Annotated in this window: 61 protein-coding genes and 1 tRNA gene (2 of these 62 only partly in view); 20 read left to right on the plus strand and 42 right to left on the minus strand. The window is 65.2% G+C overall.

Going from position 1 to position 54889, the window contains the following annotated elements:
• The 3 genes from AiwAL_RS04865 to AiwAL_RS04875 form a co-directional block, all read left to right on the plus strand.
• Positions 1 to 191 carry the end of a gamma-glutamyltransferase family protein gene (locus AiwAL_RS04865; RefSeq protein WP_262312208.1) on the plus strand. The gene continues 1408 nt to the left of window position 1, outside the view, so 191 of the gene's 1599 nt are visible here — the last part of the coding sequence; its start codon lies beyond the left edge, outside the window; its stop codon occupies positions 189 to 191.
• 217 nt (positions 192 to 408) lie between these two features.
• The gene (locus tag AiwAL_RS04870) at positions 409 to 1875 is read left to right on the plus strand and encodes an amidase (RefSeq protein WP_235702510.1); all 1467 of its coding nucleotides are present in this window, start codon (positions 409 to 411) and stop codon (positions 1873 to 1875) included.
• A 64-nt stretch (positions 1876 to 1939) separates the two neighbouring features.
• Positions 1940 to 3475, plus strand: a complete 1536-nt coding sequence (locus AiwAL_RS04875) for an NAD(P)/FAD-dependent oxidoreductase (protein WP_235702509.1) — start codon at positions 1940 to 1942, stop codon at positions 3473 to 3475.
• Positions 3476 to 3559: 84 nt separating this feature from the next.
• Here AiwAL_RS04875 and phbB read toward each other — a convergent pair whose 3' ends face one another.
• The 11 genes from phbB to ffh all read right to left on the minus strand — a co-directional run bounded on the left by phbB (position 3560) and on the right by ffh (position 12849).
• On the minus strand, positions 3560 to 4282 hold the full coding sequence (gene phbB / locus AiwAL_RS04880; protein ID WP_235702508.1) for an acetoacetyl-CoA reductase: 723 nt from the start codon (positions 4280 to 4282) through the stop codon (positions 3560 to 3562).
• A 68-nt stretch (positions 4283 to 4350) separates the two neighbouring features.
• Complete coding sequence (locus AiwAL_RS04885; protein ID WP_235702507.1) at positions 4351 to 4707, minus strand: hypothetical protein; 357 nt, start codon at positions 4705 to 4707, stop codon at positions 4351 to 4353.
• 79 nt (positions 4708 to 4786) lie between these two features.
• A complete protein-coding gene (locus tag AiwAL_RS04890; protein ID WP_235702506.1) occupies positions 4787 to 5875 on the minus strand; it encodes a glycosyltransferase family 4 protein in 1089 nt (362 codons plus the stop codon).
• 161 nt (positions 5876 to 6036) lie between these two features.
• The gene (gene leuB, locus AiwAL_RS04895) at positions 6037 to 7149 is read right to left on the minus strand and encodes a 3-isopropylmalate dehydrogenase (RefSeq protein ID WP_235702505.1); all 1113 of its coding nucleotides are present in this window, start codon (positions 7147 to 7149) and stop codon (positions 6037 to 6039) included.
• Positions 7150 to 7155: 6 nt separating this feature from the next.
• Positions 7156 to 7776: a 3-isopropylmalate dehydratase small subunit gene (gene leuD / locus AiwAL_RS04900; protein WP_235702504.1), complete on the minus strand. Its 621-nt coding sequence runs from the start codon at positions 7774 to 7776 to the stop codon at positions 7156 to 7158.
• Positions 7776 to 9182 carry a 3-isopropylmalate dehydratase large subunit gene (gene leuC, locus AiwAL_RS04905; protein WP_235702503.1) on the minus strand — a complete coding sequence of 469 codons (1407 nt, stop codon included), beginning with the start codon at positions 9180 to 9182 and terminating at the stop codon, positions 7776 to 7778. The genes leuD and leuC overlap by 1 nt, the downstream gene beginning before the upstream one ends.
• A gap of 231 nt (positions 9183 to 9413) precedes the next feature.
• A complete protein-coding gene (gene rplS / locus AiwAL_RS04910; RefSeq protein ID WP_235702502.1) occupies positions 9414 to 9794 on the minus strand; it encodes a 50S ribosomal protein L19 in 381 nt (126 codons plus the stop codon).
• Between the two features lie 25 nt (positions 9795 to 9819).
• On the minus strand, positions 9820 to 10521 hold the full coding sequence (gene trmD / locus AiwAL_RS04915) for a tRNA (guanosine(37)-N1)-methyltransferase TrmD (protein WP_235702501.1): 702 nt from the start codon (positions 10519 to 10521) through the stop codon (positions 9820 to 9822).
• Entirely contained in the window at positions 10518 to 11042 is a 525-nt protein-coding gene (gene rimM, locus AiwAL_RS04920) for a ribosome maturation factor RimM (RefSeq protein ID WP_235702500.1), read from the minus strand. The genes trmD and rimM overlap by 4 nt, the downstream gene beginning before the upstream one ends.
• A gap of 23 nt (positions 11043 to 11065) precedes the next feature.
• On the minus strand, positions 11066 to 11410 hold the full coding sequence (gene rpsP, locus AiwAL_RS04925) for a 30S ribosomal protein S16 (protein ID WP_235702499.1): 345 nt from the start codon (positions 11408 to 11410) through the stop codon (positions 11066 to 11068).
• 65 nt (positions 11411 to 11475) lie between these two features.
• Positions 11476 to 12849: a signal recognition particle protein gene (ffh, locus tag AiwAL_RS04930; protein WP_235702498.1), complete on the minus strand. Its 1374-nt coding sequence runs from the start codon at positions 12847 to 12849 to the stop codon at positions 11476 to 11478.
• Between the two features lie 218 nt (positions 12850 to 13067).
• Here ffh and AiwAL_RS20310 point away from each other — a divergent pair, with 218 nt between their 5' ends.
• Entirely contained in the window at positions 13068 to 15470 is a 2403-nt protein-coding gene (locus tag AiwAL_RS20310; RefSeq protein WP_316044764.1) for an EAL domain-containing protein, read from the plus strand.
• Here the strand turns inward: AiwAL_RS20310 and AiwAL_RS04950 are convergent.
• Positions 15460 to 15609: a hypothetical protein gene (locus tag AiwAL_RS04950; RefSeq protein WP_235702497.1), complete on the minus strand. Its 150-nt coding sequence runs from the start codon at positions 15607 to 15609 to the stop codon at positions 15460 to 15462. The genes AiwAL_RS20310 and AiwAL_RS04950 overlap by 11 nt on opposite strands.
• A gap of 94 nt (positions 15610 to 15703) precedes the next feature.
• Between AiwAL_RS04950 and AiwAL_RS04955 the strand changes: the two genes are divergently transcribed.
• A complete protein-coding gene (locus AiwAL_RS04955) occupies positions 15704 to 16240 on the plus strand; it encodes a hypothetical protein (protein WP_262312209.1) in 537 nt (178 codons plus the stop codon).
• Between the two features lie 344 nt (positions 16241 to 16584).
• On the opposite strand, the gene AiwAL_RS04960 is transcribed toward AiwAL_RS04955, so the two are convergent.
• Positions 16585 to 16905 carry a hypothetical protein gene (locus tag AiwAL_RS04960; protein WP_235702495.1) on the minus strand — a complete coding sequence of 107 codons (321 nt, stop codon included), beginning with the start codon at positions 16903 to 16905 and terminating at the stop codon, positions 16585 to 16587.
• A 19-nt stretch (positions 16906 to 16924) separates the two neighbouring features.
• Positions 16925 to 18097, minus strand: coding sequence for an NAD(P)/FAD-dependent oxidoreductase (locus AiwAL_RS04965; protein WP_235702494.1), 1173 nt, complete (start codon positions 18095 to 18097; stop codon positions 16925 to 16927).
• Positions 18098 to 18123: 26 nt separating this feature from the next.
• Here AiwAL_RS04965 and AiwAL_RS04970 point away from each other — a divergent pair, with 26 nt between their 5' ends.
• Positions 18124 to 18510 (plus strand): DUF2784 domain-containing protein, encoded by a 387-nt coding sequence (locus tag AiwAL_RS04970; RefSeq protein WP_235702493.1) that lies wholly within the window; start codon positions 18124 to 18126, stop codon positions 18508 to 18510.
• A gap of 188 nt (positions 18511 to 18698) precedes the next feature.
• Here AiwAL_RS04970 and AiwAL_RS04975 read toward each other — a convergent pair whose 3' ends face one another.
• The 6 genes from AiwAL_RS04975 to AiwAL_RS05000 all read right to left on the minus strand — a co-directional run bounded on the left by AiwAL_RS04975 (position 18699) and on the right by AiwAL_RS05000 (position 25375).
• Complete coding sequence (locus tag AiwAL_RS04975) at positions 18699 to 19184, minus strand: hypothetical protein (protein ID WP_262312210.1); 486 nt, start codon at positions 19182 to 19184, stop codon at positions 18699 to 18701.
• A gap of 247 nt (positions 19185 to 19431) precedes the next feature.
• A complete protein-coding gene (locus AiwAL_RS04980) occupies positions 19432 to 20976 on the minus strand; it encodes a protease pro-enzyme activation domain-containing protein (protein WP_262312211.1) in 1545 nt (514 codons plus the stop codon).
• A gap of 90 nt (positions 20977 to 21066) precedes the next feature.
• Entirely contained in the window at positions 21067 to 21549 is a 483-nt protein-coding gene (locus tag AiwAL_RS04985) for an N-acetyltransferase (RefSeq protein WP_262312212.1), read from the minus strand.
• A gap of 264 nt (positions 21550 to 21813) precedes the next feature.
• Positions 21814 to 22644 (minus strand): S49 family peptidase, encoded by an 831-nt coding sequence (locus AiwAL_RS04990; RefSeq protein ID WP_235702489.1) that lies wholly within the window; start codon positions 22642 to 22644, stop codon positions 21814 to 21816.
• Positions 22641 to 23063, minus strand: coding sequence for a DUF1489 family protein (locus tag AiwAL_RS04995; RefSeq protein ID WP_235702488.1), 423 nt, complete (start codon positions 23061 to 23063; stop codon positions 22641 to 22643). The genes AiwAL_RS04990 and AiwAL_RS04995 overlap by 4 nt, the downstream gene beginning before the upstream one ends.
• Positions 23060 to 25375, minus strand: a complete 2316-nt coding sequence (locus AiwAL_RS05000; protein ID WP_262312240.1) for a xanthine dehydrogenase family protein molybdopterin-binding subunit — start codon at positions 25373 to 25375, stop codon at positions 23060 to 23062. Before AiwAL_RS05000 ends, AiwAL_RS04995 begins: the two co-directional genes overlap by 4 nt.
• 163 nt (positions 25376 to 25538) lie before the next feature.
• On the opposite strand from AiwAL_RS05000, the gene AiwAL_RS05005 reads away from it, so the two are divergent.
• The gene (locus AiwAL_RS05005; RefSeq protein ID WP_235702487.1) at positions 25539 to 26150 is read left to right on the plus strand and encodes a metalloregulator ArsR/SmtB family transcription factor; all 612 of its coding nucleotides are present in this window, start codon (positions 25539 to 25541) and stop codon (positions 26148 to 26150) included.
• Between the two features lie 4 nt (positions 26151 to 26154).
• Here the strand turns inward: AiwAL_RS05005 and AiwAL_RS05010 are convergent, their stop codons facing one another.
• From AiwAL_RS05010 to AiwAL_RS05020, 3 genes are read right to left on the minus strand one after another with little or no spacing between them, the layout of a single operon-like run.
• Positions 26155 to 27357: a sugar ABC transporter permease gene (locus AiwAL_RS05010; RefSeq protein ID WP_262312213.1), complete on the minus strand. Its 1203-nt coding sequence runs from the start codon at positions 27355 to 27357 to the stop codon at positions 26155 to 26157.
• Positions 27354 to 28130, minus strand: a complete 777-nt coding sequence (locus AiwAL_RS05015) for an ATP-binding cassette domain-containing protein (protein ID WP_235702485.1) — start codon at positions 28128 to 28130, stop codon at positions 27354 to 27356. The genes AiwAL_RS05010 and AiwAL_RS05015 overlap by 4 nt, the downstream gene beginning before the upstream one ends.
• 59 nt (positions 28131 to 28189) lie before the next feature.
• Positions 28190 to 29299: a sugar ABC transporter substrate-binding protein gene (locus AiwAL_RS05020; protein WP_235702484.1), complete on the minus strand. Its 1110-nt coding sequence runs from the start codon at positions 29297 to 29299 to the stop codon at positions 28190 to 28192.
• A gap of 241 nt (positions 29300 to 29540) precedes the next feature.
• Between AiwAL_RS05020 and AiwAL_RS05025 the strand changes: the two genes are divergently transcribed.
• Positions 29541 to 29804 carry a DksA/TraR family C4-type zinc finger protein gene (locus tag AiwAL_RS05025; RefSeq protein WP_262312214.1) on the plus strand — a complete coding sequence of 88 codons (264 nt, stop codon included), beginning with the start codon at positions 29541 to 29543 and terminating at the stop codon, positions 29802 to 29804.
• A 39-nt stretch (positions 29805 to 29843) separates the two neighbouring features.
• Here AiwAL_RS05025 and AiwAL_RS05030 read toward each other — a convergent pair whose 3' ends face one another.
• Positions 29844 to 30092 (minus strand): hypothetical protein, encoded by a 249-nt coding sequence (locus AiwAL_RS05030; RefSeq protein ID WP_235702482.1) that lies wholly within the window; start codon positions 30090 to 30092, stop codon positions 29844 to 29846.
• A 78-nt stretch (positions 30093 to 30170) separates the two neighbouring features.
• Positions 30171 to 32033 carry an ABC transporter ATP-binding protein/permease gene (locus AiwAL_RS05035; protein ID WP_262312215.1) on the minus strand — a complete coding sequence of 621 codons (1863 nt, stop codon included), beginning with the start codon at positions 32031 to 32033 and terminating at the stop codon, positions 30171 to 30173.
• Positions 32034 to 32067: 34 nt separating this feature from the next.
• Here AiwAL_RS05035 and AiwAL_RS05040 point away from each other — a divergent pair, with 34 nt between their 5' ends.
• The 7 genes from AiwAL_RS05040 to AiwAL_RS05070 all read left to right on the plus strand — a co-directional run bounded on the left by AiwAL_RS05040 (position 32068) and on the right by AiwAL_RS05070 (position 38374).
• Positions 32068 to 32925, plus strand: coding sequence for an NUDIX domain-containing protein (locus tag AiwAL_RS05040; RefSeq protein WP_235702480.1), 858 nt, complete (start codon positions 32068 to 32070; stop codon positions 32923 to 32925).
• Between the two features lie 107 nt (positions 32926 to 33032).
• Complete coding sequence (locus AiwAL_RS05045; RefSeq protein WP_235702479.1) at positions 33033 to 33818, plus strand: ATP-binding cassette domain-containing protein; 786 nt, start codon at positions 33033 to 33035, stop codon at positions 33816 to 33818.
• Positions 33815 to 34840 carry an ABC transporter permease gene (locus tag AiwAL_RS05050; protein ID WP_262312216.1) on the plus strand — a complete coding sequence of 342 codons (1026 nt, stop codon included), beginning with the start codon at positions 33815 to 33817 and terminating at the stop codon, positions 34838 to 34840. The genes AiwAL_RS05045 and AiwAL_RS05050 overlap by 4 nt, the downstream gene beginning before the upstream one ends.
• Positions 34841 to 34868: 28 nt before the next feature.
• Entirely contained in the window at positions 34869 to 35873 is a 1005-nt protein-coding gene (locus tag AiwAL_RS05055) for a substrate-binding domain-containing protein (protein WP_262312217.1), read from the plus strand.
• A 31-nt stretch (positions 35874 to 35904) separates the two neighbouring features.
• Positions 35905 to 37065: an MFS transporter gene (locus AiwAL_RS05060; protein WP_262312218.1), complete on the plus strand. Its 1161-nt coding sequence runs from the start codon at positions 35905 to 35907 to the stop codon at positions 37063 to 37065.
• A 70-nt stretch (positions 37066 to 37135) separates the two neighbouring features.
• The gene (locus AiwAL_RS05065) at positions 37136 to 37633 is read left to right on the plus strand and encodes a DsrE family protein (protein ID WP_262312219.1); all 498 of its coding nucleotides are present in this window, start codon (positions 37136 to 37138) and stop codon (positions 37631 to 37633) included.
• 21 nt (positions 37634 to 37654) lie between these two features.
• The gene (locus tag AiwAL_RS05070) at positions 37655 to 38374 is read left to right on the plus strand and encodes an MBL fold metallo-hydrolase (RefSeq protein WP_262312220.1); all 720 of its coding nucleotides are present in this window, start codon (positions 37655 to 37657) and stop codon (positions 38372 to 38374) included.
• 6 nt (positions 38375 to 38380) lie between these two features.
• Here the strand turns inward: AiwAL_RS05070 and AiwAL_RS05075 are convergent, their stop codons facing one another.
• The 9 genes from AiwAL_RS05075 to soxC form a co-directional block, all read right to left on the minus strand.
• Complete coding sequence (locus tag AiwAL_RS05075) at positions 38381 to 38818, minus strand: hypothetical protein (protein WP_235702473.1); 438 nt, start codon at positions 38816 to 38818, stop codon at positions 38381 to 38383.
• Positions 38818 to 40551, minus strand: coding sequence for a thiosulfohydrolase SoxB (gene soxB, locus AiwAL_RS05080; RefSeq protein ID WP_262312221.1), 1734 nt, complete (start codon positions 40549 to 40551; stop codon positions 38818 to 38820). The genes AiwAL_RS05075 and soxB overlap by 1 nt, the downstream gene beginning before the upstream one ends.
• 100 nt (positions 40552 to 40651) lie before the next feature.
• The gene (locus tag AiwAL_RS05085; RefSeq protein WP_262312222.1) at positions 40652 to 40957 is read right to left on the minus strand and encodes a hypothetical protein; all 306 of its coding nucleotides are present in this window, start codon (positions 40955 to 40957) and stop codon (positions 40652 to 40654) included.
• Positions 40954 to 41790 (minus strand): sulfur oxidation c-type cytochrome SoxA, encoded by an 837-nt coding sequence (soxA, locus tag AiwAL_RS05090; RefSeq protein ID WP_235702470.1) that lies wholly within the window; start codon positions 41788 to 41790, stop codon positions 40954 to 40956. The genes AiwAL_RS05085 and soxA overlap by 4 nt, the downstream gene beginning before the upstream one ends.
• Positions 41791 to 41827: 37 nt before the next feature.
• Complete coding sequence (gene soxZ / locus AiwAL_RS05095) at positions 41828 to 42139, minus strand: thiosulfate oxidation carrier complex protein SoxZ (protein ID WP_235702469.1); 312 nt, start codon at positions 42137 to 42139, stop codon at positions 41828 to 41830.
• Between the two features lie 12 nt (positions 42140 to 42151).
• Positions 42152 to 42652: a thiosulfate oxidation carrier protein SoxY gene (gene soxY / locus AiwAL_RS05100; protein ID WP_262312223.1), complete on the minus strand. Its 501-nt coding sequence runs from the start codon at positions 42650 to 42652 to the stop codon at positions 42152 to 42154.
• A gap of 10 nt (positions 42653 to 42662) precedes the next feature.
• A complete protein-coding gene (soxX, locus tag AiwAL_RS05105) occupies positions 42663 to 43001 on the minus strand; it encodes a sulfur oxidation c-type cytochrome SoxX (RefSeq protein WP_235702467.1) in 339 nt (112 codons plus the stop codon).
• 10 nt (positions 43002 to 43011) lie between these two features.
• Entirely contained in the window at positions 43012 to 43767 is a 756-nt protein-coding gene (locus tag AiwAL_RS05110; protein ID WP_262312224.1) for a c-type cytochrome, read from the minus strand.
• A complete protein-coding gene (gene soxC, locus AiwAL_RS05115) occupies positions 43751 to 45004 on the minus strand; it encodes a sulfite dehydrogenase (protein WP_262312225.1) in 1254 nt (417 codons plus the stop codon). Before soxC ends, AiwAL_RS05110 begins: the two co-directional genes overlap by 17 nt.
• A gap of 220 nt (positions 45005 to 45224) precedes the next feature.
• Here soxC and AiwAL_RS05120 point away from each other — a divergent pair, with 220 nt between their 5' ends.
• Positions 45225 to 46079, plus strand: a complete 855-nt coding sequence (locus AiwAL_RS05120) for a DUF2189 domain-containing protein (protein ID WP_262312226.1) — start codon at positions 45225 to 45227, stop codon at positions 46077 to 46079.
• A gap of 15 nt (positions 46080 to 46094) precedes the next feature.
• Here AiwAL_RS05120 and AiwAL_RS05125 read toward each other — a convergent pair whose 3' ends face one another.
• The 4 genes from AiwAL_RS05125 to AiwAL_RS05140 are packed head-to-tail and all read right to left on the minus strand — an operon-like array spanning position 46095 to position 50839.
• Positions 46095 to 47597: an MFS transporter gene (locus AiwAL_RS05125; RefSeq protein ID WP_262312227.1), complete on the minus strand. Its 1503-nt coding sequence runs from the start codon at positions 47595 to 47597 to the stop codon at positions 46095 to 46097.
• A 33-nt stretch (positions 47598 to 47630) separates the two neighbouring features.
• Positions 47631 to 49076 carry an amidase gene (locus AiwAL_RS05130; RefSeq protein ID WP_262312228.1) on the minus strand — a complete coding sequence of 482 codons (1446 nt, stop codon included), beginning with the start codon at positions 49074 to 49076 and terminating at the stop codon, positions 47631 to 47633.
• A gap of 29 nt (positions 49077 to 49105) precedes the next feature.
• A complete protein-coding gene (locus tag AiwAL_RS05135; protein ID WP_235702461.1) occupies positions 49106 to 50074 on the minus strand; it encodes a transporter in 969 nt (322 codons plus the stop codon).
• Between the two features lie 39 nt (positions 50075 to 50113).
• Positions 50114 to 50839, minus strand: coding sequence for a TetR/AcrR family transcriptional regulator (locus AiwAL_RS05140; RefSeq protein ID WP_262312229.1), 726 nt, complete (start codon positions 50837 to 50839; stop codon positions 50114 to 50116).
• A gap of 132 nt (positions 50840 to 50971) precedes the next feature.
• Here AiwAL_RS05140 and AiwAL_RS20340 point away from each other — a divergent pair, with 132 nt between their 5' ends.
• The 4 genes from AiwAL_RS20340 (at position 50972) to AiwAL_RS05155 (ending at position 52429) form a co-directional block, all read left to right on the plus strand.
• Entirely contained in the window at positions 50972 to 51280 is a 309-nt protein-coding gene (locus AiwAL_RS20340; RefSeq protein ID WP_329603544.1) for a nitrile hydratase, read from the plus strand.
• Positions 51277 to 51555, plus strand: a complete 279-nt coding sequence (locus AiwAL_RS20345; RefSeq protein WP_329603543.1) for an SH3-like domain-containing protein — start codon at positions 51277 to 51279, stop codon at positions 51553 to 51555. The genes AiwAL_RS20340 and AiwAL_RS20345 overlap by 4 nt, the downstream gene beginning before the upstream one ends.
• The gene (locus AiwAL_RS05150; RefSeq protein WP_262312230.1) at positions 51552 to 52142 is read left to right on the plus strand and encodes a nitrile hydratase subunit alpha; all 591 of its coding nucleotides are present in this window, start codon (positions 51552 to 51554) and stop codon (positions 52140 to 52142) included. The genes AiwAL_RS20345 and AiwAL_RS05150 overlap by 4 nt, the downstream gene beginning before the upstream one ends.
• Positions 52143 to 52213: 71 nt before the next feature.
• A complete protein-coding gene (locus AiwAL_RS05155; protein ID WP_235702458.1) occupies positions 52214 to 52429 on the plus strand; it encodes a DUF2934 domain-containing protein in 216 nt (71 codons plus the stop codon).
• Positions 52430 to 52441: 12 nt separating this feature from the next.
• Here AiwAL_RS05155 and AiwAL_RS05160 read toward each other — a convergent pair.
• The 4 genes from AiwAL_RS05160 to gyrA form a co-directional block, all read right to left on the minus strand.
• A tRNA-Lys gene (locus AiwAL_RS05160) sits at positions 52442 to 52517 on the minus strand.
• A gap of 207 nt (positions 52518 to 52724) precedes the next feature.
• The gene (locus AiwAL_RS05165) at positions 52725 to 53216 is read right to left on the minus strand and encodes a peptidylprolyl isomerase (protein WP_262312231.1); all 492 of its coding nucleotides are present in this window, start codon (positions 53214 to 53216) and stop codon (positions 52725 to 52727) included.
• 56 nt (positions 53217 to 53272) lie between these two features.
• Positions 53273 to 53785, minus strand: coding sequence for a pantetheine-phosphate adenylyltransferase (coaD, locus tag AiwAL_RS05170; protein WP_235702456.1), 513 nt, complete (start codon positions 53783 to 53785; stop codon positions 53273 to 53275).
• Positions 53778 to 54889, minus strand: the final stretch of a protein-coding gene (gene gyrA, locus AiwAL_RS05175; RefSeq protein WP_235702455.1) for a DNA gyrase subunit A. 1627 nt of this gene lie beyond the right edge of the window; 1112 of the gene's 2739 nt are visible here — the last part of the coding sequence; the start codon falls outside the window, past its right edge; it ends in the stop codon at positions 53778 to 53780. Before gyrA ends, coaD begins: the two co-directional genes overlap by 8 nt.

Here is a 54889-nt window from a genome sequence, read left to right on the forward strand (position 1 = left end):
ACGCCGGACAGGTCGAACTCGAACGCGGCATCCCCCAATCCACCATCGACGGCCTCATCGCCCGCGGCCATACCCTCGCCACAACCGACCGCCCCCTCGGCGGCGGCCAGGCCATCCTCATCGACCACCAGCGCGGCATCCTCATCGGCGGCTCCGACCCGCGCAAAGACGGCTGCGCCCTTGGGTATTGAGGGAAACCAGGGGCTCCGCCCCTGGACCCCGCCAAAGGCGGAGCCTTTGGAATCCATGACTTTGGCGTTTGTCTGATGGGGGCAGAAGATTGTCCGACATGGCACTCCCCCCATCAGACAAACGCCCATTATCGGTTCTAAGGGCTAAGCCCTTAGTGGGGTTCCAAGGGGCAAAGCCCCTTGGCCTTCCTTGAAACGCCCAACAGCGGAGCTATCCATGTCCGAGCCGTGTGACCTGTCTGCCGTCGAGGCCCGCCATCTGATCGGGGCGAAGCGTCTGTCGCCGGTGGAGCTGATGGAGAGTTGCATCGCCCGCATCGAGGCGGTGGACCACGCGGTGAATGCGATGGTGGCGCGGGATTTCGACCGTGCCCGCGCGGCCGCCAAATCCGCCGAAACCGCGGTCATCGCTGGCGCCACGCTCGGAAAACTCCATGGCCTGCCGGTGGGCATCAAGGACCTGGAGGATACCGAGGGCCTGCGCACCACCTATGGCAGCGTGATGTTCCGCGACCATGTGCCCCGCGCCGACCAGCGCATCGTCGCCGATGTGAAGCGAGCGGGCGGCATCGTTCTCGGCAAGACCAACACGCCGGAATTCGGTGCCGGCGCGAACACGCGCAATCTGGTCTATGGCGCGACCGGCAATCCGTTCGACCCGCGAAAATCCGCCGCCGGCTCGTCGGGCGGCTCGGCGGTGGCCTTGGCGACCGGGATGGTGCCGCTCGCCACCGGCTCCGACATGGGCGGGAGTTTGCGCAACCCGGCCGCCTATTGCGGCATTGTCGGGATGCGCCCGTCGCCCGGCCTGGTGCCCTCGGAAAAGCGCCTGCTCGGCCCCTCCGGCCTCGGCGTGCTCGGCCCGATGGCGCGCACCGTGCCCGACCTGGCACTGATGATGAGCGCCATCGCGAGCTACGACCCGCGCGACATCCTCGCAGCCCCCATCAAGCCGTTCCGGGAGCAAACGACCGATCTCGGCACGCTGCGCGTTGCCGTCACGCCGGATTTCGGTTTTGCTCCGACCTCCCGTGCGGTGCGGAACCTATTTGCGGATAAAATCCAACACCTGATCCCGCTATTCGGCATGGCCGAGGCAACGACGCCGGACTGCTCGGGTGCCGACGAAATTTTCGCCGTGCTCCGTGCGGTCAATTTCCTCGCCGGCTTCGGGGGCACCTACCGCACCCGCCCCGAGCGCCTCGGCCCCAATGTCCGCGCCAATGTCGAGGAAGGTCTGCGCTACACCGCCGAGGATGTCGCCCGCGCCACCATGGCCCAAACGTCCCTCTACTGGCGCTGGCAATCCTTCTTCGAAAACTTCGACGTGCTGATCGCCCCGTCGGTCACCATCCAGCCGCGCGATTGGTCCGAGCTGTTCCCGAGCGAAATCGACGGCGCGGCAACCAAATCCTACTATCACTGGCTCGCTTTGGCCTATGCCGTCACCCTCGCCGGCCATCCCTCGCTGTCTTTGCCTCTGGGCACCGATACCGACGGCATGCCCTTCGGCGTCCAGATCGTCGCGCGCCGTCACGGTGACGCCGAGGCGATCGCGATCGCCGCCGCGATCGAGGCGGCCTGCACCCGCGACCCGGACCTGTCCCGACCCGTCCCCGACCTCGCCGCCCTCGCTTCCGCGCCACCGTTGCGCGACGTGCCGGGATTCTTTGACATGGGCTGAACCATAATAATATTGACATTATTGTTGATATTATTATCGTCCATTATCCGCTGAAGGACCGCCAATGACCGCCATCGCCCGCCCTGATCCCGGCCATCTCGACGTGCTGATCATCGGCGCAGGGCTCTCGGGCATCGGCGCCGCCTGCCATCTCGCGATGAAATGCCCGTCGAAGAGCGTCCTCGTCCTCGAAAGCCGCCCATCCATCGGCGGCACCTGGGATCTGTTCCGCTACCCCGGCATCCGCTCGGATTCCGACATGTACACGCTCGGCTACGCCTTCCGCCCCTGGACCGACGCGAAGGCGATCGCCGACGGCCCTTCGATCCTCGCCTATGTCCGCGACACCGCCGCCGCCTACGGCATCGACCGCAAAATCCGCTACCGCCACCGCGTCACCGCCATAGGCTGGTCCTCCGAGGCCGCGCGCTGGACCGTCGAGGTCGAACGCCGCGCCACCGACGATGCGTCGCCCGAAACCATCCGCTTCACCTGCAACTTTCTGTTCACCTGCACCGGCTATTACGACTATGCCGAGGGCTATACGCCCGACTTCGCCGGCACCGAGACGTTCCAGGGCCAAATCGTTCATCCGCAGCATTGGCCGGAGGCGCTCGACCATGAAGGCAAGCGCGTCGTCGTCATCGGCAGCGGTGCCACCGCGGTCACCCTGGTCCCGGCCCTGGCCGAGCAGGCCGCGCACGTCACCATGCTGCAGCGCTCGCCCAGCTATGTCGTCTCGCTCCCCGCGCGCGACAAATTCGCCAACCGCCTGCGCGAAACCCTGCCTTCGCGCGCTGCCTACGGCATCATCCGCTGGCGCAACGTGCTTCTGCAACTGCTGTTCTACACTATCGCGCGCCGCTACCCGGCCTGGTTCAAGCGGCGCATCATCGGCATGATCCGCAAGCAGCTCGGCCCCGATTTCGACGTCGCGACCCATTTCACCCCCAGCTACGATCCGTGGGACCAGCGCCTCTGCATCGTCCCGGATGCCGACCTGTTCCGCGCGCTGTGCAAGGGCACCGCCTCGGTCGTCACCGACCATATCGAGCGCTTCACCGAAACCGGGCTTCTGCTCCGCTCCGGCCGGACGATCGACGCCGACATCATCGTCACCGCCACCGGCCTGAAAATCCAGGTTCTCTCCGGCATCCCGGTCACGGTGGACGGCACCCCGGTCGATCTCGCGAAAACCCTCAGCTACAAGGGCATGATGTATAGCGGCGTGCCCAACCTCGCCTCCGCCTTCGGCTACACCAACGCCTCCTGGACCCTGAAAGCCGATCTCACCAGCGACTATGTCTGCCGCCTGCTCGATTATATGGACAAACACGGCGTCACCGAATGCCGCCCGAAGCGCGATCCCGGCGTCGGCGAACTCCCTTTCCTCGATTTCTCGTCCGGCTACGTCCAGCGCGCCCTCGACCGCATGCCCCGCCAGGGCGACCGCAAGCCCTGGCGCCTCTACCAGAACTACGCCCTCGATTTGCTGACGCTCCGTTTCGGCAAACTCGACGACGGCACCATGATCTTCTCGCGCCCCGCCGCCCAGCACCGCGCCGCCGAAACCCGTACCGCCGTCTCCGAACCCGCATAGCGCAAACCCCCGCCATCGCGAGATCGCGTCACATGAAAGCGTGCGTTCGCACGAGCCCGATTGTCAGCCCTTCGGGCTTCCGCCTCAATACATATGCTGACCGCCATTGATCGACAGCGTCGATCCGGTCACGAAATCCGCATCGTCGGCGGTGAGGAACACCACCCCGCGCGCGATATCCTCGACATGACCCAGCCGTCCCACCGGAATCCGCGCGACGATCTTCTCCAGCACATCCGCCGGCACCGCGCGCACCATGTCGGTATCCACATAGCCGGGCGCGATCGCGTTCACGGTAATGCCGAATTTCGCGCCCTCCTGCGCCAGCGCCTTGGTGAAGCCATGGATGCCGGATTTCGCCGCCGCGTAATTCACCTGGCCATATTGCCCGGCCTGCCCGTTGATCGACCCGATATTCACCACCCGGCCGAATTTCGCCGCCTTCATCCCGTCGAACGTCGCCTTGCACAGGTTGAAGCAGGAGCCAAGATTGGTGTCGATCACCGCGTCCCACATATCGCGGGTCATCCGCGACATCGTGCCGTCGCGGGTGATCCCGGCATTGTTCACCAGAATCTCGATCGGCCCGAGCCGGCTCGCGATCGACTGCACCGCCGCCACGCATTGCCCGAAATCGCAGGCATCGAACCTCATCGCCTCGATGCCGTGAACCGCGGTGAAATTCTCCGCCGCAATCTGGTTGCCGGCGTAGCTCGCGACCACGGTGCGCCCGGCCGCCTTCAGCGCGACGCTGATCGCCGCCCCGATTCCCCGCGTTCCGCCGGTGACGAGTGCAATGCGCGACATTTTGTTTCCTCCCGTTTCGACTCAGAGACGCATTTTGACCCCGATCCGCCGCGAAAGTCCATGCTAATTCAACAATCGCCGGGATCGGGACATTCGCCCTTGCGATAGACCGTGATCGAGGTCCGATGCCCGGCCACCAGCCCAAGCGCCCATCTCGCATAGGGCAGGCTGCCCGCCAGATGTCGCGCGATTCCCGCGACCAGGGCCGGCCATTCAGGGTCGTGCTCCGAGGCAAAGCCGGTCAGGCCGCCCTCCGCCTCGACCGCCACCCCGATCACGTCGCCGAGAAAAGCATCCGCCCTGGTCGCGGTGATCGTTGCGATCTTCGCCCAGGGGATCGCATGAGCCTGTCCGCCCCGCCATATCGTGAGGCCATCCGCATCGACACTCATCGCGCCGCGCCGCTCGTCACGGAGTGTTTTCAATCGAAATCTCGTCCAGCGGTTCAGCCGGCGAAGGACCATGCGAACCCCGCGGAAGCGACGATCCATTTCGATCCGGCGATCACCCCCACGCCCCGATCTCCGCCCGCCGCGCCAGGTGCGCCACATAGCCCGCCCAGAGCAGAAACGGGATCAGCGGCGCGAAAATCACCACCGGCTTCCAATCGGTCGCCGCGTGCAGGAACGCCACCACGCTCGCTCCGCCGAACATCGCGAACCCCCAGTAGATTACCGCGATCGCCCGCGCATCCATCCCGGCCCGATGCGCCACCTGATACAGATGCCCGCGATGCGCCTGTGCCAGATTCCGCCCCGCCAGCGCCCGCCGCCCCAGGGTGAACGCCACGTCAAGCAGCACGCCCGAGAGCAGCAGCGGCACCACCAGGAACGACAGCGACACGCGCTGATAATGCGTCGCCGCGATCCCGAGCAGTGCGAGCATGAACCCGCAGAACTGGCTGCCGACATCGCCCATGAAAATCCGCGCGCGCGGGTAGTTGAACGGCAGAAATCCGGCCACCCCGCCGGCCAGCAGCAGCGCGGTGGTATAGACGAAGAACCCGCCATGCAGGCCGGAGATCCCGGCCAGGAACAAACACGCCACCAGCGTGGTCCCCGCCGCCAGCCCGTCCAGCCCGTCGATGAAATTCATCGCGTTGGTGACGAACACTATCCACAGCACCGACAGCACCGGCCCGGCCCGGCCCAGAGGCACCGCGCCGATCACCGGAAAATCGAACCGCCGTGCCGCCAGCCCCGCGCCCACCGCCGCTAGCGCCGCCAGCAGTTGCGCCGCCAGCTTCACCGCGAACGGAAAATCATACAGATCATCCAGCAGCGATACGGCGGCGATCAGAATGGCCGCCGCGATCACCCCGAGGAACAAGGGTGCGGCCAGCCGCGACACCTCGCCATACCGATACAGCAGCAAAAGCCCGAGCAGGAACGCGCTCACGATCCCCACCCCGCCCGATTTCGGTATTTCCTGAACATGCGCCTTGCGCGCATCCGGCCGGTCGGGAATGCCCACCGCCATCATCACCCGCACCACGATGCCCGAGAACAGCGCCAGCCCCGCGAACAGCGCGAGATGCCGGGGCAGGGCAAGGGTGGCGAAATCGGGATGCGCGATAAACGGGACCGGCTTCATGCGGCGCGGACCATGGCCGAAGTTTTGCGCCCATTCAATCGACCTCGATCGAATTCCCCGTTATCATGAGAAGCGACAAGCCATCGCCCAGCACCGCCCCACATCAAGATGACAGCGAATACCATAACCTCGCGAAACGGTCCGGCGGCCCGCGCCCGGCATCAGCCGCCGAGCTTGTCGAGTTCCCGCAGCACCGCGTCGCCCATGGTCCTGGTGCCGATCTTCGCGGTGCCCGCCTGCAAAATATCCGCCGTCCGCATCCCGCTCGACAGCACGGCCGAAACCGCCCGCTCGACCAGCGCCGCGTCCTCCTGCATGTCGAACGAATAGCGCAGCAGCATCGCGAAACTGAGAATCTGCGCCAGCGGATTCGCCAGCCCTTTGCCCGCGATATCCGGTGCCGAACCATGGATCGGCTCGTACAGCGCATGCCGCCGTCCTTCGCCATCGGCCGCCCCCAGCGTCGCCGAAGGCAGCATCCCGAGCGAGCCGGTCAGCATCGAGGCCAGATCGGACAGAATGTCGCCGAACAGATTGCCGGTCACGATCACGTCGAACTGGCGCGGATTCTTCGCCAACTGCATCGCGCAATTATCGGCATACATATGGGACAGATGAATGTCCGGGTACTCCGCCGCGCCCAGCGCCGTCACGGTCTGCCGCCACAGCAGCCCGCTCTCCATCACGTTCGCCTTTTCCACGCTGGTCACCCGGCCGGAGCGCTTGCGCGCCAGCTCGAACGCCACCCGCGCCACCCGCTCGATCTCGCCGGTGGTATAGACCTCGGTATTCACCCCGCGCCTGCCGCCATCCGGCAGCGTCTCGATCCCGCGCGGCTCGCCGAAATAAATCCCGCCGATCGCCTCGCGCACGATCATGATATCGAGCCCGCGCACGATCTCCGGCTTCAGCGGGCTCGCATCGATCAGCGCGTCGAACACCGGCGCCGGGCGCAGATTGGCGAACAGGCCCAGCCGTTTGCGCAGTTCGAGAATCGCGATCTCGGGCCGGTTGTCGAAGCCCTGCGCATCCCATTGCGGCCCGCCCACCGCGCCGAACAGAACGGCATCGGCCTCCAGCGCGCGCGCGATCACCGCATCGGTGATCGGCCGGCCATGCGCATCGATCGACGCCCCGCCCACCAGATCCTCGGCGATCTCGAACCGGACCCGCCCGGCACGCGTCAGCCAGTCGATCACCCGCTGCGCTTCCGCCATCACCTCGGGGCCGATGCCGTCACCCGGCAGCAGCAGGATTTTTTTATTTGGAATCATGCGATGTCAAACCTGCTCGATGGAGGGCAGCCACGGCGCACCGACATGATCCGCCTCATAGGCATCGATCGAACCGGCCTTCTCCAGGGTCAGCCCGATATCGTCCAGCCCCTCCAGCAGGCACCGCTTGCGGAACGGGTCGATCTCGAACGAAAACGCCTCGCCATCCGGCCGGGACACGGTCTGCGCCGCCAGATCGACAATGATCCGCGCATTCGGCCCCGAGTCCGCATCATCCATCAGTGCCGCGCACTCCGCCTCGGGCAGCACGATCGGCAGAATCCCGTTCTTGAAGCAGTTATTGAAGAAAATATCCGCGAAACTCGGCGCGATCACGCAGCGTATCCCGAAATCCAGCAGCGCCCAGGGCGCGTGCTCGCGCGACGAGCCGCACCCGAAATTCTCACCGGCGACCAGGATCTTCGCCCGCCGGTATTTGTCCTTGTTCAACACGAAATCCGGGTTTTCGCTGCCGTCCTCGCGATAGCGCAGCCCGGCGAAGGCATGAACCCCGAGCCCGCTGCGCTTGATCGTCTTCAGAAACCGCGCCGGAATGATCTTGTCGGTGTCGACATTCGCCATCCGCAACGGTGCCGCAACCGCCTCAAGCCTGCCGAACGCCTCCATCACGCCATCTCCCGCACATCGGTCAGCGCCCCCGCGATCGCCGCCGCCGCCGCCATCGCCGGCGAAACCAGATGCGTCCGCCCGCCCGGCCCCTGCCGTCCCTCGAAATTGCGGTTGCTCGTGCTGGCACAACGCTCGCCCGGCTTCAGCTTGTCCGGATTCATCCCCAGACACATCGAACACCCGGCCTCGCGCCAATCAAACCCGGCATCGGTGAAAACCTTCGCCAACCCCTCGGCCTCGGCCTGCGCCTTCACCAGCCCCGAGCCCGGCACCACCATCGCCCGCACATGATCCGCAACCCGCCTGCCGCGCACCACCCCTGCCGCGACCCGTAAATCCTCGATCCGCGCATTGGTGCAGGAGCCGATGAACACCGCGTCGATTTTCGTTCCCGCCAGCGCCTGGCCGGGCCGCAAATCCATATATTGAAGCATCCGCTCCATCTGCGCCCGCTTGCCCGCATCCGGCTCCGCGGCAGGGTCCGGCACGTGCCCGGTGATCGGCACCACCGTCTCCGGGCTGGTGCCCCAGGTCACCTGCGGCACCAAGGCACTCGCGTCGAGCGTCACCACCCGATCGTAATGCGCGCCCGCGTCGGAAACCAAGCTCCGCCAATGCTCGGTCGCCCGCTCCAGCGCCGCGCCCTTCGGCGCGAAAGGTCGCCCGCGCACATAGTCGAACGTCACCTCGTCCGGCGCGATCAGCCCGGCCCGCGCGCCCGCCTCGATCGACATGTTGCACACGGTCATCCGTCCGGCCATGTCGAGTGCCTCGATCGCCCCGCCGGCATACTCGATCACATGGCCAGTGCCGCCCGCCGTGCCGATCTTGCCGATCACCGCGAGAATGATGTCCTTCGCCGAACACCCCGCCGGCAAAACCCCATCCACCCGCACCAGCATGTTCTTGGCCGGTTTCTGCAGCAAAGTCTGCGTCGCCAGCACATGCTCGACCTCGGACGTGCCGATCCCGAACGCCAGGGCTCCCACCGCCCCATGCGTCGAGGTATGCGAATCGCCGCACACGATCGTCATCCCCGGCAGCGAAATCCCCTGCTCCGGCCCGATGATATGCACGATCCCCTGCCGCGCGTCGGTCACCGGAATATACGGCACCCCGAACTCACGCACATTGCGTTCCAGTGTCGCCACCTGCAGCGCGGATTCCGGCTCGGCGATCCCCGCCGCCCGGTTCTCGGTCGGTACGTTATGATCGGCAACCGCGATCGTCGCATCGGCCCGCCGCACGCCCCGCCCCGCCGCACGCAGCCCCTCGAACGCCTGCGGGCTCGTCACCTCATGCACGAGATGCCGGTCGATATAGAGAATACACGTCCCGTCCGGCATCCGGTCGACGACATGCGCCGCCCAGATCTTGTCGAACATCGTCCGCGCTTCGGCCATGCGACCACTCCTTCGGCGTTTGGACCAAAAGGGTAGGCCAGAGGCTCCGCCTCTGGACTCCGCCGGGGCCTTAGGCCCCGGACCCCGCTAGTTGGGGCTCTGGCAGGCGGGGGCTGACATGCCACATCGATAGCACTGCCCCCGCCTGCCAGAGCCCAATGAGGGAGGTCCAGGAACTCAGTTCCTGGTGGGGGTTTCAGGGGGCAAAGCCCCCTGATCTTACCCTTGGACTCAAACGCCGGCGGCCGGGGTCTCGCGGGCCGCTTCGGCGATGCGCGCCGATTTGCCGCGGCGGCCGCGCAGGTAATAGAGTTTCGCCCGGCGCACGTCGCCCCGGCGGGTCACCGCGATTTCGGTGACGTTCGGGGAATAGAGCGGGAATACGCGTTCCACGCCTTCGCCGTAGGAGATTTTCCGCACGGTGAAGTTGGAGTTGATGCCCCGGTTGGAGCGGGCGATGCACACGCCTTCGAACGCCTGGATGCGGGTGCGTTCGCCTTCCTTGACCCGGACGGAGACGCGCAGGTTGTCGCCCGGCTGGAATTCCGGCACGGCGCGGCTTTCGGTCAGTTTGCCGATCTGTTCGGCGTCGATTGTCTGGATCACGTTCATCGGGATATCCTTTCGCGGTGTTCATTTACGGCCGAGCCGGCTGGCTGGCAATGTATCGTGCCCAAAGGTCAGGTCTGCGGGCGCGGGTGATGGTTTCGGCTTCGGCGCGGCGCCAGTCGGCGACCGCCTGATGGTGGCCGGACAGCAAAGTTTCCGGCACGGCGCGGCCGCGCCATTCGGCGGGGCGGGTGAAGTGCGGATATTCGAGCAATGGTTCGGCGAAGCTTTCCTCGGCGGCGCTGTCCGCCGCACCCATCACGCCGGGAAGCAGGCGGATGGCGGCGTCGAGCAGGGCGAGGGCAGCGATTTCCCCGCCCGAGAGCACGTAGTCGCCAACGCTGATTTCCTCGGCGCCGTTGGCGTCGAGCACGCGCTGATCGAAGCCTTCGTAGCGGCCGCAGAGCAGGATCGCGCCACCCCCGGCGGCGAGGTCGCGCACCCGCGCCTGGGTCAGCGGCGCGCCGCGCGGGGTGAGGGCGATCAGCTGGCGCTCGTCGCGCACCGAGGCGATCGCGGCGTCGATCACGTCGGGCCGCATCACCATGCCGGCGCCGCCGCCGAACGGCGTGTCGTCCACCGCGCGATGCCGGCCGAGACCGAAATTGCGGATATTCACGCAATCGAGCGTCCAGATGCCGGACTCCAGCGCCCGCCCCGCCAGCGAATGGCCGAGCGGCCCCGGAAACATCTCGGGAAACAGGGTCAGCACGGTGGCGCGAAAGCTCATGGCCCCGCCTTGCTTTCAAGCTCGGCCTCGATTTCCGCGGGCGGCACCACGGTCGCCCGCTTCGCGTCGAGGTCGATCGCCGGCACCGAGGCCCTGGTGAACGGAATCAGCCGCCCGTCGTCGAGTTCGATACTCGCTCCCGCGCCGTAATCGTGCACGGCGGCGATCGTGCCGAGCGTCGCGCCGTCTTCCCCGATCGCGGCCAGCCCGATCAGATCGACGAGGTAGAATTCGTCCTCGTCCGCCGGCGGCAACTGGCTCCGTTCGACAAACAACCGCGTATTGGCCAGAAGCGCCGCCGCATCCCGATCGGCGACCACATGGGCGCCATCCGCTTCATGCAGCGTGACCCGCGCGATCCCGTCGCCGGTCCAGTCCAGCGCCATGATTCGCCCGCGCTGATCCCGCAGCTTCAGCTCGGCCAGCGCGCGCGGGTCTTCGGTATAGGCGTGCACATGCACCGCCCCCCGCACCCCATGCGGCTTGCCGATCATCCCCATCAGGATCAGCCGGTCGCTCACGTTAGGGTGTGTACCCTGGTCCGTTACGCCGAGGCCGCCTTGGCGCGCTCGGCGGCACGTTCCTGGGCCTTCTTCTTCGGCGCGGACTGGATCGGCTGCGGCGGAATCGCCGGCATCGGCGCCAGCCCGGCCCGGCCGAGGAACCGCGCGACCCGGTCGGTCGCCTGCGCGCCCTGGCTCAGCCAATGGGTGATGCGCTCGTTCTGCAGCCGCACCCGGTCCTCGTGCTCGGCCGGCAGCATCGGGTTGTAGCTGCCGAGCTTCTCGATGAACTTGCCGTCGCGCGGGCTGCGGCTATCGGCCACCACGATGTGGTAGAATGGCCGCTTTTTCGCACCGGCGCGGGCAAGTCTGATCTTTAGCGACATCTGCTTTAGTCTCCTTACTGAAACAACAAAAACTCAGAACGGCCGGCGTCCGCCGCATCCTTGCGTCAAAACGGGCGGCGTCCGCCGCCTTGCGGCATCAGCGCGGCCAGTCCACCCCGCGCCAAACCCTTCTGGCCGAGCTTCTGCGCGCGTTTCATCATATCCTTCATCTGGTCGAACTGCTTGAGCAGCCGGTTGACCTCCTGCACCGAAGTCCCCGACCCGGCGGCGACGCGCTTCTTGCGGCTCGCCTTCATCAGGTCGGGATTGCGCCGCTCGGCGCGGGTCATCGAGGAAATAATCGCCGCCTGCCGCTTCAATATCGAGGTATCGAGATCGGCATCGGCGAGCTGCTGCTTGATCTTGCCCACCCCCGGCAACATGCCGAGAATCCCGGACAGCGAGCCCATCTTGGTGATCTGCTTGAGCTGTTCAGCGTAGTCTTCCAGGTCGAATTTTCCGCGCGCCATCCTGGCCGCGAGCTTTTCCGCCTTCTCCTGGTCAACATTCTCCGAAGCCCGCTCGACGAGCGAAACGATATCGCCCATGCCCAGAATGCGCCCGGCGATCCGCTCGGGGTGGAACGGCTCCAGCGCATCGAGCTTCTCGCCCATGCCCATCAGCTTGATCGGCGCGCCGGTCACCGCCCGCATCGACAGCGCCGCACCGCCGCGCGCATCGCCGTCGAGCCGCGTCATCACGATGCCGGTGACGCTCACCGCCTCGTTGAACGCGCTCGCGGTCGCCACCGCGTCCTGCCCGGTCATCGCATCGACGACCAGCAGCGTCTCCGCCGGCTCGGTCGCGGCGCGGATCGCCTTGACCTCGTCCATCAGCGCTTCATCGATCGCCAACCGTCCGGCGGTGTCCAGGATCACGACATCGAAAACTTCGCGCCGCCCGGTATCCATCGCGCGACGGGCAATCTGCACCGGCCCCTCATCGGCGATAATCGGTAACGACGCCACCCCGGCACGTTCCGCCAACTGCGCCAGTTGCAACTGCGCCGCCGGCCGTTGGGTATCCAGGCTCGCCAGCAGCACCTTCTTGCGCTGCTTGTCCTTGAGGAACAGGGCGATCTTGCCGGAAGTCGTGGTCTTGCCCGAGCCCTGCAAGCCCACCATCAGGAACGGGATCGGCGATGCCGCGTTCAAATTCAGCGGCACCGCGCCAGCGCCGCCCAGCGCCTCGATCAGCGCGTCGTTGACGATCTTGACGACCTGCTGGCCGGGCGAGACCGATTTCAGGACCTCGGCGCCCACCGCCTGCAGCCGCACCTTCGCGATGAAATCGCGCACCACGGGCAGAGCGACGTCGGCTTCGAGCAGCGCGAGACGAATATCGCGCATCGCTTCGATCACGTCGGTCTCGGACAGCGCGCCGCGCCGGCGCAGCCGGTCGAACACATCGCCCAGTTTGCCCGAAAGGGCGTCGAACATCGCTATGGCTCCTCAAACGCAAAACGCGCCGCGGTGCGAAACTCGCAGCGCGGCGGATCGAGAGGGCGGAGATCTGCCCCAACCCGCCTCCCCGGTCAAGCCTCGCCCCCACAGCCTTGATATGTCTAAATTTTTTTACTTTCAGTCTTAGTTATCTATTAACCGTCTCCCTTCATAGGATTGGCCGAACGTCGCACGGAGCGTCGTGATTGGGTGAAGTGGTGGGTGACGGCAGCGAAAATTCATTGATCGAGCCGCTCGGGAGCGAGGCGATTCGGCGGCATGAGGACCCGGCCGGTCCCGTGGAGGATGCGCTGGCCCGGTCGAACGCGCTGCTCGACCGGACCAACCGGGCCCTGCAGACCCTGATCGGCTGCAACCAGGCCCTGGCCCGCGCCGCAAGCGAAGCGGAGCTGACCGCCGCGATCTGCCGCCTCGCCGTCGATGTCGGCCGCTACAGCGCGGCCTGGGTCGGCATGGCGGAATCCGGTGCCGAGGCGGCTTTGCGGCCGGTGGCGAAAGCCGGCATCGGGCTCGACCGGCTGGAATCCCTGCCGCTCTCCTGGGCGGACAATCCCCATGGCAGGGGCCCGACCGGAACCGCCGTGCGCGAAGGCCGTGTCGTCACGATCGACGATCTCGAACACGATCCCCGCATGGAGCCCTGGCGCGATACTGCAAGGCGCGCCGGCTACACCGCCTGCATCGCGCTCCCCTTGCGCGGCGAGGCAGGCGCCGCGTTCGGCGCCCTCACCCTGTACGCGACCGGCCGGAAACCCGCCGGCGGTGCCCCGTACCGCGGCTTCGACGCCGAGGAGATCCGGCTGCTGGCCGAGCTCGCCGCCGATCTCGCCTACGGCATCCGCACCCTGCGCGACCGCGCCGCGCGCGATTCCGCCCGCGCCGCCCAGCATTCCAGCGAACAGCGGCTCGCCCGCCTGCTCGAAGCGAGTTCCACCGTCATCTACGCGATGGAAAGCCCGAACGGCGAGGCCGATCCGGCATCGTTCAAGTTCGCCGAGATCAGCGCCAATATCGAGCGCCTGTTCGGCTACAGGCCGGACGCGGCGCTCGGCGCCGATTGGTGGACCGACAACGTCCACCCCGCCGACCGGCCCGCCGCCCTTGCCGAAAGCCGTCGCCTGCTGACCCAGGACACCATCGTTCACCGCTATCGGTTCAGGCGCCGCGACGGCGTCTATCGCTGGGTGCGCGACGAGCTGACCGCGATCCGCGATGCAGACGGGCGCACGGCGCGCATCGTCGGCGCCTGGGTCGACATCACGGAAAAGCACCAGGCCGACGAGGATATCCAACGCCTCGCCTATTTCGATCCGCTGACCGGCCTGCCGAACCGCGCCGCGCTGCGGCTGCGCCTGCAAACCGAAATCGCGACGGCGCGGGACTCCGGCCTGGCCGGCGCCCTGCTGTTCATCGACCTCGACGGTTTCAAGGCGATCAACGACCTGCACGGCCATTCGATCGGCGACATCGTGCTCGACCAGGTCGGCCGCCGGCTGCAAGCCGCGCTGCGCGCCTCGGATATCGTCGCGCGCCTCGGCGGCGACGAATTCGTCGTCCTGCTCGCCCGGCTTGCCGACACGGCGGACCGCGCGGCGGAAATCGCCCATGAACTCGCCGAGAAACTGCGCGCCGCCCTCGCCCCGCCGATCCACGCCGTGACCCATGAATGCTACGTGACCGCGAGCATCGGCATCGCGCTGTTCCCGCAGGACGCTTCCGGCATCGACGATATCCTGCGCCAGGCCGATATCGCGATGTATCAGGCCAAGGCGTCGGATTCGGTCAGCGTCGCGTTCTTCGAACCGGCGATGCAGGATCGCGTCGCCCATCGCCACGCGATCGAACAGGCGCTGCGCGAGGCGCTCGATCATGACCGTTTCGAGGTCTGGCTGCAACCCCAGGTCGGACGGGCGAACGACGTCACCGGCGCCGAGGCGCTGATCCGCCTGCGCCGTGCCGACGGCACCATCGTCCTGCCGGGCGAGTTCATCCCGATCGCCGAGCAGACCGGCGTGGTGCTCGCCATGGGCCGATGGATGCTGCGCGCGGTCTGCCGCATCATCGCCGCCCAGGCGCGGCAGGGGCGGCGGCTGCGCATCGCGATCAATGTCAGCCCGCGCCAGTTCCGCGATCCCGCTTTCGTGCCCGATGTCGAGCGCATTCTCGCCGAAACCGGCGTCGACCCGCACGATCTGCTGATCGAAATCACCGAAAGCCTGCTGATCGACCGGATCGACGAGGCCGCCGCGAAAATGCGCGCGCTCGCGTCCCTTGGCGTGCGGTTCTCGATCGACGATTTCGGCACCGGCTATTCCAGCCTCGGCTATCTGCAATCCCTGCCGATCGCCGAGATCAAGATCGATCGCGGCTTCATCCGCCATCTGCCCGACGGCGCGCGGGACGCGACCCTCGCCGAGGCGATCCTGGCGATGACCCGCCATCTCGGCCTCTCGGTGGTCGCCGAAGGGGTCGAGACCGAGGCGCAGGCAAGTTTCCTGCGCATGCGCGACTGCGATGCGATGCAGGGCTATCTGTTCGGCCGGCCCGAACCCGCCCAATCCTGGCTCGACCGCTGGACCGCCAATATCACCGCCTGACGATCACCCCAGCGTCCCGCGCCTCGATCGTCATAGCGAGCAACGCGAAGCCATCCATGCGCGCCAACCCGCTGGTATCGGCCCGGCAACCGGGAATAGAAAGCACTTTCAGGCAGCGCGCAACTGCGTTAGTCTGCATGTGAAGCGCCGGATCGGCAGCCTCGCCCGACCGGGCGGGACGAACCGAAGAACACCGCGCTGCTTCGCGAGGGAGGCAAGACACGATGCCAAAGGTGCGCGGCGGAACCTACACCCTGGAGGATTGTGACGCCGATATCCAGAACAATCCGCTTCGGACCCCCCATGCCGTCGTCAAGCATTGGCCCGAATTGTTCGACCAGGCGCTCGAAATCATCTTTGCCAAGGTGAAAACCTACTCCAGCGGCCAGCTCGACCTTAAACGAAAGGATTTCGGCGGCCAGTTCTTCGCCACCAAGACGGCCCCCATATCGCCGACCGGCATTGAGCGCATGACACCGCTCAGCGGGCGGGTCCCGGTCGAATGGAAAATGCGGACGATCGGCGGCCACGGCACCCACGCGACCAACTGGCAGTTGATGATCGACCTCGATGACATTCCTCCGGGCATCGACGTCAACGGGCCCGACCGGCCGCATGTCGGCTATTTGCTGACCGGCAAGGGCCATTGGACGAAGCGGGTGGATGGTCACATCTTCATCGAACACGTCATCGCGACGCGAAACGCACTGGGTGAAGAAACCACCATCGCCGCCAAGGCGTTCGACAAACCGTTGGGGGAGGGCATCTAACCATGCCGACGGCCTGACCCCGGACGCCGGGCATGGAAACTCGACCCGCTCCTGTTCGGAGCCGTCGAAGGGCGCACGCTCCCCGAATTGAGAACGATAACGCCCATTGCGCGTTTGGCTTCGAGTGCGATTGCCACGGCGCATGGTGGCGGACCGCGGTCCCTCTCGACCTTGATCCAGCAATTGACCGCTTCCGATCGCCGTCCGATAAATCGCGGACAACTGACGGTCGATAAGAATTTCGAACCGACTTGATCATTTCAGAAGGGCTGCAATTGTTTGCAGCCGCGATACCCGAAGATGCGTTTGGCAGGGGAGGTAATGCGACGGTCGAGGGCTAGCGCTCACGCCTTCCCGGTGAATTTGGCGAACACGGCGCGGTCCTTGTTATCCTCCATCAGCATCCGAAACCCTTGCAGGCTGGTGAACCCCAGGCCGCGCGGCAATCCGCTCTCCTCATCGGGCGCGATCTGCCCGTAGGGCGCGCCGGACACCTTTTCCCACTTGCCCGCCGGCTTCTTCGCCTCCACATTCACCAGGGTCGCCTTGAACACCATCCGCACGATCGCCTCTTTCGGCGCGGATGGCTTGGTCAGGCTCGGGTGCCCGCCGATCATCTGCCAGCCATTGGCCAGCGCCCATCTCGTAAGCTCGTCGCGATCCATTTTTCTGTTCCCTTCCGGTTCAGGCCACGCACCCGGCGCACCAGCCGCTCGCCCAGGCCCATTGAAAATTATATCCGCCGAGCCAGCCGGTCACATCCACCGCCTCGCCGATCACGAACAGCCCTTTTGCGCTGCGCGCCTCCATGGTCCGGGAGGACAGGCAAGCCGTATCGACCCCGCCCAGCGTCACTTCGGCCTTCGCATAGCCTTCGCTGCCGGCGGGGGTAACCTGCCACGACTTCAACGCCGATCCCAATGCCATCAGCGCCCGGTCCGGTTGTGCGCCGATCCGGCCCGCTGACAACTCGTCCGGCAGAAACACGTCCGCCATCCGTTGCGGCAGCACCTCCGCCAGCACCGTACGCGCTGAAACGCCTGGCCGCGCGCGTTTCCGCGCCTGCAGAAACCCGGCGGCTTCATCCGGCAGCAGATCGAGCATGATCGGCACCCCGTCCCGCCACACCGACGAAATTTGCAAAATCGCCGGCCCGGAAATCCCCCGATGGGTGAACAGCATCGCTTCGCGAAATTTTTTCGCTCCGCACCGCACGTCCACCGGCAGCGACACACCCGCCAGCTTCTGGGTGCGCGCGAGATCGGCGGCCGCGAAGCTCAGCGGCACCAGCCCTGGCCTGATCCCGATCAGCCGTAACCCGAACCGCACGGCGATATCATGTGCCAGCCCGGTCGCCCCCAGTTTCGGGATCGACAAGCCTCCCGTCGCCAGCACCACAGACTCTGCCGCGATCGCTCCCGTATCGGTCTCGACCCGGAACCGCTCGGTCCGCGTCACCTCCGCGATGCGGCAGCCCAACTGGATTTTTACGCCCGCCGCCTCGCATTCCGCCAGAAGCATCGCCACGATCGCCCGCGCCGAACCGTCGCAGAACAATTGCCCCAGCGTCTTTTCGTGCCACGCGATGCCGTGCTTCTCGACCAGATCCAGAAAATCCCGTGGCGTGTAGCGCGACAGGGCGGATTTGCAGAAATGCGGATTGGCCGAAAAGAACCGCTCCGGCGCGGTATGGATATTGGTGAAATTGCAGCGCCCGCCACCGGAAATCAAAATTTTTCTGCCCGGCTCATCGGCATGATCGAGCACCAGCACGCGCCGGCCGCGCCGCCCCGCCACAATGGCGCACATCAACCCCGCCGCACCCGCGCCCAGAACCACCACGTCGAATTGCCGCAACCGAACCCCCGTCCTACTGTCCCGCCATGATTGCTCTCGCCGAAGCGGTCCTGGCACTCCACCTCGTCGTCATCGCGTTCAACGTCGCTTTCCTCGTCGTCATCCCGCTCGGTGCGTGGCTCGGCTGGCGCATCGTCCGCATCGCCTGGCTCCGCCTGCTGCACCTCGCCCTGATGGCGATCGTCGCCGGCCAGGCGCTCGCCGGCCGCGCCTGCATCCTCACCCTCTGGCAGAGCGAACTGACCGGCCGAAGTGCATCGCCGCCGCCGCTGATCGTGCATTTTGTCGATCGCCTGATCTACTGGAATTTTCCGCTCTGGGTCTTCACCGCGCTCTATGTCACGGTGTTTCTCTACGTCGCCGCCCTCTCGATCCTCGTCCCGTTCGGCCGGCGTTTCTCCTCCCGCCCTTGACCTGCCGGCAATCCGCCCGCCGAGTGATTTCCAGGGCATCGTGCTTCCGTCCGTTGTGGAAAGCAGACAGAAACACAACCTACTGAAATCACTCAACTATCTTTTTCGGTCAGGTTCTTGGACCGACAATCAGGCCACCAAATCACTGAGCGTAGCCTACGGCGGTTGAATCCGACGCACAGAAATTATCATTTATTACGCATAGAGTTAGGAAGAAAATAAATATATTTCTTTGAAAAAGCATACATCGCATTTATGCTGCAGCACAGCACGCCAAAGAAATATTGATAAGTGAATGCTAGACGAAATGGGCCGACAGGCAAGGTTTCCAAAATATTACCAATAGCATGTACATAGCATGCCATAAATGAAATGGCAAAAATTGCGTATATAGAAATGTTATACATCAAATAATATCGAGTTTTTCTTATTGACAGATACTTTGCTGTGTAGAACGTTACTGGAATTACAGTAAAAATAATTAAATTTGTAATATAAATTGGAATTTTTTTCAGTGGTGAAAAATCAATAAAAACAGAAACGTCAACAATCTGGAGACCAACAATATAAATATCTAAAAGAATAGTAAACCCCAGAATCATCCGATAATAAAAATCGCGAATATAGTGAGTGTTGTTCGAGAGCGTTTTGAGCGTTAGAAGCGGGTCGTCCATTTTTGTTCTCAAGCGGGTTGTGGACGAGTTGAGTCCATCTGCTCAGCCAATGGAGAGAAAACGTTATAATCAAAGAGCGCACGCGCCGATAATTGTCAACGAGCACTGCGTTTTTCTGGGAAGCATGTCCAAACACGCCGACGATATCGAAGCCGCCGCCGCGCCGCTCGGTCTGCTGCACGGCATGCCCGTCTCCATCCAAATCAATGACGCCGATCCATGACGGGTCATGTCATCGCGCGGAGCGTCACGCCACCGGCGAGCCCTTCGCCGCCTTCAGCGCGGCAAACAATTTCGCGCCGAGCATCGCGCCCAGCCCGGCGCAGGCATTCCAGCCCGGCCCCGCGCTGTAACCCAGGTTCGATCCCGCCGGCTTGTTATTGCCGGTGGTGATTTCCCGGAACCCCGCCGCGTTCGCATAGAGCGCCGGGTTCACGAACCCCAGCCGCGATCCGCGCGCCGCATTGACCAGGGCGAAAAACCCGGCCCAGAGCGGTGCGACCGCGCTGGTGCCGCCGGCGGCGAAATTCTGCCCATCGACAATTACCTGAAACCCGGTCGCCGGATCGGCATCGGCCGCGACATCCGGCACCCCGCGCCCGGTGCCGCCGGTACTGACATTCGCCGGCAGTTTCACCCCGGACTGGAACGACGGCACCGGGAACACGGTGGAAATCCCGCCACCGGTGCCGTTCGCACCGCTGTTCCATACCGTCTCGGCGGTGATCGCGCCGCCCAACACGGTGATGCTGGTGCCACCGCAGCCGACCACATAGGGGCTCGCCGCCGGAAAATCGACATGCACCGCGCCGTCCGAAACCCCGTCGGTCGCCAGATTGTCGCCCGATGCGACCGTCACCGTCACCCCGGCATTCGCCGCGTCCTGCAACGCGGTGTTCAGCGTGGTGCGGCCCTGCGTGGAATACCCCGATTCCGGGCCGCCCCAACTGATCGACATCACCGACGGCTTGTTGAGCGCATCGGTCGCGGCCCGGGTGATCGCATCGGCGAACCCGGCATCGCTGTTGGGCGTGAAATACACCGCGAGCTTCGCCCCCGGCGCGATGCCGCCCGCCACCTGAATGTCCAGCCCGACCTCGCCATCCGCCGAATTCGCCGTGCTGGGCGCATTGGTCGCGCCGTCCACGCTCACCGCGACCACGGTTGGCGGCGTCAGCCCCATCGCGCCGAACGCGGCGGTGATGTCGCTCTGGTGATACCCGCCGCCCAGTTCGATGATCGCGATGCACTCGCCCGCACCGGTCGGCGTGGTCGGAATCCCGTAGAACCCGCCGACCTGATTGGGCAGATAGGCAGCCCCCGCCTGCGCCGGCAGCATTATCCGCAGGCGCGGCTTTGCCACCGGCCTGGTATCCAGCCCGAGCACCGATTCCACGATATCGGCGATATCCGCGCGCAGCTGCAGCGCCCCGGTATAGCCGCGGAACCGCGCGCCCCCGCCCTCGAACCAGTGCAGTTCGGCGCCGAACGCCGCGCGCATCGCCCCCGCCGTGCCGGAAAGCCGCACCAGCCGGCGCCGCGCATCCGCCTCGATCACGTCAAATTCATGATCCGCCGCGAAATGCCTGATCCTATCGATATCCGGCGCGTGACGCCGCGCGCGATCTTCCAGCACCGCCTCATGCGAGTCTAGCCCCGCCGTTGCCGGCCGTGGCTTCACATAGACGCTTGCCTCCACGCGCTCGCCATCGTCGAGCCTGCCGATGCGGCGCGCATTGCGCGGCGCCTCGTGGTGGCTGTCGGGAAACGGAACATAGCGTGGATCGGCCATCGTCATCTCCTGGTTATTCACCCCGCACCATGGCGGAGGACGCGCCGGATCGGCAAGCGCAAACCGTCCCGTGACCTCGCTTTAATGTTTCTATAAATGACGGTACATTAGTCGCCGCCCGGTATCGACGAAGCCTTCGCTTGCATAGAGCCGATAGGCGCGGTCGTTGTGTTTCTCGACCTCCAGCATCAGCACCCGCGCGCCCCGCGCGCGCGCCGACTCGACCGCGCAATCGAGCGCCGCGCGGCCCAAGCCGCGACCCCGAATGTCTGGAACCAGAAAAATATCGTCGATGAAGGCATCGAGCCCGCCATGCTCCGGGCTGTAGCCGAGCGAGAGCACGAAATAACCGACCACCCTGCCCTCATGGCGCAGCAGCCAGGTCGGCGCGAGCGCCGCATGACCCTCGCCGGTCACGCTCGCCCGCGTCGCCGCTTCGGCCGCCGCATCCATCGGATGCCCGTCCTCGCTATGAAACGTCCGCGCCATATCGAGCAAAAGCCCGGTTTCCTCGGGCCGCACCGGATCGGCGACGAGCATCGGCGAGTCTTCAGTTGTTCCGTTCTCTGTCATGACCGCATCATCGCCCGATCCGACGCGATTGGGCAAGACCGGCCCGCCACGCGATACAAACCCCGTCATCGCGAGGAGGCCGAAGCCGGCGAAGCGATCCACACCCCAACGCCGTCATTGCGATGCCAAGCGAAGCGCCGGCGGAAGCAATCCACATTTTCGGAAAAATGCTCAAGAATTTCTGGATTGCTTCGGCGCTTCGCTTCTCGCAATGACATTGGGCGTAGGCAGAAGCTTGCTTCACCGGTCACTCTTAAAGCCGACCTAACGCAGCCGCGCCTTCATCGCCTCGGCCTCGATCGCGTTCAGAATCTCCGCCCCCGCACCGCGCCCGAGCAGGCGCAGCAGGCTGAACCGCTTCTTCGGCCCGATGAAATCGGGTCTTGCCTTGGCGCCGAACCGCTCGGCGATCACGCTCCGCACATCGCCGAACCCGTCGATCAGGCCAAGCGATTTCGCCCGCTCGCCCAGCATGTAGGAGCCATCGAAAATCGCGTCCTCATGCCCGTCGATCGCCGCACCGCGCCGCTCGCGCACCCACGCCTTGAACCCGGCATGGATATCGTCGAGCAATGCGCGCGTGAATTGCTCGTCCTCGGGCCGCGCCGGCGCGAACGGGTCGTTGCGCATTTTGTTGGAACCCGCCGTCACGATGCGCCGCTCGATGCCCAGGCGGCCGATCAGTTCCGGCACGCCGAACCCGCCGCCGATCACCCCGATCGAGCCGACGATGCTCATCGGATTGGCGAGAATCTCGTCCGCCGCGCAGGCGATCCAGTAGCCGCCCGACGCCCCGACATCGCCGATCACCGCGACCACCCGCACCCCGGTCTCACCCGCCTTGCGGCGGATGAACCGGCCGATCAGATCCGACTGCACCGGCGATCCGCCGGGGCTTTCGATCGCCAGGATCAGCAGTTTCTCGCCCGCTTTCGCCGTGCTGAACCCACGCGTCAGCGCGCCGGAGAAACGGTCGAGATTGACCGCCGCCTCGCGTGGCGCGATCACGCCGGTCATCCGCACCACCGGCACTGTCACCGGCGTCCAGGGCAGTTTTTTCGGCAATTTTGCCCGCAATTCGGCAAAATCGGTCATGGCAGCAACGCCAGCGCGCGCAGATCGCGCCGCAATTCGGGCGGCAGCTTGTCTTCGATTGTCGCCGCGTCCCGCGTGATATCCATCGGCGCATCCTCCGGTGCCAGATAGCGCCAGCCCTGAAACGGCCGCATCGGCCGCGCCGCGACCCGCACCAGCGCGGGGTCGAGCACCAGCCCGGCGCAAGGCGAGCCATCGTCCCATGCATCGAGGGTCACGTCCAGCACGCGCTGCCGCACGATAACGAGCCCTCCGACCACCCAATAGATCGAGCCGCCATTCCGCAGCTCATCCGCGCGTTTCGGCATCGAGCGGGTCCGGTGGCGCAGCGGCGGCTCGGCTTGCGCGCGGCGGCGCTGGATCTCGGCCAGATGGCCGACATCCTTCACCCCCACCGCGAGCTTGACCAAGTGAATCACGCCGCCTGTCTTACACTGGAAATCGCCTGCCAGATACGCTCCGGCGTCGCCGGCATGTCGATGCCGCGCACCCCGTCCTCGGCCAGCGCGTCGATCACCGCGTTGATCAGGGCCGGCGGCGAACCCACCGCGCCGGCCTCGCCCGCGCCCTTCACGCCGAGCGGGTTGGACGCGCAGGGAATTTCGACGAACTCGACCTCGATATCCGGCACATCGTCGGCGCGCGGCAGGGCGTAGTCCATCAGGCTGCCGGACATGAGCTGGCCGCTTTCCGGGTCATAGGCGGTGTTTTCCAGCAGCGCCTGGCCGAGCCCCTGCGCCACGCCGCCATGCACCTGGCCGCGCACGATCATCGGGTTCACGATGGTCCCCACATCGTCGCACACCAGATAGCGCAGCACCGAAACCACCCCGGTTTCGGGGTCGACCTCGACCTCGGCGATATGACAGCCATTCGGGAAGGTATGTTTCTCGATGGCCGCGATCTCCGCCGTATCCAGCGCGTTGCCGTCCGCGTCATGCAGGGTTCCGGCGAGCGAAATGATATCGACCTGCCGGTCGGTGCCGACGATCTTGAACGCGCCGGCTTCGAACACGATGTCGGTCACCGCCGCCTCCAGCATGTCGGCCGCCGCCTTTCTGCCCTTTTCGATGATGCTCGCGGTGGTCAGCGCGATCGCCTGGCCCTCGGAATACAGGCTGCGCGCGCCGCCGGTGCCACCGCCGCTCGGAATCGCATCGGAATCGCCCTGGCGGACGCGGATGCGTTCCGCGTCGATGCCCAGCCGGTCGCCGACCAACTGGACATAGGCGGTCTCGTGCCCCTGCCCGGTCGATTGGGTGCCGACGAACACATCGACGAAACCGTCGCGGGTGAAGCGGATTTCGGCCCGTTCCTCCGGCGCTCCGCCGGTCGCCTCCAGGTAATAGGCCATGCCGATGCCGCGCCGTTTTTGCTCCGCCGCCGAGCGGGCGCGCCGCGCCGGGAAACCCTTCCAGTCCATCACGTCGAGCGCCCGGTCCAGCACTTTATGAAAATCGCCCGAATCGTAAATCTCGTTCAGCGCCGAGCGATACGGCATCGCGCTCGACGGGACGAAATTGCGCCGGCGCAGTTCCGCCCGGTCCGCGCCGATCTCGCGCGCCGCCGCATCGATCAGCCGTTCGACCAGGTAATTGCTCTCCGGCCGCCCGGCGCCGCGATAGGCGTCGACCGGCACGGTATGGGTCAGCACGCCGGAGACCTGGGCATGGACCGCCTTGAAGCCGTAGACGCTGGCGAGCACCTTGGTACCGGCGACGGTGGGGACGAGCGGCGCGAAATTCGACAGATAGGCGCCCATATTGGCGATGTCGCGCACCCGCAGGGCAAGAAATTTCCCTGCCGCGTCGAGTGCCAATTCGCCCTCGGTCACGTGGTCGCGGCCATGGGTGTCGGACAGGAACGCCTCGCCGCGATCGGCGATCCATTTCACCGCCCGGCCGAATTTGCGCGCGGCATAACAGACCATGACGTGCTCGGGATAGACGAAGAATTTCATGCCGAATCCGCCGCCGACATCGGGTGTGATCACCCGGAATTTGTCGGGAGCGACCTTGAAGACCGCCTGGCTGAGGATGTCCTTGAGCATCCAGACGCTCTGGGTGCCGGAGGTCAGGGTCCAGCGGCCGGTCGCGGCATCGTATTCGGCGCGGGCGGCGCGCGGCTCCATCGAATTGACCACGATCCGGTTGTTCACCACGCGGAGCCTCGTCACGTGCGCGGCCTGCTTGAACAGCGCATCGGCCGCTTGGGCATCGCCCACCGCCCAGTCGAACACAAGGTTGCGCGGCACGTCGTCCCACACCAGGGGCACATCCCCATCCATCGCGCGGGACAGTTCGGTGACTGACGGCTTCGTCTCATAGGTCACCTCCACCGCCTCGGCGGCGTCGCGCGCGGCCTGGATGGTCTCGGCGACGACGAAGGCGACCGGCTCGCCGACATGGCGCACCACGCCCCGCGCCAGCACCGGCCAGTCCGCGTTCGCCCGCGGCGAGCCGTCCTGATTGGCCAGCGGGATGACGCAGGGAATCGCCCCGATCCCCTCGGCGGCGAGATCGGCGGCGGTGATCACCGCGACCACGCCCGGCATCGCCCTCGCCGCACTGACGTCGATCCCGGCGATGACCGCCGCGGCATGGGGCGAGCGCACAACATGCAGGCGCAGCGCGCCGTTGGCCGGCACGTCGTCGGTATAGCGGCCCGCGCCCTTGAGCAGCCGCGAATCCTCGACCCGCTTGACCGGCTGCGCAATTCCGAATTTTACCATGATCGACAACCCCATTTTATTTTTGCATCGGGAACCCTGCCGAAGGATATGGCGCGGTCGGGAAAATACAAGAGACAGGTGCCGTTTTGCTTGCCCACCCCGGCGGAGGCGATCTAATTATGAGTTAGTAAAATTAAATATCGTCATAATTCGGCGGGGATCGATGCTCTATTTCGAACTGGTGAACGCCCTCAAGGCCCTGGCCGACCGGAAGCGGCTGACGATTCTCGGTCATCTCGCCCAGGGCGAACAGAAGGTGCAGGATCTCGCCGCCCTGGCCGGCATCAAGCCGCCGACAGCATCGCATCATCTGAGCACCCTGCGCAAGGCGGGGCTGGTCCGGCTTCGCCTCGCCGGGACGACGCATTGGTATGCACTGATCCAGGAAAACCTGACCGAGATCGGCGATATTCTGCTGACCCGCGACGGCACGGCGTCGCTGGCGCACCCGGTCATGTCGCGCGAGGCGGATTGCACGATCGCCGCACCCTATCTGCGGCCGGACACCAGCATCACCGAGATTCCGCAATCGGCACGCAAGCGCCGGGCGGTGCTGGGCTACATCATCAGCCGGATCGACAAGCGGCGCCGGATTCGCGAGCCCGATCTGGATTACGACCTCAAGCAATTCTATCCCGACATCGCCCAGCTCAAGAGCCTGTTCCTGTCGCACCGCATGATGGGCCGCAAAGGCGCCTACTGGTGGGTGCGCCCCGACGCGGACTGGCTGATGCAGCCCAAGGTGCCCGCAAGGCTGCGCCCGACGAAACGATGAGCGATCAGGCCCGGCCGGTGCGCAGGCGTTTCAGCCGCAGCACGGTATCCACCGTGATCGCGGCGAGCAGGATGCCGCCTTCGACGATGAACCGCACCGACGATGCAGCCCCCAGCAGGTTCATCCCGTTGCTCACGCTCTCGATCACCAGCGCGCCGAACAGCGCGCCGTAGACGCTGCCGCGCCCGCCGAACAGCGAGGTGCCGCCGATCACCGCCGCCGCCACCGCGTTCAGCATGATATCGCCGTTGCCGACCGAGGCGGAGGCCACGCCGAGGCGCGCGGCGTCGAGATAGCCGGCGAGGCCGACCAGGAACCCGGCGATGATGAAGGCAGCGAGCTGAATGCCGCGCACCGAGATGCCGGCGCGGCGCGCCGCCTCGGCATTGCCGCCCACCGCGTAGAGATGCCGGCCGAACTGGGTCGATTTCGTCACGAAGGCGGAGGCGAACAGCGCGATCAGGAAAATCAGCAGCAGGAACGGCACGCCGCGATAGGCGTTCAGCATGAACACGGCACCGAACAGCAGAACGCCGACGCCGATCAGGCGCATCACCGCCGCATAACCGCCCTCATGGCCGCCGGCGGTGCGCTGCCGGATCTGGTTCAGGGTGACGGCGGCATAGGCGCCGAACAGGACGATGCTGAGCACCCAGCTCCAGAGCGGGGCGAGGTTGAGCGTGCCGATCGCGGTGGTCAGCGAATCCGAGAGCGGCACCGAGCCGCCATGCGGGGTGAGGATGCCGAGGGTGATGCCCTCGGCGACCATCGCGCCGCCCAGGGTCACCACGAAACTCGGCACCCCGACCCGCGAGACCAGCATGCCCTGGAGAAAACCGACCACCGTGGCGAAAACGATGCCGAGCACCAGCCCGGCCAGGACCGGCAGATGGAAAAACACCGTGCTCAGCGAGAAGATCGAGGCGGCGAGTACGGAGTTCCAGCCGATCGACAGATCGATCATGCCAAGCAGGATGATGTAGATTTCGGCGAGCGCCAGCGTGCCGGTAACGACGATCTGTGCCGCGAGGTTCGACAGGTTGCGCGGGGTAAGGAAATTCGCGTTCAGCACCTCGAACACGATCCAGATGACGATCAGCGCCGCGATCACCGGCAGCATGCCGAGATCGGACGCGTTGGCGACACCGGACAGCCAGCGTTTGAACGGCGATTGCACCGGCACGGCCGGTTGGGTGGTCGTGGTCATGCCGCCGCTCCTATCGCCAGGGTTCCGGTGATCGCGCCCACCACCTGATCGGGCGTGAGATTGGCCTTGCGCGCCTCCAGCACGGTCTCGCCGAGGCGCAGCACCGCGATATTGTCGGCGACCTGGAACACGTTCTGCATGTTATGGGTGATCAGGATGACCCCGTAGCCCTGGCCGGCGAGGTCGCGCACCAGGCGCAGCACCTCGGCGGTCTGGGCGACGCCCAAAGCCGCGGTCGGTTCGTCCATGATGACCAGCTTGGAATTCCACAGCACCGCGCGGGCGATCGCCACTGCCTGGCGCTGTCCGCCGGACAGCGAGGCGACCGGGGTATCGAGCGCCGGCAGGTTGATGCGCAGGGTTTTCAGCACGCGGCGGGCCTCGGCCTCCATTTCGACATCGCGCAGCACGCGCGGGCCGAGCGGCGTGGGCTTGGCGATCAGTTCGCGGCCGAGATACAGGTTCGCGCAGATGCCGAGATTGTCGCAGAGGGCGAGATCCTGATAGACGGTCTGAATCCCCAGCGCATTGGCCTCGGAGGGGTGGCGGATCGTGACCGGCCGGCCTTCGAGCAGGATTTCGCCCTCGTCGATCGGCGCGACCCCGGCGATCGCCTTGATGGTGGTGGACTTGCCCGCGCCGTTATCGCCGAGCAGGGCGGTCACCTCGCCGCGCTCGACCGAAAACCCGACATTGCGCAGGGCGGTGACCGCGCCGAAGCGCTTTTTCAGGCCGCGCACGGTCAGCAACGGCGTTGCGGCACTGCCACTCATGATATCCCTCCCGAAACCAACGCCGGCGGAGCGGGTTTTTCCCGCTCCCCGCACCAAATTCAGCCGCTATGCGTCTTGCAGATCGCGCCATCGGCGGCGGGACCGACGCAGATCGCTTTCCAGGTGGTATAGCCGGACTTGATCACCGTTGCCGCAAGATTCTTCTTGGTCACCACCACCGGGGTCAGCAGGACCGAGGGAACGTCGATCATCTTGTTGTTGGTCTTGCCGTTCAGCAGCCCGGCGGGCGGCTTGGTGTGGGTCGCCACCGCGACCGCGAGCTGGGCCGCCGCCGCCGCTTCGTCGGGGACGTATTTGAACACGGTCATCGACTGCAGGCCCTCAAGAATATAGGTGAGGCCGCCATTGGTCGCGTCCTGGCCGGTCACCGGCACCTTGCCGGCGAGCCCGACCGCCTGGAGCGCGCGGATCGCGCCGGCGCCGGTGGTGTCGTTGGCGGCGAGCACCGCATTCACCTTGTTGTGCAGCCGGGTCAGCGCCTGCTGGGATTCGGTGAAGGCGTTCTGCGCGCTCCAGTCCGGCGTCATCACCGTATAGGCCAGATGCAGCTTGCCCGATTTGAACAGCGGGCCGAGCACGTTCATCGCGCCCCTGCGGAAATCGAACGCGTTGGGGTCGGTCGGCGCGCCGTTGATCATCATCACATGGCCGCCGGCCTTGGTGTGCGCGGCGATGTACTGGCCCTGGAGCTCGCCTACCTTCACGTTGTCGAACGAGACATAGTAGTCGGGCTTGGAATCCTGGATCAGCCGGTCATAGGAAATGACCTTGATGTGATTGCGTGCGGCGTAGTTGACGATCGCCGCGCCCGCCTTGCCATCCACCGGATCGACCACGAGAACGTCGGCGCCGTTGGAAATCGCCGATTGCGCCTGGTTGAGCTGGGTATCCGGGCTGGAATTGGCGTTGCTGACGATGAGCTTCGCGTTGGGGTCGGCGGCCTTGGCCATCTTGATGAACCAGGGGCGATCGACCTGCTCGTAGCGCGGTGAGGAGTTCTCCGGCAGCAGGAAGGCGATGGTGGTTTTTTTCGTGCTGATCCTGACCGGCTTGGGCTGCGCGATGGCCTGGGCATGAGCGGTCTGCACGCCGAATGCGGCGGCGGCGAGCGCGGAGGCGGCAAGGATGGACCTGAAAGCGATTGTCATGGCGTTTTTCCCTGTTCGACGAAATTCGGCGCATCCGGCTGGCTGCGCGGCGCGCCAAATTAATTTGACCCTTGTAGTAAATCGGTCGTTATCGTGGAACCCGTTCCGGTGTCAAGCAGGAAGAATTTGGGGTAGTGAGTCAGGGTTTCTCGGGAATGCCGTGCGCATCGCGATGCTTGGATCGGGCGTTGGGATTCCCTATCTCAGCTCCTTGGGACGATAAGGCAGTCGGATAGCGGCGATGGCGAACGGATGGGCTCCGGACGGGGCGGTGCAGGATCAGATCGACGATACCATCACGGACGAGGTGATGAGAGCCCGAGCGCTCATGCCCACGGGCGAGGGCGAGACCCATTGCGTGGAATGCGGCGAGGAAATCCCGCAAGCGCGCCGCCGGGCGCTGCCCGGAGCCCGAACCTGCGTCGTGTGTCAGTCTGCGCTCGATCGTCGTCCGGTGAACAGCGGGTTCAACCGCAAGGGTAACAAGGACAGCCAGCTCAGATAGCGCTCGGCGCCGTTGCGGTTTGGTCAGAACCTGCCGGATTTACTGGCGGGGCTGGTCGATGTCGCGCAGTTCGCCGGATTCGACGCTGTCGATCGCGTTGTGCAGGATGCGCAGGATCGCATCGTCGGGCAACGAGGCGGACAGCACGTTGAGGGCGCCGCCGAGCAGCGCCGAGGCGACCGCGATGGGCGGCAGCTTCTGCTCGATCATGTGCTTGACCACCCGGTCGATCATCGAGCCTGCTTTCAGAATCTGTTCCTCGGTCGCGTAATCGCCCATATCCGTCATGCAAGACTCCTGACTCGTCATCTCACGCACCCTTGTCAGTTAATGATCGACGATGTCTAAATTAAGCACCACCATGGCTCATTCCGCCACATTCGCGGCCAGTTCCCGCGTGGCCGGGCCGGTGGCGAGGCGATCCGCCGTCTGTTCCGCGTCGGCCAGTTCCGACTGCGCCGCCCACATGGCGGCATAGACCCCGCCCGCCGCCAGCAGCGCGGCATGGGTGCCGCGCTCGACGATGACCCCGTCACGCAGCACCAGGATGTCGTCGGCGTCGATCACCGTCGAAAGCCGGTGCGCGATGACCAGGGTGGTGCGGTCGCGCGCGACCTGACGCAGGGCGGTGCCGATGTCCTGCTCGGTCGCGGTGTCGAGCGCGCTGGTCGCCTCGTCGAGGATGATGATGCGCGGGTCCTTCAGGATGGTGCGCGCGATCGCCACGCGCTGCTTTTCGCCGCCCGACAGCTTCAGGCCCCGCTCGCCCACGCGGGTTTCGTAGCCCTGCGGCAGGGAGGCGATGAAATCGTGGATCTGCGCGAGTTTCGCGGCCTGTTCGATCTCGGCGTCGGACGCGCCGGGCCGGCCATAGGCGATGTTGTAGCGGATGCTGTCGTTGAACAGCACGGTGTCCTGAGGCACCACGCCGATCGCGGCGCGCAGGGATTGCTGGGCGAGATCGCGGACATCGATGCCGTCGACCAATACCGCGCCCTCCGAGACATCGTAGAAGCGGAACAGCAGGCGCGAAATGGTCGATTTGCCCGAGCCGGTCGGGCCGACCAGCGCGATTTTCCGCCCCGGTTCGGCGCGGAACGCGATGCCGTGGAGGATTTCACGGTCCTGGTTGTAGCCGAACCGGACATCGGCGAATTCGACGGCGACCGGCGCGCCGCGCGGCGCCAGGGTTTTTGCGTCGGCGCGGTCGGTGATTTCCTGCTGGGTGCGGAGCAGCGAGAACATCTGCTCCATGTCGACCAGCCCCTGTTTCAGTTCGCGATAGACGAAGCCGAGGAAGTTGAGCGGCTGGTAGAGCTGGATGAGATAGGTGTTGACCAGGACGAACTGGCCGATATTGAGCCTGCCGGCGGCGACGCCGCGCGCCGCCATCAGCATCATCACCGCGAGGCCGACTGAAATGATCGCGGCCTGACCGAGATTGAGCGCGCTGAGGGTCACCTGCGAGCGCACCGCCGCGGTTTCATACGCGGCGAGGCTTTCGTCGAATCTTCGGCTTTCGTGCCGTTCATTGCCGAAATACTTCACCGTCTCGAAATTCAGCAGGCTGTCGATCGCCTTGGTCTGGGCGACATTGTCGGTCTCGTTCATCTGGCGGCGGAACTTGATGCGCCAGGCGGTGAAGGAAAAGGTGAACGCCATGTAGCCGCCCACCGCGATCAGGGTTACGGCGGCGTAGCGCCAGTCGAACAGGGTCCACAAAACGCCCATGGTGAGGACGAGTTCGAACAGGGTCGGCACCACGCTGAAGGTGGCAAGGCGCAGCACGGTCTGAATGCCGGTGGTGCCGCGCAGAATCACCCGGGAAAGGCCGCCGGTCTGGCGGTCGAGGTGATAGCGCATCGACAGCGCGTGCAGGTGCTCGAAGGTTTCCCGGCCGACCACCCGCGCCGCGCGCTGCTGCACGGCGGCGAACAGCGCGTCGCGCAATTCGTTGAAACCCGAAGCGGCAATGCGCACGATCGCGTAGGCGACGATCAGGGCTGCCGGAATCATCAGCGGGCCGGCCTTGGGCGACAGCGCGTTGACCGCGCGGGAATACACGATCGGCACGATCACCACAGCGACCTTGGCGAGGATGAGCGCGGCCGCGGCCAGCACCACGCGGACCCGGAGCGAGATTTCGCCCTTGGGCCAGAGATAGGGCAGCAGGGATTTGATGGTGCGCCAGGAGCGATCGGGCTTGGCAATATCGACGGTTCGGGCCATCTCCGGCAAATGGCACGTGAGCGCGGGATTGCAAATGGTTAAGGCAGAAGGGCAGGTATTGGCGGCATTGCACGGCCATATCGCGCGATGCCGCAACGCGACCCTGCCGGGCGACCGGATTCCGCTCCGCATCGGTGCGTCCCATGTCGGCTACGTGGCGCCGGACCTCGCCGCGGCGCTGGCAGGGGCTGCGACGGTCGAGCCCGGCGGCGTGACGATCGCACCCGATGATGCCGCGCGACTGAACCTGATCGCCGCCGGGCTCGCGCCCCAATTCGGGTTTCGGATGCGCGGCGAGGATTTCGACGTGCGGGCGCGCCTCGGCGGGCCGGTTCTCGCGGTGCTCGATCGCGGCGCCCTGCCGGCATTCGGCGTGATCGGGGTTGGCGCGCATCTGAACGGCGTGGTGCGCCGCGCCGATGGGCTGCATCTATGGATCGCGCGGCGCAGTGCCGAGAAAAAGCTCGATCCGGGCAAGCTCGACAATCTGGTCGGCGGCGGCGTGTCGGCGGGGATGACGCCGGACGAGACCCTGGTGAAGGAAGCCGCCGAGGAGGCGGCGATTCCCGAGGCGCTGATCGCCGGAACGCGCGAGGTTTCCCGCATCGCCTATGACATGGCGCGCCCGGAAGGCCTGCGGCGCGACGTGCTGGTGTGCTACGATCTCGACCTGCCCGAGGATTTCGTGCCGCACGCGGCGGATGGCGAGGTCGAGAGCTTCGAGCTGATGCCGGCCAGGCTCGTGCTGGAGCGCATGGCGTCCGGCGAGGATTTCAAGTTCAACGTCAATCTCGTGCTGATCGATTTTCTGCTCCGCCACGACGTTCTCGCCGACGATGCGGGGGGTTTGCGCACAACCCTCGCGGCGATGCCGGCGGCTACAGTTCCATGATACAGAAAATAATTCCATAATCGCCATAAATTCAATTGACATAGACCTGTCTTCCTTCGATAAAAAACAGCAAGGCGCTCGCGTGCCCAAGCGCCAAGGGAGCAAACATGTCCGACCGCGCCTATGAGCACATCGTCCGCGCCGAGAAACTTTGCGTCTCCTTCGGCAAGGTGCGCGCGCTGACCGATATCGATCTGGCGATCGGGCGTAACGAGATCGTCGGGCTGATCGGTGATAACGGCGCCGGCAAATCCACCCTGATCAAGACGCTGACCGGGGTGATTCCGCCCTCCTCCGGGCGGCTGTTCATCCGCGATCAGGCAGTCGATTGGAACAATTTTTCGGTGCGCCGCGCGCATGATCTGCGCTTCGAGACGGTGTATCAGGAAAAATCGCTCGGCGAGAAACAGCCGCTCTGGCGCAATTTTTTCGTGGGCAGGCAGATCGTCAACCGGTTCGGCTTCATCAACGTGCGCGAGGAGCGGCGCATCGCCAACGAGATTTTGCAGCGCCAGCTCGGGTTTCGCGGCGTCGGGATCGACGCGGAGTCGACGGTGTCCAAGCTTTCCGGCGGCGAGCGCCAGGGCATCGCGATCGGCCGGGCAATGCATTTCGACGCCGATCTGATCATCCTCGATGAACCCACCACCGCGCTCGCCATCAAGGAAGTGCAGAAGGTTCTGGATTTCGTGCGCCGCATCAAGGAGTCCGGGCGGGCGGCGATCTATATCGAGCATAATCTCGCCCATGTGCACGCGCTGGCCGACCGGCTGGTGGTGCTCGACCGTGGGCGCATCGTCGCCAATATCCGGCCTGCCGAAATGGACCTTGAAGAGCTGACCCGGTTCCTGATCGGGCTGCAGCAGACCAAGCACGCCGGAGTGGCGGCATGAGCGGAACCCCGATGAAACAGACCGCCCCGATGCTGGCCCGGCGCCCGGCATTCAAGCTCGAAGGCCTGCCGATCATCGTCGTGTTCTTCGTGCTGATCGGGCTGTTCATCGGCTTCGCGCCGACGGTGTTCCTGAACTGGCCGATCTACAACTCGTTCCTCGTCACCATCCCGCCAATGCTGATCCTGTCGCTCGGGCTGACATTGGTGATCGCGGCGGGGGAGATCGATCTGTCGTTTCCCGCTGTCATCGCGTTATCCGGTTTCCTGTTCGCCTATGTCACGCGGCATTTCGGAATGCCCTGGCTCGGGCTCGCCGCCGCGATCGCGGGCGGTGCCGTCATCGGCATCATCAATGGTTGGCTGGTCGCGGTGATCGGGATTCCCTCGATCATCATCACCATCGGCACGTCGTTCTTCTGGTCCGGCGTGGCCACGGTTCTGTCGGGCGGCATGTCCTACACGCTGCAACGCCTCACCGGCAGCGCGATCAACGGAGTTTTCGCGGGCACGCTGTTCGGCATTCCGGCCGAGGCGTTCTGGGCGCTCGGGGTCGCGGTGGCGGTCTGGTTCATTTTGAACCGGCACCGTTTCGGCGAGCATCTGCTGTTCATCGGCGATTCGCGGGAGGTCGCGCGCGTGGTCGGCATCAATACGATGCGCGAGCGGATCAAGCTGTTCGTCCTGATGGGCGCGCTCGCCGGTTTCGCGAGCGTGCTGATGACCCTGGAAAACCTGAGCTATTTCCCGACCCAGGGCCAGGGCATTCTGCTCTCCGCGCTCGCCGCCGTGTTCATCGGCGGAACCTCGGTATTCGGCGGATCGGCGACGGTGGTGGGCAGTTTTTTCGGCGCGCTGATCATCGGGATGCTCGATGCGGGGATCGTCGCGACCGGGGTTGCGGGGTTCTGGGTCGAGGTGATCGTCGGGCTGGTGTTCGTATCCGCCGTGGTGCTGCATATCGGGCTCGACGACCCGGCGCGGCTGCGCCTGCTGCACCGGCGGCTGCGCGGCAGGACTTAATCGTTACTGACAACGGGGAGACCAATCCATGAAAATACGTTCGATCCTGTGCCGCGGCGCCGGTGCCGCTGCATTGTTGGCATTTGCTTCGGGGGTTGCGATGGCCGCACCCTCGGGCGCGAAACTCGGCGCCGGACTGACCATGTATTTCCAGATGGGCGGCAGCCCCGGCGACGGCTCGACCCTGCCGCGCGAGATCGGCGCCAAGGACGCCGCCCGCGCGTTCGGCGTCAAGCTGGTCGAGCAATATTCCAACTGGCAGCCTGAAACCATGATTACCCAGTTCCGGCAGGCGCTCGCGGCGAAGCCCGACTGCATCGAGATCATGGGGCATCCGGGCAACAAGCCGTTCATGCCCCTGGTGGCGCAGGCGGAAAAGGCAGGAATCGTTGTGACCGCCGGCAACGTGCCGCTGCCCAAGCTGGAGGCGTTGTATCGCGCCAACGGGTTCGGCTATGCCGGCACCTATCTGTTCAAGGGCGGCGAGACCACCGCCGAGGCGATGATCAAGGCGGGCAATCTGAAAAAGGGCGATGTCGCGCTCGAATACGGCGTGTTCGCCGAGGGGATTCGCGGGCTGTCCGACAAGGGGCTGGCGCACGGGCTGAAAAAGGCCGGGCTGAAGGTCTATACGCTCAATATCTCGAACAAGGTGAATTCCGATCCGGCCCTGGCGGTGCCGATCATCGTCGCGTTCATCGAGCGGCACCCGACCATCAAGGCGATCGGCACCCAGCAGGGGCTGGTGACCTCGTTCATTCCGCAGGCGCTGAAGGAGGCGGGCAAGAAGCCGGGGCAGATCACCGTCGGCGGCATCGACCTCGCGCCGGCGACGATTTCCGGGCTGAAAAGCAAATACATCACCGTGACGCTCAACCAGCAGCTCTATCTGCAAGGGTTCCTGCCGGTCGCGCAATGCGTGCTGACGAAAAAATTCGGGCTGGAGGGGATGAACACCAATACCGCCGCCGGGACCGATAACGGCGCGATGATCGAGAAGATGATTCCGCTGATCAAGAAAGGGATTTACTGACCGGCCCCGCCTGGGGCAGACGGGTGCGATCATGGATGACGCGGCACATCCCGATCGCATCCGGCGCGGCGCCGTCGCCTTCATCGTTCTGATCGGCACGGTCAGCCTGTTCAGCGACATGACCTATGAGGGCGGCCGGAGCATCGCCGGCCCCTATCTCGCGCAGTTCGGCGCCTCCGGCCTGCTGGTCGGCTTCGTCGGCGGCTTCGGCGAATTCATCGGCTATGCGCTGCGCTTCGTCTCCGGTTATCTCGGCGACCGCACCGGCCGATACTGGCCGATCATGTTCACCGGCTATGCGTTCAACCTGTTCGCCTTGCCGCTGCTGGCGCTGGCGGGCGGGCTGCCGGTGGTGATCCTGCTGCTGCTGCTGGAACGCACCGGCAAGGCGATTCGCACGCCGGTGCGCGACGCCATGCTGGCGAGCGCCGCCGAAGCCAAGGGGCTCGGCTGGGGCTTCGGCCTGCACGAGGCGATGGACCAGACCGGGGCGATGATCGGGCCGCTCGGCATCGCGCTGATTCTCGGGCTGGGCGGCGTCTATCGTCAGGGTTTCGGATTCCTCGCGATTCCGGCGGTGATCGGCTACGCCGTGCTGATCGGCGCAAGGCTGCGCTATCCGGCGCGCGGGCGGCTGATCATCAAGGCACGGCTGCCGAAGCGTTTCGATTTCGGCACCGCCTATTGGCGCTTCACCGCCGCCGCCGCGATGCTGGCCGCCGGCTATGCCGATTTCGCGCTGATCGCGTTTCACTTCGGCAAGGCCGGCACGATGGCGCCGCTCTGGATTCCGGTTCTCTATGCGATCGCCATGGGAGCGTCGGGGGCGGCATCATTGGCCAGCGGCTCATGGTTCGACCGGCGCGGTATGATTGCCCCCGCGATCGGCCTCGGCCTTGCCGCGTTTGCCGCGCCGCTGGTGTTTCTCGGCGGGTTCGGCGCGGCGGTGGCGGGCGTCGCGCTCTGGGGTGTCGGCATGGGCGTGCAGAATTCGGTTCTGAAGGCGGCGATCGGCAGCATGGTTCGCACGGAGGAGCGTGCCACGGCGTTCGGGCTGTTCGATCTGGTGCGCGGCACGGCGTGGTTCGTCGGCAGCCTGCTGCTCGGGGCTCTTTATGACGTGAATATCGCCGCACTTGCCGCGATTTCGGTTCTGTTCCAGCTCGCGGGAATCGTCACGATGATCGCCTGATCGCTTTATTTTACCGCCCAGCCGTTCTATTGATGGGAGCAATCAAAAACAGTAAGGTGAGGAGATGGGCATGACGGCAAGGCAAAGGCTGGTCGCCGCGTTTTTCGGATTAGCGGTTTTCGGATTCATGCCGGCAGGATTGGCGCGAGCGAATCCGTCGATGCTGAAGGACTTCAAATTCGACCATCCAATCTTCCAGCATCCCCATCAATTCGCGACCCGGCATCTGGTGCTCCAGGTGAGCGAGGCTAATCCGGCGGTCTGGACTCTCGCGCTCAACAACGCCCAGAACGTGCTCAACTTCATGGGCGACGACAAGGTGCAGATCGTCGTCGTTGCCTACGGGCCGGGATTGAAGATGCTGCTCGCGAACTCGCCGGATGCGAAGCGCATCGCCGCGATGGACGCCGAGGGCATCGAGTTCGACGCCTGCCACAACACGATGATGGCGATGATGCACGCGACCGGCCACATGCCCGTTCTGGTGCCCCAGGCGGTTATCGTGCCGGCGGGAATCGTGCGCATCATGCAGCTCGAAACCCACGGTTTCGCCTATATCAAACCGTGACGGTCCGGCGCGGCAACCGAGATGGCACAAGTAGATGAGATCGCGCCCGATGTGTATCGCATCTCGATTTACGTGCCGGACATCGGGCTGACATTCAACCACTTCCTGGTCCGCGACGACGAGCCCTTGCTGTTTCACGCAGGGCTGCGCGGCATGTTTCCCGAGCTTCGTGATGCCGTCGTCCGGCTGGTCGACCCGGCGTCGATCCGCCATATCGGCTTCAGCCATTTCGAGTCCGACGAGTGCGGCGCGCTGAACCAATGGCTGGGGCTGGCGCCGCGCGCCGAGCCGGTCTGCGGGCTGGTCGGCGCCTTGGTCAGCGTGAACGATTTTGCGATGCGCACGGCGCGGGTGCTGGGGCATGACGACGTGCTGATCACGGGCAAGCGCCGGTTTCGCCTTCTGGCGACGCCGCATTTGCCGCACGGCTGGGATGCGAGCCTGCTCTTCGAAGAAACCGACAGGACCCTGTTCTGTTCCGACCTTTTCCTGCAATCCGGCACGGGCGAGCCGCTATCCGCCGGCTCAATCCTGGACCGGGTGCGAACATCGCTGATCGACGGCGAGGCGGGACCGTTCGCCCATGCGATTCCCTATACGCACAATACCGGCCGCGCGCTGGAGGATCTCGCGTGCTTTGCCCCGCGAACGCTCGCGATCATGCATGGCTCAAGCTATGCCGGGGATGGCGCTGCGGCTTTGCGGGAACTTGCAATCATCCTGGGCGAGGTGCTGGGATGATCGTGCTCACGGCCTGACCAGGACGTAGCCTTTCGCGACGAGCTGCATGATGCGTGGCACGCCGTAGGGCACCGGGCGGGCGCGCGGGTTGAGCTTGGGCGCATGGCCGGTTTTGCGCTTGATCGTGTCGATCGTGTTCATGCAGACATCGAACTCGACGCCCTGAGCGACCAGGCTATCGACCGCGACGCGTTCGGGGCCGTTGGCATAGAGCAAGGCGACGCCAGGGCCGAAGGCGACGACGACGATCGACGCGGTATTCGGATAGTCCTTGAGAACCGAATTGGCGACGCTGATGATCAGTTGCTGTTTTTCGGCCGAGGCGTCGGAGAGTTGCAGCACGAGCTTGTGGGTCGCGAACGGATTCTGGCCGGCCCGCGCGGATTTCGATCCGGCCGCGAGCCCGGCCGCCAGCAGCCCGAACAGTGTCGCCCGCCTCTGCATCAGGCAGCGTAACCCGGATTGCCCGCGACGCCAATCAGTTTCACCTGATTGGGTTTGCCGATGCGGATGGTTTTCTTGCGCTTCAGATTGGCGGCGACGATGTCCCAGATCGGCTTGCCGGTCTGCGGCAGGGTCACCGAGGCCCAGCTCGCGATCTTGTAGCTCTTGTTCGGTTCGATCGGCTTGCCGTTGTCGAGCGCCATGTCCGAGATGCGATGGCCGATCGACCGGCGCGGCGCGCAGGCATAGTTCATGCCGCCGACGCGGATCATGTCGCCGCCCTGCTGATAATAGGGGTTGCGATTGAACAGATTGTCGCAGACATCCTCCATCATCGCCTTGATCGAAGCGCCCGTCATCATCTGGGTATAGGCCATCGGGTAGGTGATCGCGGTTTCGCTCAGCAGATCGCCCATGGTGAAATCGGTGCCGGACAGATAGGAATTGCCCCAGCGAAAACCGGGCGAAAAGGCGATTTCGGCGTCCATCTCCTCGCGCATCGCATCCATGATGACCTGGTCGACCGAGCCGTAGAAATTATTGCGCCGGTACAGAAGATCGTCCACCTCGGCGAGCTTTTCGCCGAGCATGGCCCGGTGCGGCGCGGACCAGGTGTCGATCGCCTTCGATACGGCAGGGTCCGGTTTGATCATGTCAGTATAGATCGGCATCAGCCGGTAATGCAGATCCTTGAGCTTGCCCCTGGTAAGTTCGAGATCGAGCACGGCGACGAATTTGCCCGCCGTGCCGGCATTGGTCACGATCGTCTTGCCGCCGGCATTCCTGACCAGAACCGGGACCGGCACCGCGTCATGGGTGTGGCCGCCCAGAATGATGTCGATCCCGCTAACCTCGGACGCGAGCTTGAGATCGACTTCCATGCCGTTATGCGACAGCAGGAGCACGGCATCGACCTTGTGTTTCCGGCGCAGCGCGTCGGCGAGTTTCTGCATGTTTGCGGCGCGGATGCCGAAGCGCCAGTCCGGGGTGAAGCGGCGCGGATGGGCGATCGGCACATAGGGAAACGCCTGGCCGATAATGCCAAGGCGATAACCGCCCAACGCGCGGATGATGAAGGGTTCGAACACCGATCCGGTGGTCTGGTCGAAGGCGGGCTTGCCCATCATTCCCGCCTCGGCGGAGAGAAACACGTTCTGCGCGATGAAGTTTCCCTTGAAGGCGGCGATGATCTTTCGAATCCCGTCCTGCCCGTAGGTGAACTCCCAATGCCCGGTCATCGCGTCGATGCCGAGCAGGTTGGCGAGCGCCACCATGTCGAGGCCGCCGGTGAGATTGGCGACACCCGAGCCCTGACACAGATCGCCGCCATCGAGCAGGAGGGATCTGCCCGGTCCGGTGCCGGCGCGCAGCGTGTCGATCACGGTTTTCAGATGAGCGAAGCCGCCGAGCGGGCCGAAACGATGCGCAAGATTTTCGAAATCGAGAAAGGTGAAGGCGTGAGCGGGGCGGGTTCCCGGTTTCATGTGGTAGTGGTTCAGGAAAGCGTGGCCGACCAGATGTGGCGGCTGGCCCTCCGCACTGCCGACACCGATATTCTGCGACGGCTCGCGGAACTGCGCCGGCAGCGCGTTGGCGTGCGTATCAGTCTGATGAATGATCCGCACATCGCCCCGCATCGGCACGTCGTAGGGGTCGCTGGCGGAGATGCCGATGCGCGGCAGCAGGGCGGTGCTTCCCGCCGCGATCATCACGCCGCGCCTGGAGGTTTTCATGCTTATATCAAGTCTTTCTGAAAGCAATCCAATCCAGCCAAGCATTGGATTGCTTCGGCGCTTCGCTTCTCGCAATGACGATCGCGAATCCGGCGGCACATCAGCGCGGAACCTCGTTCACCCAGAGTTTCTTTTGTTGCATCGCTTGGGCAATCGACAATTCGGCGAGTTTTCGCGCCCGCATCGCCTTGGCTTGCGCGGTCGCGAAATCGCCCTTCCGCTCCGCTGTCTCGGCCTGTTTCAGTGCGGCGACCGTCGGCGTCCATTGGTCGTTCATCGAAGCCGCCACACGCAGTTTCGCTTTTGCCAGGGCGATTTCACGAGCGGCGCTCGCCTTGGTCGCACCGGCGGCCGATGCGGCGGCCGGAAGTGCTAACGCGATCAGGATCGCGACGATGGGTTTCATGGCCGCGCTCCCGGACCCGCGATTGGCAAGCCGTCGCTCATAGAGGTGAGGAAATAGGCGAGATCGCGATAGGCGGCGCTGTCCGGCTTGTCGGGCACCGACCTCACCTTCTTGTTGCAGCCGATGAAGCGGCGCACCAGCGTGCCCATATTGCCCCATTTCGAGCGGTAGAGCGGGAACGATGCGGTGATGCCGAGCGCGGGTGCGAGCACATTGCCGCGCAGATGCATCCCCGCCGCCTGAACATGGCAGCTCGCGCAGGAAAAATTCAACTGCCCGCGCCGCGAATAGAAATATTGCTTGCCGGCCTGATAGGCCGCGAGCGCTTTCGGGTTATCCGGCACCGTCACGTCGATTGTCTTGCCGCGCGAGGTATCGGTCATGTAGGCGAGAATATCGGCCATCGGTCCGGTGGTCAGTTTCAGCTTGCCCAGCCCGTTCGCGACCCGGCAGCGATTGACCGCGATGCCGAGCGTGACCACGCGCCCGGTTTTCGGATCGAACATCGGATAGTTCTGGGCGATCCCGATGCCGCCATGCGGAAAGCACGCGGCGTAGCTTTTGCCGTTCGGGAATTTGGCCTCGAACAGTTTCCTGCCGTGATCGAGCGCGAACTGATACGGCGGAAACTCCATGATCTGTTTCCACTGCGCGCGCTCGGATTTACTGAAATCATAAGGACCGTTCACATAGGCGGCGAGCGGAATTTTCGGAAAGCGCTTGAGGAAATAGCCTTGAAACGCCTTCAGGTCGGAAGCCGGATCGGGCTTGTTCGACGCCAATGCTCCCGGCGTCATGACCAAGAGCGCCAAGGCCAGATACGCGAATTTCATGTGTCGGTCCTCCCTTGTTCGACGCGTCGCCTTGTCGTTACATGATCTTCGCCGTCGTGCTTGCCGTCTCGCCCTTGTTGTCGACCCAGGACACGCCGATGCTGTCGCCGGATTTGCCGCCCTTGAACGCGAATTTGATGAACGGGTTTTTCGAGACCGCAGGCCCCCAGAAGCCAGTGAGAACCACTTTGCCGTTATGGGTGAACTCGATCACCTCGATATAATGCGGCGGAATCAGCTTGCCTGCCTTGTCCTTCACGAAACCCGAATCCATCGGGTGCTTGACCAGCGCCTCGACCGTGGTGCTGCCGCCCGCCGCCATCGCGTGAACCAGGATTTGATGTGCCATCGCTCCGTTTTCCTAACCGCAGCCGCCGAGGGTGACTTTGACCTGCTTCGATGTGCTGTAGAGTTTTCCAGCCGATTCGACGACGGTGACCACCTTGGTCGTCTTGGCGAGCTTGATCCGGCTCGAAATCGCTGTGCTGGTTCCGGCGGGAATTTTATAGGCGGCGGCCATGGTGAAGGGATTGTCGATCGCCATGATCGCGATCGTGGTGACATCCGGCAGATTGGCATCGACCGCGACCGGCACCACCGCGCCGTTCTCGGCGATATCGGGCGCGCTCATCCTGACCTCGGACGAATGCGCCGGCGTCTTGCCGAACATCGCCTGCAGCGCCGCCGCTTCGCTGGTCTGCGCGAAGGCCCTGGCGGGATAGATCGAGGCTTGCGCGGCTCCGGTATCGCTCGCCGCCGATGCGACGGGAGGGATCAGCATCGCGGCGGTGCCCGCCGCGGCGCCGGCAAGCACCTCGCGGCGGCGCGGCGAACGAGGCTTGCTCTGGTCGGCGTGTTTCATGAATCCTCGCTTATTTCGTGTACATGAAGTCGATGACGTCGTTGATCTGCTTCGGCGTCAGAATCGCGTTCCTGCCGAATGGCGGCATGAGGGTCCGTGGATTGCGCGCCGGTTCGTCATAGATGATCGCGTAGAAAATCTTGCGGTCCGGGATCATGGTTTTCACGTCTTTCAGCTCCGGGCCGATATTTCCCGCTTCATCGGCGCCGGCGAACATGTGGCACGCATCGCAATTGCCGAGACTCGTCGTCGTCGCGATTTTCCGGCCGGCTTCGATATCCGCTTTCGTCGCCGCCAGCGCCGCGACCGGCAGAAAGCCCAGAACCAGCGCGATCGCGAGACTCTTCATGGCACCATCCTCATTTGCCGGGTTTCATGTGATCGACCGGCCCGGTCAGGCGCGGCGTCAGGTTCATCGACGCCGCGTTGGAGGTGATTTTGATCGTAACCGGGTTGGCACAATGCGTCATGCAGGCGGCATTATGCGTCACCGGCCGCGGGTCCTTCCAGATAAATCCGTCGCGGTTCGGCATTTTCACCGCCGGGAGGGTTTTCGCATCGGCGACGAAGCCGGAATGCACGATGCCGTTCATGTTCAGGAGATAGGCGGTCAGCGCATAGATCTGATCGGGTTTCAGCGTGTGCGGCGCGTAGAACGGCATCGCCCGGTTGATATAGTCCCAGACGGTCGTGGCGTAGGGCCAGTAGCTGCCGACGGTTTTCGCCGGCGCCGACGATGCGAGCGACCCGACGCCGCCGACAAGCTGAGGATAGCCGTTCTTGCCCTGACCGAACGTGCCGTGGCACATCGCGCAATTGCTCGCGTAGATCGTCTCGCCCTGAGCGGCCGTGCCCTGCCCTGCCGGCAATCCGGCGCCGCTCGGCGGGATCGCGATGGTCCAGCCGGCGATCTCGGCCGGCGTCGGCGTAGTGCCGATTGCGTAATACCCCACGGGTTTGGCCGGTTTGTAGTGGCCCGCGCCGCCTTCGGCGTTCCAGACCGCGCGATCCTGCGCCTGGGTGCTCGCGACCGGGGTTCCGGCCATGGCCGCGCGCGCCCCGAGCAATGCGCCCAGCACGACGGCTGCGGCGGCAATGCTACGAGATCTGGACATTGTTCACCGTCCCGTTCGCCAGAATTTGCCAGGTCTGGATCGAGTTGTTCTCATAGACCGGATCGTTGCCCCAGAATTTATGCTTCTGCGCGATGGTCGGCTGGACATAGCCGGTCTCGTCGGTGACGCGGGACTGGATCAGCGCCGGTTTGCCGTCCCACCGCCAGGGCAGGGTGAACCGCGTGAGGCATTTGGACAGGACCGGTTCGTCGAGTTTTGCCCGCCGATAGTTCACGCCGCCATCGAGCGAGACATCGACCTGCTTGATCCGGCCGCGACCGCTCCAGGCCAGGCCACGGATTTCGTAGAATCCCGGCCCTCCCGTCAGCGGCTTTTCCGGGCACGGAAAGGTGATGACCGATTTCGCGTCCATCACCCAGGTAAAGCCCAGCGCCTTGCCCGACGGCAGCAATTCGGAATATTCGCTGGTCTCCTCGCGGGTGATCCAGGGGGTTTTGCCGAGCTGGAGCTGACGCAGCCATTTGATGTTGACGTTGCCCTGCCAGCCCGGCACCACCAGCCGCACCGGATAGCCTTGTTCGGGCCGGATCGCCTCGCCGTTCTGGCCATAGGCGACGATGCAGTCGTCGAGGCATTTTTCCAGCGGCAGCGAACGGTCCATATGCGCGCCGTCGGAACCCGAGGCGAGCAGCCATTTCGCCTCCGGCAGCAACCCGACCTCGTCGAGCAGGGTGGACAGTTTCACCCCGGTCCAGAGCGCGCAGCCGATCATGCCGTGGGTCAGTTGCAGGGAATTGAGCTGGGCCGCCGGCCATTCGGTCGCGCCATTGGCGGGACACTCGATGAAATGGATGCGCGAGACCGAGGGAAACCGCATCAACTGGTCGAGAGTGAGCAGCAGTGGCTTGCGCACCAGCCCGGAAATCATCAGCCGGTACCGGTCGGGATCGATCGTCGGGCGGCCCGCATGATAGCGCTCGAAAAACAACCCGTTAGAGGTGATGATGCCCGGCTGGTCCTGCAACGGGGTGAAGCTGGCATCGGCGTCGCGGGTCGGCGACAGCCACGGCACATAGCGCCGCACGACATCCTTCTCGAAGCGCGACGGCCGGCCATAGGGCCGGGAATCGACGCCGGGGCCGAGCGCGTTCGACCAGGAATCGTCGGCGGGCGGTGCTGCCGCCGGTTGCGCCGCGGCGCGGGCCGAGGCGGCGATTGCCGTCGCTCCGGCGGCGGCGCCCATCTTGAAGATATCCCGGCGATTCGGCTTGGCCATGTTCCCCCGACCCGACATTATTGTCGTTATTCAGTTGATACATGCTATATTTGACATATGGAATATGTCAAGGATGCTTTTCGTCGTATCGCGCAACGATCGCCCCGGCCGGCCATGCTGAAACGACCGGACGGTCCCGCCGCCGGTCCATCTTGATATCGGGCGAAGGCGCGCCTTAACTGTGATCTATCTTTGTCCGGCAACCAAGAGGAGGCGGGCGATGCATATCCGCAATCCGATCGAGTGGGTTCTCTCGGCGCCGCCGGACGCTGCCGGCGAAGTCGGCTCCGCGAGCGAGGCGGAGTACTGGCCGCAAACCGCCCCGACGAAGCCCGAGGTGCGGCGGATCACCACCAACGATCTGCGTGCCGCCCTCGCCCTCGGGCTCGAGGATTTCAAGGCCGACCGCACCGACGTGGTGACGCTGGCGATCGTCTTCCCGATCGCCGGGCTGTTCTTCGCCGCCGTCGCGACGAACCGGCACGTGCTGCCGCTGATCTTTCCGCTGATCGCCGGGTTCGCGCTGATCGGGCCGCTGGCCTCGATCTGGCTCTACGAACTCAGCCGCCGCCGCGAGGCGGGCGAATCCCCGCGCGTCATCGACGCGATCCGTCTGGTCCACTCGCCGCAGATCGGCTCGATCGTGGCGATGGGCATCGTGCAGATCTGCCTGTTCCTGCTCTGGCTCGGGGCGGCGGATCTGATCTATCTGCGCACCCTCGGCCCCGCGATGCCGGTTTCGTTCGCGGCCTTCGCCAGGGCGACGCTCACGACGCTACCGGGCTGGGAGATGATCGTGCTCGGCATCGCGGTCGGCTTCGTCTTCGCCGTGATCGCGCTGGCGATCGGCGCGATGTCGTTTCCGATGCTGCTCGACCGGAAGGTGGACATGCCCACGGCGCTGCGCATATCGGCCCGCGCGCTCTACGAGAATCCGAAAACCCTTTTTCTGTGGGGCTGCATCGTCGCCGTCGGGCTCGCGATCGGCTCGCTGCCCGCCCTGCTCGGCATCGCGGTGGTCCTGCCGATCCTCGGCCATTCCACCTGGCATCTCTACCGGCGGGTGATAGGCTAGGGCGCAATCGCCCGCCTATTCCGCCGGCTGATCGCGCAGTGCCGCGAGTTCGCGGGCCACTTGCGCATGGTGCGCCGCGTCATCCGCCCGCGCGGCTTTTGGACTCCAGCGGCCGCGCATCAGGAACACGGTGCCGAGAAACACCACGATGCCAGCCTCGCAAATCCAGAACCAGCTCCGCCACTGGCCGGGCGCCGCTTCGGCCGCCGCCTTGATCGCCGCGAGATGCGCGAGCAGCGCGGCGCCGGGTGCTAGATGCGCCGCCAGCGCGTGCCTGTAGGCCGCGATGTAATAGGGCGCTTCGATCAGCGGATTCACCGCCTTCACGACGAAGGGGAGTGCCAGGAAACATGCCGTCACCACCAGCCGCAGCAGCCAGCCCCAGATCGCGAGGCCGGTCGCCGTCAGCGCCGGGTTGCGCGCCTCCACCGTCTCGGTGAAGCACGCCATCCAGGTGACATAGGCGAAGCCGACGAACAAGGATTGCGCGCAGACCAGAAAAGCGAGCCGTGCGAAGGACGGATGGCCGCCGGCCTGCAGCAGATAAAGTGCGATGAACACCAGCCCGCCAAGCCCGCCCAGGATCATGAACGGCTTGCGGACCCTGAGCCGGTCGGACAACACGCCGGCCAGGATCAGCGCGGCCGCATTGGTCGCCCAGTTCCAGTTCGCCACCTCGTTGGCCTCACCCACCGAGAGCCGGAACACGGTGACCAGATAGATCAGCCCGAACGCGACCGTGGTATAATAGAACAGCAGCAGGACCGACACGCCGAACGCCGAGGCGATGACATCCGCATGGAGCATCTGCCGCCACGGATTGCGCAGGCCGGCTTCGATATCCAGCCCCTTCGCGCGCATCTCGACCAGGGTGCGGTCGCGTTCGCTCACCATCAACTGGTCGCGCAGGGCGGGTGCCAGTTCGCGCAGGAACAGAAACGCGATCGCGAACATGGCGAGGCCGACGGCGCCGCAGATGCGGTATTCGCTTTGCCAGGTGCGGGTGACGGGCAAGGTCAGAGTCGTCACCAGGCTGACGGTGAGGCTGCCGAGCACCGGGCCGATGGTCCAGAATCCCATTGCGGTGGCGCGGCCGACCTGCGGCGAAAAATCCCGGATCAGCGCGGGGGTGGCGACCAGGATGATGCCTTCGACGAAGGAAATCGCGCCGAAGCCGAGCGCCCATTGCGCGCCGGTGGTGACGTTCGGCATCACGAAGGCGACCAGCACGCCGACCACAAGCAGTCCGTAGACGACCAGATTGGCCCGGCCGAACCGATCGCTCAGCCCCGCCAGCAGCGAGGCGAAGGCGCCGACCAGATTGCCGCCGGCAAGGATGAACACGAAATCGCGGAACGGCAGATGCAATCCGGCCAGCAGCAGGGGGGTCACGCCGCTGGCCGCGTAGAGCGAGTAATACAGCGAAATCGTGATCGCGACGACCAGCAGCAGGTAGAAGCGTCGCGGTCCGGCATCCGGGTAGTGCGGCAGGTCGCGCCGCCAGAGCGAGATGGACATGAATTCCTCCTTGTTCATTTTTTCGTGCGGGTATTATCCGTCGGCGTATCCGTCTGGCTTGCTGAAACCGAGCCAGGATTTTTCCAGCAGGCCGGCGACCGCGATGGTCGTCCGGTCGTCGTAAGGCGCGCCGATAATCTGCATGCCGAACGGCAGCCCGCTCCCGGTGAAGCCGAGCGGCGCCGCGGTGGCGGGAAGCAGCGGCATCGAGGCGAGACCGGCCCAGAACAATTGCCGCGCGGCGTTGACCGGCTCGCCGTCCACCATGATCGTCCGGCGCCATAACGGGCCGCTATCGTCGTGCAGCGGCGCCGCCGTGGCGCCCACCGGCGTCAGCATGACATCGAAAGACCGAAAAAACCCGCGCCAGGCCGCGCGATGGCGGCATCGCTCCTCGTGACGGCGCAGCCAGTTCCGATGGTCCATCAGCATGTCCCGCGCCGGCTGCATCTCCTCGGGGTCGTGCGGACGCGCAAGCTTGGCCCGCAGCCGTTCGGCCTCCGCATCCGGCAGGCGCCCCGACAGCGCGGCGTTGCGCAGCATCCGGTACAGATCGTCGCCGGCATCCAGATCGGCGTCCGGCCGCGCCGCCTCGTCGACCAGGGCGCCCTCCCGGCGCAGATGGTGGGCCAGCCCGGCGAACGCCGCCCGGATTTCGGCGGCGACCGGGCAGCGCGGATGCTCGGCCATGATCGCGACGCGCAACCCCTTGAGCGCGGTCGCGCGCGGTTTCGGCAGAACCAGGCGGAGGCCGGGTTCGGTGGGCAACGGCCCGGCCATCGCCGCCAGCGCGCGGGCGAGATCGCCCGCCGAGCGGGCCATCGGCCCGACCACCGAGATATCCGTCGCGGCGTGGCCGGGCCCAAGGGCATGACCCTGCGCCGGAATCACATTCCAGCTCGGCTTGTGACCATAGACGCAGCAATAATGCGCCGGATCGCGGATCGACCCGCCGATATCGCTGCCGGTCTCGAGCGCGGTCAACCCGGCGGCCAGCGCCGCCGCCGACCCGCCGGACGAGCCGCCCGGCGTGCGCGCGATATCCCAGGGATTCGCGGTTCCGCCATAGACGGGGTTGCGGCTTTGCCAATCCATCAGCATGACAGGCACGTTGGTCTTGCCGAAAATCACCGCACCCGCGCGCTTCAGCCGGGCCACCGCGACCGCGTCGTCCGCCGCGACGTTAGAGCGGAACGCCTCGACGCCCCAGCTCGTCGGCAGGCCGGCCACGTCGAAGCTTTCCTTCACCGTCATCGGCACGCCGTAGAGCGGCGGCAGGCAATCGAGCGATGCCCGGTTTCGGTCGAGCGCCCTTGCCTGCCGGCGCGCGCGCTCGAAATCCCGGACCACGACCGCGTTCAGCCTGCCATCGAACGCCTCCACCCGCCGGATGAAATACTCCAGCGCGTCCACGCAGGACAGCCTGCCGTTTTTTATCTGGCGCGCGACGAAGCCAGCGGACCGGAAACCGAGTTCCATCGAAATCCCCCGCATTCGGAACAATTCCGTCAGAAGATCTTGCCGATCTGGACTTCGGCGAACACGTCGTTCTTCACACCGCCGCGCACCCTGACATCGGTGGAGATCTCGCCTTGCATGAACATGGTCGGCGCGATGAACGAGCCAGCGATCAGGCCGATCCGGGTGAAGTTGTTGCGCGTGCCGGTATCGTAGCGCAGCGCGCCGAGCGCGGGAGAGGTGAGATACTGCTTGCCGCCAAACGTCTGCTCGAAGCTCAGCCCGACATAACCGGCCGTTTGCGGGTGAAAATAGTAGGGAAGATAGGCGATGATCTGTTCGACCGGCTCGGTGTGCGTGGCCGCGGCGACGGCGCCGCGCCTGGTCGCGATCCTGGCGCCGGTATTGGCGCCGTAGAAATAGACATCGCCCCAGACCTGAAGATCGAGCCGCCGCTTGTTCGTCGCGCCGGCGATCCGATGCACGAAGCCGATTTCGAAATTGTTCACCCAGTTGTTGGTCGAGCCGTTGAGCGTATAGGCCGGGTTATACGAACCGCTCGGCGGGCTCACGAAATAGGTCAGGGTGAGCGTCTGGTCCTCGCTCGGATCGTTGAAGAATTTGGCATAGGCGGAAAGCTGCGGCTCGGCGAAGCCGCTGCTGTGCGTGAGCATCCTTCCGCCTTCCTCCTGGGTGCCGAGAAAGGCAACGTAAGGCGCGATCACCTGCACGCCGAACAGCGCGATATTGTCGATGTTGCCGAAACTATGGACGAGGCGCAGCACCGGCACGTCGGTCTGGATGCGCGTATTGCCGATTTTCGTGCCGCTCACGGTATAGGCCGAACTGGCGCTGGCGAACTGGTCGTAGACCATCACCACGCTGGTGTTCGGCACCGGCGTCGCCGCATCATAGGGCAGCGGTCCGCCGGCGCGGGCAACCCCCGCCGTCGCCACGGCGCTGAAAGCGGCGCTGGCAAAAACGGCGGAAAATTTTTTGCTCTTTATTTTGAACTGCATGGATCGTTGGTCTCCCGTTTTGTTTTGATCGATCGTTCGTTAAGGCATTTCAGGATCGTCTTTCGGCGCCAGCCGCAGCGCTTCGGCGGAAAATTTCGCCGCCAGCATCGCCTCGGTCACGTCGAGCAGATTGGCGACGAACAGAGGCAAGGAGATGATCGCGACACCGCTCTGCCGGGTCAGCACGCCGCGCTGCCAGTCGGCGAGCGCGTGAACCGCCTGGCGGACGGCGAGCATGTTGCGCTGGTCGAGCAGCAGCGGCGGGGCGCCGGGATGGGCGCGGCGCAGCGCCAGACCCACCTGGCGCAAGCCTTCGTCGTAGTTCTTGCTCCGGAAAATAGCCGCGAAGCCGATGCTGTCATTGGCATAGATCTGCGCGGCCAGCCGCACCCAGTTGCCGTGCTCGTTGCCGGGTTCCGCGATTTCGGCGAGCGGCAGGATCAGGGCTTCCGCCAGGCGGCGCGGCGCGGGTTTTCGCCTGCCCGCCATGACCGGCGCCATGAGGGCAAGCCGGCGCGCGTTCACTGCGGGCATTCGAAGGTCGATCAAGGCTTCCAGCACGCCGTCCCGCGAGCCGAAATGATAATGCAGCGCCGAGGCGTTGCGCTGCCCGGCGGCCCGGACGATTTCGCGCAGGCTGACCGCATCGATCCCGCGTTCGACGAACAGGCGCTCAGCCGCATCGAGAAGCAAGGCGCGGGTTTCCTCCGCATGCTCGCTCGCATTTCCGCCTGTCGTGCCGGCCTGGTCCGATATCGCCTTCACGCCCGCTCCGCCCGCCCCGCCGCTTGCCCGGCAATTAATTCGATTGTATTAATTCAATCTAATTAACGTTTTGTCGGCGAGTCAAGTGGCGGGGATGGAAATTCGCGTCGCCCGCCGTTAATATCCCGCCCCATGGAACCATCCCCTTCACGCGCCATGCACGATCTTGGCGGCGTCTCGCCGTTCATCTGCGCGCCGGTCGACAAGGAACCCCATGCGCTGACCGAGTTCGACCGCACGGTCGATGCGATCCGGCAGGTGCTCGGGCAGAAGCGGATCATGTCGGTCGACGAGCTGCGGCGCGGCATCGAGGCGCTGCCGGAAACCGACTATCATCGCCTGTCCTATTACCAGCGCTGGCTGCGCGCGATCGTCGCGATCCTGCTGGAAAAGGACGCGATCACCGAGGCGGAGCTGCGCCGCGCCCTGGAGCAGCAATGATCTTCGCGCCGGGCTCGGCGGTGCGGGTGCGCGACGACTGGCCGGAGCGGCGCGGCCGCTGCCATATCCGCACGCCGCATTACGTGCGCGGGGTCGAGGGCAAAATCGTGCGCCATCTCGGCGATTTCGCCAATCCCGAAGATCTCGCCTTCGCCCGTCCGGCGGCGACCGTGCCGCTCTATCACGTCCGGTTCGATGCACGGGCGGTCTGGCCGGATGCGACCGGAGACGAGCTGATGATCGAGATTTTTCAGCACTGGCTGGAGTCGGCATGAGCATGAACCTGACCGAAACCGATTCCGACCGCCTGCTGGCGGCACTGCGCGCCGTGCTCGCCGACAAGGCCATCGCGACCGGCGCGGAAATCACCGAGCGCATCCGGGTGACCGATGCCGGCGGCCCGGCGCAAGGGGCGCGCATGGTCGCCCGCGCCTGGGCGGACCCAACCTATCGCGCGCTGATGCTGGCCGACGGCGCGCGCGCCGCCGAGGCGCTGGATATCCCGATGCGCGGCCTGCCGCCGCTCGGCGTGCTGGAAGAGACGCCCGGTCTGCATCACCTCGTGGTCTGCACGCTGTGCAGTTGCTACCCGCGCGCGGTGCTCGGCTATCCGCCGTTCTGGTACAAATCTGCCGCCTACCGGGCGCGGGCGGTGCGCGATCCGCGCGGGCTGCTGGCCGAATGGGGCACGGTTTTGCCGGACACCGTCAAACTCCGGGTGGTGGACAGCACCGCCGATTACCGCTGGATGGTGCTGCCGCTGCGCCCCGCCGGCACCGAGGGCTGGGACGAGGCGCGCCTCGCCGCGATCGTTCGCGACGGCGACATGATCGGCGTGACGATTCCCGCGATCGCGACATAACGCGGTAATTCGGTATTGAAGCAGGGTCGCGCGGGATTATCTGTTCAGGATAGCATCGGGCGGAGGCAGCCATGCCGAACAGCGACGATCGCGAACAGAGGATACGGGAACGCGCCTACGCGCTTTGGCAGCAGGCCGGCAGCCCCGAAGGTCAGCACGAGACGTTCTGGCACCAGGCCAAGGCTGAAGAGCGCGCACGCGAGGAACGGACCAGCGATGCGGATGACGGCAGCTTTCCCGCCAGCGACCCGCACTCGAATACCGGCATCACCGGCCCCGGACGATAAACTGGTGTGAATTGGTGAGCCCGGTGGGAATCGAACCCACGACCCCAAGATTAAAAGTCTCGTGCTCTACCGACTGAGCTACAGGCTCTCACCAAAATCGCCGCCCGCCGGAAAGACCAACTCCGGCGGGTTTCGTCAAGGGGTGGCGACATGGAGCCTCTTTTGAAATTCGCTCCGGTGAGTGAGCCGGCGGCGTTTTGCGAGCACCGAAGCGGAGCGCACTTGATGTGCGTGAGCATCGGAGCGCAGCGGAATGCCGCCGGATCGCCCGCCGGAGTAGAGTTTCGAAAGAGGCTCAGGCCGCGAGTTCCATTGTCACGATCCTGGTCGGGTCGGTCACCCGTCCGCTCTGGCCCTGACCCTTTTTAATCTGATCCACGAACTCCATGCCCTCGGTCACCTGGCCGAACAGGGTGTATTTGTCGTCGAGGAAGGTCGCCGGCGCGAAGCAGATGAAGAACTGGCTGTTGCCGCTGTTCGGGTCGTTGGTGCGCGCCATCCCCAGCGTGCCGGTGAGGAAGCTCGCCTGGGTGGTGAACTCCGCCGGCAGGTTGGGCAGGCTGCTGCCGCCGGTGCCGGTATTGGTGGGATCTCCGGTCTGCGCCATGAACCCGGCGATCACCCGGAAGAATTCGCAGCCATTGTAGAAACCCTGGCCGGTCAGCGTCTTGATCCGCTGCACCGTGAGCGGCGCGAGATCGGGCCGCAGCACGATGGTCACCCGGCCGAACGGCAAGGTGAGATAGATGGTGTTGGCGAGATCGGCGGCGGTCGCGGTTTCGGACATGAGGACTCCAGCGAGAGGGGAAGCCGCAACGGCGGCGAGAATGGTGCGTCGTTTGATCATGCGGTTCTGCCAACCCGGTTGAGGGTGCGTTCGAGGGTCAGTTGCGGCACGAAGCTTGCGATATCGCCGCCCAACTGGGCGATTTCCTTGACGAAGCGCGACGAGATGAACTGGTGCCGCTCGCTCGCCATCAGGAAGATGGTTTCAATCGACTGATCGAGGCGATAATTCATGCCGGCCATCTGGAACTCGTAGTCGAAGTCGGAAACCGCGCGCAAGCCGCGCACGATCACGTTCGCGCCGACTTCCTGGGCGAAGCCGATCAGCAGGGTCGAGAACGGCAGAACCTCGATCACCGTCCCGGTGCGCTCGGCGATCGGGCCGATCTCGGCGCGGACCAGTTCGACCCGCTCGTCGCTGGAGAATAGCGGCCCCTTGCCGATATTCCGTGCGACCCCGATGACCAGCCGTTCGCACAGGCCCGCGGCGCGGCTGATGATGTCGAGATGGCCGTTGGTGACGGGATCGAACGTGCCGGGATACAACCCGGTCAGCGCGCGGTCAGACATTGTCCGCGCCCGCCGTCTCCACCTCGTCGTCGCCCTCGTCGAGCACCGGGAACACGCTGGTGACGTGTTCGTCCTTGTCGACCCGGAACAGCGTCACCCCCATCGCCTGCCGCCCGGTGATGCGCACCTGATCGACCGGCACGCGGATCAGCTTGCCCTGATCGGTGACCAGCATGATGTCGTCGCCCGCGCGCACCGGAAAGGTCGCCACCACCGAGCGGCCGTTGCGCGCGGCAAGGCCGATATTGGCGATGCCCTGCCCGCCCCGCCCGGTGACCCGGTATTCATAGGCCGAGCTGCGCTTGCCGAAGCCGCCGGAGGTCACCGTGAGCAGCATGTCCTCGACCTCCGCGAGGGCCGCCGCGCGGTCCGGCGCGAGGGCGATCTCCGCCGCGGTGTCCTCGGTGTCCATCGCCGGCTCGGCCTCGTCCTCCGCGCCGGTGCGCCGCTGGGCGGACGCGAGCTTGAGATAGGCCGCCCGCTCCTCGACACTTGCCGCGACATGGCGCAGCACCGACAGGGAAATCACCTCGTCGCCCGCACCCAGCCGGATGCCCCGCACCCCCGCCGAATCCCGCCCGGCAAACACCCGCAACGTCTCGTCGGTGATCTGGAACCGGATGCAGCGGCCCAGCCCGGTGGCCAGGAACACGTCGTCACCCTCGCGGCAGGTGGCGACGCCGATCAGCCGGTCCCCATCGTCCAGTTTCATTGCGATCAGGCCGGAAGCGCGCACATTGCGGAAATCGGCCAGCCGGTTGCGCCGCACATTGCCCGAGGCGGTGGCGAACACCAGGTGCAGATCGTTCCACAGGCTCTCATCTTGCGGCAGCGGCAGCACCGTGGTGATCGCGTCGCCGTTCAGTTCGGGCAGGATATTCACGATCGCGCGGCCCTTGGCGGCCGGCGCGGATTCCGGCAGGCGCCACACTTTTTCGCGGAACGCCTTGCCGCCCTGGCTGAAGAACAGCACGAACTGATGGGTATGGGCGTTGAAGCTGCGGGTGATCACGTCGTCGCCGCGCATCGAGGCGGCCGCCCGGCCGCGCCCGCCCCGGTTCTGCGCGCGGAACAGGTCGAGCGGGGTGCGCTTGATGAAGCCGT

It is taken from the genome of Acidiphilium sp. AL (genome assembly GCF_025499445.1).
GTDB lineage: Bacteria > Pseudomonadota > Alphaproteobacteria > Acetobacterales > Acetobacteraceae > Acidiphilium > Acidiphilium iwatense.

Coding starts and splice junctions, on each gene's coding strand:
- AiwAL_RS05055 (WP_262312217.1), top strand. CDS start 34,869: ATGAAAATACGTTCGATCCTGTGCCGCGGCGCCGGTGCCGCTGCATTG.
- AiwAL_RS05075 (WP_235702473.1), bottom strand. CDS start 38,818: ATGCAGAGGCGGGCGACACTGTTCGGGCTGCTGGCGGCCGGGCTCGCG.
- AiwAL_RS05025 (WP_262312214.1), top strand. CDS start 29,541: ATGGCGAACGGATGGGCTCCGGACGGGGCGGTGCAGGATCAGATCGAC.
- leuB (WP_235702505.1), bottom strand. CDS start 7,149: ATGATTCCAAATAAAAAAATCCTGCTGCTGCCGGGTGACGGCATCGGC.
- coaD (WP_235702456.1), bottom strand. CDS start 53,785: ATGTCTGACCGCGCGCTGACCGGGTTGTATCCCGGCACGTTCGATCCC.
- soxB (WP_262312221.1), bottom strand. CDS start 40,551: ATGAAAACCTCCAGGCGCGGCGTGATGATCGCGGCGGGAAGCACCGCC.
- AiwAL_RS05110 (WP_262312224.1), bottom strand. CDS start 43,767: ATGTCCAGATCTCGTAGCATTGCCGCCGCAGCCGTCGTGCTGGGCGCA.
- leuD (WP_235702504.1), bottom strand. CDS start 7,776: ATGGAGGCGTTCGGCAGGCTTGAGGCGGTTGCGGCACCGTTGCGGATG.
- rpsP (WP_235702499.1), bottom strand. CDS start 11,410: ATGTCGCTAAAGATCAGACTTGCCCGCGCCGGTGCGAAAAAGCGGCCA.
- AiwAL_RS05040 (WP_235702480.1), top strand. CDS start 32,068: ATGGTTAAGGCAGAAGGGCAGGTATTGGCGGCATTGCACGGCCATATC.
- AiwAL_RS05050 (WP_262312216.1), top strand. CDS start 33,815: ATGAGCGGAACCCCGATGAAACAGACCGCCCCGATGCTGGCCCGGCGC.
- soxA (WP_235702470.1), bottom strand. CDS start 41,790: ATGAAATTCGCGTATCTGGCCTTGGCGCTCTTGGTCATGACGCCGGGA.
- AiwAL_RS05020 (WP_235702484.1), bottom strand. CDS start 29,299: ATGACAATCGCTTTCAGGTCCATCCTTGCCGCCTCCGCGCTCGCCGCC.
- AiwAL_RS05030 (WP_235702482.1), bottom strand. CDS start 30,092: ATGACGGATATGGGCGATTACGCGACCGAGGAACAGATTCTGAAAGCA.
- AiwAL_RS05045 (WP_235702479.1), top strand. CDS start 33,033: ATGTCCGACCGCGCCTATGAGCACATCGTCCGCGCCGAGAAACTTTGC.
- AiwAL_RS05130 (WP_262312228.1), bottom strand. CDS start 49,076: ATGGAACTCGGTTTCCGGTCCGCTGGCTTCGTCGCGCGCCAGATAAAA.
- AiwAL_RS05060 (WP_262312218.1), top strand. CDS start 35,905: ATGGATGACGCGGCACATCCCGATCGCATCCGGCGCGGCGCCGTCGCC.
- AiwAL_RS05070 (WP_262312220.1), top strand. CDS start 37,655: ATGGCACAAGTAGATGAGATCGCGCCCGATGTGTATCGCATCTCGATT.
- AiwAL_RS05125 (WP_262312227.1), bottom strand. CDS start 47,597: ATGTCCATCTCGCTCTGGCGGCGCGACCTGCCGCACTACCCGGATGCC.
- soxY (WP_262312223.1), bottom strand. CDS start 42,652: ATGAAACACGCCGACCAGAGCAAGCCTCGTTCGCCGCGCCGCCGCGAG.
- AiwAL_RS05120 (WP_262312226.1), top strand. CDS start 45,225: ATGCATATCCGCAATCCGATCGAGTGGGTTCTCTCGGCGCCGCCGGAC.
- trmD (WP_235702501.1), bottom strand. CDS start 10,521: ATGAGCTTTCGCGCCACCGTGCTGACCCTGTTTCCCGAGATGTTTCCG.
- AiwAL_RS04960 (WP_235702495.1), bottom strand. CDS start 16,905: ATGGATCGCGACGAGCTTACGAGATGGGCGCTGGCCAATGGCTGGCAG.
- AiwAL_RS04890 (WP_235702506.1), bottom strand. CDS start 5,875: ATGAAGCCGGTCCCGTTTATCGCGCATCCCGATTTCGCCACCCTTGCC.
- AiwAL_RS04975 (WP_262312210.1), bottom strand. CDS start 19,184: ATGGACGACCCGCTTCTAACGCTCAAAACGCTCTCGAACAACACTCAC.
- AiwAL_RS04950 (WP_235702497.1), bottom strand. CDS start 15,609: ATGCAGACTAACGCAGTTGCGCGCTGCCTGAAAGTGCTTTCTATTCCC.
- soxZ (WP_235702469.1), bottom strand. CDS start 42,139: ATGGCACATCAAATCCTGGTTCACGCGATGGCGGCGGGCGGCAGCACC.
- AiwAL_RS05150 (WP_262312230.1), top strand. CDS start 51,552: ATGAGCATGAACCTGACCGAAACCGATTCCGACCGCCTGCTGGCGGCA.
- AiwAL_RS04980 (WP_262312211.1), bottom strand. CDS start 20,976: ATGGCCGATCCACGCTATGTTCCGTTTCCCGACAGCCACCACGAGGCG.
- AiwAL_RS05135 (WP_235702461.1), bottom strand. CDS start 50,074: ATGCAGTTCAAAATAAAGAGCAAAAAATTTTCCGCCGTTTTTGCCAGC.
- AiwAL_RS04970 (WP_235702493.1), top strand. CDS start 18,124: ATGATTGCTCTCGCCGAAGCGGTCCTGGCACTCCACCTCGTCGTCATC.
- AiwAL_RS04875 (WP_235702509.1), top strand. CDS start 1,940: ATGACCGCCATCGCCCGCCCTGATCCCGGCCATCTCGACGTGCTGATC.
- AiwAL_RS20340 (WP_329603544.1), top strand. CDS start 50,972: ATGGAACCATCCCCTTCACGCGCCATGCACGATCTTGGCGGCGTCTCG.
- AiwAL_RS05165 (WP_262312231.1), bottom strand. CDS start 53,216: ATGTCCGAAACCGCGACCGCCGCCGATCTCGCCAACACCATCTATCTC.
- AiwAL_RS20345 (WP_329603543.1), top strand. CDS start 51,277: ATGATCTTCGCGCCGGGCTCGGCGGTGCGGGTGCGCGACGACTGGCCG.
- AiwAL_RS05035 (WP_262312215.1), bottom strand. CDS start 32,033: ATGGCCCGAACCGTCGATATTGCCAAGCCCGATCGCTCCTGGCGCACC.
- phbB (WP_235702508.1), bottom strand. CDS start 4,282: ATGTCGCGCATTGCACTCGTCACCGGCGGAACGCGGGGAATCGGGGCG.
- AiwAL_RS04870 (WP_235702510.1), top strand. CDS start 409: ATGTCCGAGCCGTGTGACCTGTCTGCCGTCGAGGCCCGCCATCTGATC.
- AiwAL_RS04990 (WP_235702489.1), bottom strand. CDS start 22,644: ATGACCGATTTTGCCGAATTGCGGGCAAAATTGCCGAAAAAACTGCCC.
- AiwAL_RS05000 (WP_262312240.1), bottom strand. CDS start 25,375: ATGGTAAAATTCGGAATTGCGCAGCCGGTCAAGCGGGTCGAGGATTCG.
- leuC (WP_235702503.1), bottom strand. CDS start 9,182: ATGGCCGAAGCGCGGACGATGTTCGACAAGATCTGGGCGGCGCATGTC.
- AiwAL_RS05010 (WP_262312213.1), bottom strand. CDS start 27,357: ATGACCACGACCACCCAACCGGCCGTGCCGGTGCAATCGCCGTTCAAA.
- AiwAL_RS04985 (WP_262312212.1), bottom strand. CDS start 21,549: ATGACAGAGAACGGAACAACTGAAGACTCGCCGATGCTCGTCGCCGAT.
- AiwAL_RS05085 (WP_262312222.1), bottom strand. CDS start 40,957: ATGAAACCCATCGTCGCGATCCTGATCGCGTTAGCACTTCCGGCCGCC.
- AiwAL_RS05015 (WP_235702485.1), bottom strand. CDS start 28,130: ATGAGTGGCAGTGCCGCAACGCCGTTGCTGACCGTGCGCGGCCTGAAA.
- ffh (WP_235702498.1), bottom strand. CDS start 12,849: ATGTTCGACGCCCTTTCGGGCAAACTGGGCGATGTGTTCGACCGGCTG.
- AiwAL_RS05005 (WP_235702487.1), top strand. CDS start 25,539: ATGCTCTATTTCGAACTGGTGAACGCCCTCAAGGCCCTGGCCGACCGG.
- soxX (WP_235702467.1), bottom strand. CDS start 43,001: ATGAAGAGTCTCGCGATCGCGCTGGTTCTGGGCTTTCTGCCGGTCGCG.
- soxC (WP_262312225.1), bottom strand. CDS start 45,004: ATGGCCAAGCCGAATCGCCGGGATATCTTCAAGATGGGCGCCGCCGCC.
- rplS (WP_235702502.1), bottom strand. CDS start 9,794: ATGAACGTGATCCAGACAATCGACGCCGAACAGATCGGCAAACTGACC.
- AiwAL_RS05065 (WP_262312219.1), top strand. CDS start 37,136: ATGACGGCAAGGCAAAGGCTGGTCGCCGCGTTTTTCGGATTAGCGGTT.
- AiwAL_RS05155 (WP_235702458.1), top strand. CDS start 52,214: ATGCCGAACAGCGACGATCGCGAACAGAGGATACGGGAACGCGCCTAC.